Here is a 55,069-nt window from a genome sequence, read left to right as displayed (position 1 = left end):
CGGTCCCTCGAGATCGCTGAACTGGCCGGTGCGCATGCACCAGAAGAAGGCCGCCAACCCCAGCAGTCCGAGACCGAGCGCCAGGGGGAACAGGATCACCAGGATATTCATGACGCCACTCCCGTATTCTGCCGCGACAGGCCGCGTCCCGCGCGCAGCGCGTTGAGCGTGACCACCAGTGACGATCCCGACATCGCGACGGCTGCGACGAGCGGCGTCGCGAAGCCCGCGACGGCAATCGGCACCGCGACGGCATTGTACAGCACCGCAAACCAGAGGTTTTCCAGCATGAGGTTGCGCGCCCTGCGGGCGATGCGCAGGCTGTCGGCGACCGGCATCAAGCTGTCGCCGATGAAGACAATGTCGGCCGAGGCCTGCGCCAGGTCGGTCGCGCTGATCGGCGAGATCGAAACATGGGCCTTGGCAAGGGCCGGAGCGTCGTTGAGCCCGTCGCCGATCATCAGCACCTTGCGCCCCTTGGCGCTGAGCCGGTCGAGCGCCTTGAGCTTCTCGTCGGGACGCAGGCCGGCTTCGGCCTCCGTGATACCGAGGGCCGAGGCGACCGGCGCGACAGCTTCGCTTCGGTCGCCGGAGAGAATGCGGATCTCGAGGCCGAGACCGCGTAGCGCGGCGATACAGTCGCGCGTCTCCGGCCGGATCTTCTGATCGACCGCGAAGATGGCGCATTCAGTGCCATGGCGCCAGGCGATCAGGGAGGCTGAGGGATGGCGCGCGGCGACGATGGCGGCTTCCGCCCCGGCCTCGCAATAAGCGACGCTGCCGAGACGGGTCTCGATCCCATCCACAATCGCGCTCAGGCCTGCGCCGTGATTTTCGCTGACATCGCTCGCAGGAGCAGGATGGCCGGCGGCACGGGCGATGGCGCGGGCGAGAGGGTGGCGGCTCGCGGCTGCCAGCCTGCCCGCCGCCTGCAAGGTTGCGGTATCGATCTCAGCGCCATTGACCAGATCGGGGTCCGGCAGGGTGAGGGTGCCGGTCTTGTCGAAGACAGCGACATCGGCTTCGGCCAGGCGCTCCAGCGCATCGCCCTGTTTCAGCATGACCTTGCGCTTGAACAGGGCAGACGCAGCAACGACCTGCACGGCCGGAATCGCCAGCCCCAGCGCGCAGGGGCAGGTGATGATCAGGACGGTGATGGCGATGATCAGTGCTTCGGGCCAGGGCAGGCCGAAGGCCATCCAGCCCAGCAGGGTCGCGAGCGCCGTGGCGTGGACGAGAGGGGCGTAGACCCTTGCCGCCCGATCGGAAAGCTTGACATAGCGGGAGCGGCTTTCGACCGCGCGCGCCATCAGGGCATCGATCTCGTCGAGCAGGGTGCCGCTGGCTGCGGCTTCGACCTTGACGGTCAGGGCCCCGGAGAGGTTCACGGTGCCGGCATAGACCTGCGCGCCGGCCATGACGGCATGCGGCAGGGTTTCACCGGTGACGAGGCTCTGGTCGATTTCGGAGGAGCCGGTCTCGATGATGCCATCGACACTGACGCGCTCGCCCGGCTGGATCAGGACGCGGTCGCCGGGCACGATGGCCGCGATCGGCGTCACCATCGCCTCGCCATTCGGCATCAGCCGGGTCGCGGTTTCGGCCTTCAACGCGGCAAGATTGCCAGCGAGGTCGCGCGTGCGGCGGCGCATCAGCTGGTCGAGATAGCGCCCGATCAGCAGGAAGAAGATCAGCATCACCGCGCCGTCGAAATAGGCATGCTCGGCGTGATTCCAGGTCACCACCACCGACATGCCGAGCGCGAGCACGATGCCGAGCGTGATCGGCACGTCCATGTTGACGGCGCGGGCGCGCAGAGCCCGGAGCGCACTCTCGAAGAAGGGGCGGCCGGCATAGGCGGCGGTTGGCAGGGCAATCAGCGCCGAGAGCCAGTGAAAGAAGTCGCGCGTGACCGGATTGATGTCGCTGCTATTGCCCGACCAGACCGAGACGGAGAGCAGCATGATGTTCATCGAGGCGAAGCCGGCGACGCCGAGATAGCGCAGCAGCCGCCTTTCCTCGCTTGTGTCGTCCTCACGGCCGGAGGCGGGCAGGAAAGGGTAGGCCTTGAAGCCGAGCCGGGAGAGGCGCTCGATCACGGCCTCTGGGCGCAGTACGCCTTCCGTCCATTCCACCGTGACGCGCTTCAGCGCGAGATTGACCCGGGCGCTGAGGATACCGGTCTCATGGGCAAGGCCGTTCTCGATCGCGTGCATGCAGCCGGCGCAGCGGATGTTCTCCACCGCGAGTTCCATGCCCGCGACGCCGCTTTCGCGATGGCGGATGAAGACGGAGAGATCCTGCTGCGCGGCCATGAGCCTCACTCCTTCAGCATCATGCGGCTGCGGGAGGAGAAGGCCGGGTCCCGATCGCGCTTTGCCTCGACCACCAGGGTCCAGGCGCCGGCATGCAGCCCCGGCACCGTCGCGGAATAGTGGCCCGGGGCAGTTTCGGTCAGCGTCACCTCGCGGTCCTGCTGCCGCGTCGCCGGGTGCTGGAGCTTCGCCTCGACTGCGAGCCCTGTGACAGCTGCGCCCGCCTTGTCCTTCAGCAAGAGCGAAACGACCGCGTCGGCGCCGGCACGCACGACCTCGCTCTGGGCCAGCCAGCCGCGTGCGGCCTGGGCCTGCATGCGCGCGATCTCGCCGTTGAAGCGCTGGCTGGTCTCGTAGGCGCTCTTCACATCGGCGCCGGGCATCGTCCGGATGGCCGAGACCATCATCACGCCATTGACGCCCGCGACCACGATGAAGAAGCCGATCATGCCGAAGAGCACGGCACGCCCGCTGAGCTCGAAGGGCCGGCGCCGAGTTGGCGCCGGTGGGGCTGGAAAATCGATCGGCATGATGAAGCCTCCGCAACAGGTCATGATGCGTTCTCTAGGGAGCGATGAAATGATCCCCGGCGGTCACGACCTCTCCGGCGAACAGGTCGGATGCGGTGAAGGTGATCGTCTGGGATTTGTCGAGAGGAATGCCGGCCGGCACTGTCACCAGCGCGCGGATCTCGCGCGAGGAATCGGGGTCGACCGTGATGATCGGGCGAAGATCGGCCGTCGCCTGGGTTCCGACGGTCTCGACCCGGATACCGGGCAGGCCGGAGACGGTGAGCGCGAAGGGACGGGAATCCGGGCGTTTGTTCAGCAGGCGGATGGTGTAGGCGTTGCGGATCGAGCCGTCGCTGAGCGTCACGAAGAGCGGGGTGCGCTCGTGCAGCACGGAGATTCCCGCCGTGCTGCGGGTTGCGAGCTGGTAGATCATGGCTCCGCCGACGAGCCCGATCAGCGCGGTGTAGATCAGGGTGCGGGCGCGGATCAGGCGATAGACCGGCTTCTGGCCAGCGATACGCCGCTTGACGTTGTCGTCGGTGTCATAGGCGATCAACCCGGCCGGGCGGTTGATCTTGAGCATGACCGTATCGCAGGCATCGATGCACAGGCCGCACTGGATGCAGTCCATCTGCGAGCCATCGCGGATGTCGATACCCGTCGGGCAGACCGCGACGCACTGGTAGCAGTCGATGCAATCGCCAGCCGGCTCGTTGGCGGCACGCAGGCGCGTGGCCTGCTTGACCGAGACGCGCGGATCGCCGCGATCGTAGCGATAGGTGACGTTGAGGGCGTCGTCGTCGGTCAGCGCTGCCTGGATGCGCGGCCAGGGACACATGAAGGTGCAGACCTGCTCGCGCATGATCCCGGCGAGCGCATAGGTGGTGAAGGTCAGGATGCCGATCCAGACATAGGCCGAGAGCGGAGCCGTGAAGGTCGCGAGTTCCCGCACCAGGGTTGGCGCATCCGCGAAATAGAGCACCCAGGCGCCGCCGGTCCACCAGGCGATCACGAGCCAGACCAGGTGCTTGCCGGTTTTCCGGGCGAGTTTGTCGGCGGTCCAGGGCCCCTCGTCGCGCTTCATCCGCTCGCGCCGGTCGCCCTCGAAGGCGCGCTCGACGGCGAGGAAGAGGTCGGTCCAGACGGTCTGCGGGCAGAGATAGCCGCACCAGACCCGGCCAGCGACGGCATTCATCAGGAACAGCATGAAGGCGGCCAGGATCAGCAGGCCGGTGAAGTAGTAGACCTCCTGCGGCCAGATCTCGATGAAGAAGAAATAGAAGCGGTTATTGGCGATGTCGGCGAGCACTGCCTGGTTCGGCAGGTTGGGGCCGCGGTCCCAACGCAGGAAGGGCAGGAGATAGTAGATGCCGAGGCAGAGGACGAGGATGAGCCACTTGGCGCGCCGGAACGGGCCCGACACGCTCTGTKGGTAAACTTTCTTCGACGGCGCGAAGAGCGGAGCGTCTTCGCTTTCCGCGAGTGCCATGTCATTGGCCTCCGCCGAGCGAGTGGACATAGACGGTCAGCGCCTTGATCGTGGTCGGGTCGAGACGCTGGCCCCAGGCGGGCATGACGCCGTTGCGGCTGTTGGTGATGGTCTCGGTCAGGGACGCGAGATCCATGCCGTAGAGCGAGATGGCGTCGGTCAGGTTCGGCGCGCCGAGCTCTTGATTGCCCTTGCCGGCAGGCCCATGGCAGGCCGCGCAATTATCGGCGAAGAGCTTGCGGCCGAGTGCGAGGTCAGCCTTGGGGGCAGTCGACAGTCCGGCCAGTTCGCGCACATGGTTGGCGACCGCGCTGATCTCGTCCCTCTTCAGCATGCCGTCGCGCCCGAAGGCCGGCATCTGGCTGACGCGGGTGTCGTTGTTGCCGGCGACGCGGATGCCGTGCTGCAGCGTGGTCTGGATCGCGGCAAGCGAGCCGCCCCAGAGCCACTCGTCGTCATTCAGGTTGGGATAGCCCTTGGCGCCGCTGCCGCCGACGCCGTGGCAGGCGGCGCAATTGTCGCCGAAGGCGGCCTTGCCCTGTGCCATGGCGACGCGAAACAGGGCGGGGTCGGCCTTGATCTGCTCGAGCGAGGCGTCGGCGAGGCCGCTGGCCAGCGCGGCGCGATCCTTGCGCATGACCGCGAGATCGTCCTCGATCTCCTGTCGCGAGGCGTAGCCGATGACGCCCCTGGTCGCGTCGGTCAGCAGCGGCCAGGCCGGGTAGATGACCCAGTAGCCGACCGACCAGATGATCGTGGCGTAGAAGATGCCGAGCCACCAGCGTGGCAGCGGGGTGTTGAGCTCGCGGATGCCGTCCCACTCGTGACCGGTGGTCGACTGGCCGGTGGCGGCATCGAATTCCGAGGCAGGGTCGTGATGCTTGTTCATGGCTCAGTCCTCCCGCAGGGGAGTGCGGGCGGCCTCGTCGAAGCGCGCGCGGTTGCTCGGCCAGAGCGCGTAGAGGCAAATGGCCAGAAAGGTGCCGACGAAGTAGAGTAGGCCGGCGGATTGGGCGAAGCCCGCGAGCCAATGGTAGGTCGAATCCATGGTGCCCTCGCTCAACGGATGTTGGCCTTGGTGTCGTAGAGCTTGAAGTCGACGAGCGTGCCGAGGACCTGCAGGTAGGCAATCAGCGCATCGGCTTCGGTGACCCGCTTGGGATCGCCGTCGAAATCGCGAATCTGGACCTTGGGGTAGCGCGCTTCGAGTTCGGCCGCCTTGGGGTGGTCGGGCGTGGCCTGGGCCTCGAGGTCGCTCGCGGCTTGCGCGATCATCTCGTCGGTATAGGGCACGCCGCCGCCGCGATTGGCGCGCAGGTGATCGGCGATGTCACCGAAACGAAGCTCGGTTTTCGCCAGGAAGGGGTAGCCCGGCATGATCGACTGCGGCACCAGCGCGCGCGGCTGGTTGAGGTGGCCGAGATGCCATTCGTCGGAATACTTGCCGCCGACGCGGGCGAGATCCGGACCGGTCCGCTTCGAGCCCCACTGGAAGGGCTTGTCGTACATGCTCTCGGCTGCCAGCGAGTAGGGTCCATAGCGCTCGATCTCGTCGCGCAGCGGCCGGATCATCTGGCTATGGCAGTTGTAGCAGCCCTCGCGGACATAGATGTCGCGGCCGGCGAGCTCCAGCGGCGTATAGGGCCGCATGCCTTCGACCTTCTCGATCGTGTTGCGGAGGTAGAAGAGCGGCGCGATCTCGACGAGACCGCCGACCGAGATGACCAGCAGCACGCCGATCACCAGGATGATCGAGTTGGTCTCGAAGATCTTGTGCTTGAGCCAGAGCGACTTGCGCGGAGCCGGGTTTTCAATGCTCGACATCTGAGCGTTCCTTACTGCGCGGGGACGAGCTGCGGCTGCAGTGCATGGTCATCGCTCGGGGCGTCGACCGTGCCGTGCCTGACCGTCATCCAGAGATTGAAGGCCATGATCAGCGCCCCGGTCAGGAAGAGCCCGCCACCGAGCGCCCTGATGACGTAGTAGGGCTTCATCGCAGCCACGGTTTCGATGAAGGAGTATTCGAGGAAGCCGAGCGAGGTGTAGGCGCGCCACATCAGGCCCTGCATGATCCCGGAGACCCACATCGCCGAGATGTAGAAGACGATCCCTAGCGTCGAGATCCAGAAGTGCCAGTTGACGAGCTTCAGCGAATACAGCTCACGCCGGTTCCAGAGCCACGGCACGAGGCAGTAGATCGCGCCGAAGGAAATATAGGCGACCCAGCCAAGCGCGCCGGAGTGGACATGCCCGATCGTCCAGTCGGTGTAGTGCGAGAGCGAGTTCACTGCCTTGATCGACATCAGCGGACCTTCGAAGGTCGACATGCCGTAGAAGGCGAGCGAGACCACCATCATGCGCAGCACGGGGTCGGTGCGCAGCTTGTCCCAGGCGCCTGACAGCGTCATCAGCCCGTTGATCATGCCGCCCCAGGAGGGCATCCAGAGCATGATCGAGAAGGTCATGCCGAGGGTCTGCGCCCAGTCGGGCAGGGCGGTGTAGTGCAGGTGGTGCGGCCCGGCCCAGATGTAGAGGAAGATCAGCGCCCAGAAATGGATGATCGAGAGACGGTAGCTGTAGACCGGGCGACCGGCACGCTTCGGCACGAAATAGTACATGATCGCGAGGAAGCCGGCGGTGAGGAAGAAGCCGACCGCGTTATGGCCGTACCACCACTGGAACATCGCATCCTGGACGCCGGACCAGACGACATAGGATTTCGGTGAGAGGATCGAGACCGGCAGCGCCAGATTATTGCCGATATGCAGGACGGCGATGGTCAGGATGAAGCCAAGATAGAACCAGTTCGCCACGTAGATGTGCGGCTCTTTGCGTTTGGCCAAGGTCGCGAGGAATACCAGCAGATAGACCACCCAGACGATGGTCAGCCAGAGATCGGCATACCATTCGGGCTCGGCGTATTCCTTGCCCTGAGTGATGCCGAGCAGATAGCCGGTGCCGGCGAGCACAATGAAGAAGTTGTAGCCGAGGACGACGAACCACGGCGCGATGTCACCGGCCAGACGCGCACGCGAGGTGCGCTGCACGACATAGAAGGACGTGCCGATCAGCACATTGCCGCCGAAGGCGAAGATCACCGCCGAGGTGTGAAGCGGGCGCATCCGGCCGAAATTCGTCCATGGCAGGTCGAAATTCAGGTCGGGGAAGGCGAGCTGAAGCGCGATGATCAGGCCGACTGTGAACCCGGCGATGCCCCAGACCATCGCGGCCACGGTCGCGAACTTGACCGGGTCCATATTGTAGTTCGGCTTGCCGTCGATCTCCTGTGGCGCGGGGCTCGGCGCCGGACTGAAGCAGCGATTGCCGATCAGGAACACCGCGACGAGCGAGGCGACCGCCGCAAGGCTGATATGGAAGGCATAGGCCGGATCGGGCGTCAGGGCGGCGATGATGAGCAGCGGCAACACGCAGCCCGCCGCCAATACGAGGCCTCCCATTTCTCCCGTCGTCGCGCGCCTGATCGGATACCCTGTCGCCGCCATGGCCAGCCCTCGTTTGCTGCAGCGCATCAATGCTGCCAATCGAGAGCGTTAGCGAAGCGGAGCGGGACGGGCCTTGATGCAGATCAACGCAACCTGAGGAGGGTTCCTTTGTTGCGCTGCGGAATCAGCAAGGGCGCCGTCCAACCGGCGCCCTTCAAGCTGCGGGAACTGCGATCAGGCCGCTGCGACCAGTTCCATATGGTCGGTGTTGAGCAGGCGCACGCCATCCGGCACGATCAGGATCGTCTTGTCCTTGGCGAGCTTGGTGAAGGTGCGGCTCACCGTTTCGATCGTCAGGCCGAGGAAATCAGCGATGTCCTGGCGGCTCATCGGCAGCGGCACGGTCACGGACGGCTTGCCGAGCTTGGCCCAGCGGTCGCGCATGGTGAGCAGGAAGCAGATCACCCGCTCTTCTGCGCTGCGGCGGCCGAGCAGCATCATCTGCTCCTGGGCCAGCGTGAGTTCATGGGTGGCGAACTCATGCAGGCGACGCAGCAGATGCGGCTTGGCATTGACCAGCGAGGCATAGGCCGAACGCGAGAAGGCGCAGGCCGAGACCGAGTCGACCGCATCGGCGGAAAAGCCGAAGGCATCGCGCATCGCCAATCCAAGGAAATCGCCCGGCAGCGCAAAGCCGATGATCTGTCGGCGTCCGTCCGGCAGCAGCTTGTAGAGCCGCACCATGCCTTCGACGATGTTGTAGACCGAATGCGCGGGATGGTCCTGAACGAAGACCGTTTCCTTGGCATCGAACGAGGTGTGATGGGAGAGAGCGTTGAGCTCTTCGAGCTCCTCGACGGATAGCGACGCGCACACGCTCGCGAGGCGGACCTTGCAGGCAAGGCATCCGCTGTCCCGTCTTGAATCGTTGCCGCAAGCGGCCTGCTGGCAGTCCACGCGTTCGTACCTCCGTGAACAAGGGAGCATCACACCTTGTTCCCAGTCATTCAAACCCTAGCCGGGACGGCGAGGGCGCTCCTTGATCTGCATCAATGCAGACGATTGGGTGTTCAACTCTGCTGACATATCTCCGCTCAGCAGTTCGGCAATCGTAATGGAAGATATTTTCGAGGCGGTACGCGTCACATCGCAGCAGGCACAGGCAGCCTATGCATTGATGGCGATGGCGAACCCGGGCCTCAGTATCAGTGACTGGGCGGCTTACTTACGCCGCTACGAGAAGGAGACAGGCCAGGAGCGCGGCCTGATTGCTCTGTATGACCGGCGTCGCTGCATCCACGGGATCTTCGCTTATGAGATCGCCCAGCCGCTTTCCCGGGAGGCGACGCTCAATGTCTCCGAATTGGCCTCGGTGCGCCTGCCCGGGACCGTCCTGATCGATGCCCTGATGCGTTTCGCCAATACTCTCGCCGGAGAGCTCAATCTTCCGGCCATCGCGCTCGAACTCGAGCCCTCTGCCGTCTGGGCGCAGGACCAGGTGGCCATGGAGCAGCGGGGCTTTGCGCTCGAACGGGTCAGGATGCGGGGACGGACCTGGTAACAGCTCACGAAATCGTCGCAGTGACACCAGGGGAATCTGGGTAGGGTCGCGCAGTGCCGCGGGAATCCGTTCACCGGGCGCCTGATTCGAGCCTATGGAGCCCCGGATGTCCGATCTTTCTGCCTTCCCGATAACCCAGCGCTGGCCGGCCCAGCATCCCGACCGCATCCAGCTCTATTCGTTGCCGACGCCGAATGGCGTGAAGGTCTCGATCATGCTGGAGGAGACCGGGCTGCCCTATGAGCCGCATACGATCAATATCGGGCAGAACGAGACCTGGACTGCGGAATTCCTGTCCCTCAATCCGAATGGCAAGATCCCTGCGATCATCGATCCCAATGGCCCGGGCGGCAAGCCGATCGGCCTGTTCGAGTCAGGGGCGATCCTGATCTATCTCGCGGAGAAGGCAGGCAAGTTCCTGCCGTCCGATCTGGCGGAGCGCTACGAGACCATCCAGTGGGTGTTCTTCCAGATGGCTGCTGTCGGGCCGATGTTCGGTCAACTCGGATTCTTCCATAAGTTCGCCGGGCGCGAATACGAGGACAAGCGTCCGCGTGACCGCTACGCGGCCGAGAGCAAGCGTTTGCTCGGCGTGCTCGAGACGCGTCTCGCCGGTCGCGACTGGATCATGGGCGATGCCTACACCATCGCCGACATCTCCCTGCTCGGGTGGGTCCGCAACCTCGTTGGATTCTATGGTGCGGGCGAACTCGTCGACTATTCCAGCCTGAAGCATGTGCCGGCCTGGCTGGAGCGTGGGCTCGCACGCCCTGCCGTTCAGCGCGGACTCGAGATTCCGAAACGGCCCTGAGGGCTTCGATGCAGCCGCAATCGCTGTGGCTGCATCCTGCTCTGATTCGTCAGATTTTCCTGAATCTTACGCCGGCTCCCTCAGGTCGGCTTGGAGCACTCGCCTGGTGATGTGGAGATGGGCGCGGACCAGGAATCGCTCAGCCAWGACGGAGAGCGCCAGCGGAGACACCACGGGCGCGCTCTCGATTATTGTCGACAGTATTTCATTATTTGGCGGATGAAGCTTGCCTTTAAGTCGGTCGCATGAAACATATGTCGACAATAATTCTCCGGCGGCGCTAGACGACCAGCCGGATCGGCGTGAGGAAATGCCCGTCCATGGCTCAATTCAACAACAATGAACGCCCTGCTCCGGATGGCGTGCTCGTCGATATCGCCGATTACGTCCTGAACTATCGTGTCGACAGTTCGCTGGCATACGAGACCGCCCGCAACTGCTTGCTCGACACGCTCGGCTGCGGGCTCGAGGCTTTGGAATACCCTGCCTGCACCAAGCTGCTCGGCCCGGTCGTRCCGGGGACCGTGGTCCCGAACGGCGCGCGCGTGCCCGGCACGCGCTATCAGCTCGATCCGGTCCAGGCCGCGTTCAATATCGGCACGATGATCCGCTGGCTCGATTTCAACGATTGCTGGCTCGCGGCGGAATGGGGCCATCCGTCCGATAATCTCGGCGGCATCCTGGCTGTGGCCGACTGGCTGTCACGGACCGCGGTTGCCTCCGGACGGCCGCCGCTGACCATGCGCGACGTGCTGACCGCGATGATCAAGGCCCATGAGATCCAGGGCTGTCTCGCGCTGGAAAATGCGTTCAACAAGGTGGGGATCGACCATGTCGTCCTGGTCAAGGTCGCCTCGACGGCAGTGGTCGCAGGGCTGCTCGGCCTGAACCGCGACGAGATCGTMAATGCGCTGTCACTTGCCTTCGTCGATGGGCAGGCCCTGCGAACTTATCGCCACGCACCGAATGCCGGCTCGCGCAAGAGCTGGGCGGCCGGTGATGCGACGAGCCGGGCAGTGAGGCTCGCCCTGATCGCCCGGACCGGCGAGATGGGCTATCCCTCGGTCCTGACGGCGAAGACCTGGGGCTTCTACGACGCCTCGTTCCGCGGCCAGGAGTTCAAGTTCCAGCGGCCTTACGGCTCCTATGTCATGGAGCATGTGCTGTTCAAGATTTCCTATCCGGCCGAGTTTCATGCGCAGACGGCCGTCGAAGCGGCGATGACGCTGCAGGCTCATCTCCAAAAGATCGGGCGCAGCAGCGACGACATCGCTTCGATCCGCGTCCGCACGCACGAGGCCTGCATCCGGATCATCGACAAGCGCGGGCCGCTGCATAACCCGGCCGACCGCGACCACACTCTACAATACATGGTCGCCGTGCCGCTGATCTTCGGGCGTCTCACCGCAGGCGATTACGAAGACGATATTGCCGCCGATCCGCGCATCGACGCGCTCCGGGACAAGATCGAATGCGTCGAGGATCCTGCTTTCACCCGCGATTATCATGATCCGGAAAAGCGCTCGATCGCCAACGCGATGACCATCACGCTGAAGGACGGCACGGTGTTGCCCGAACTGGTGGTGGAATACCCGATCGGCCACAAGCGCCGCCGCTCCGACGGCATCCCGCTGCTCGAGGCCAAGTTCCGCACCAATCTCGCACGCCGCTTTGTCGAGAAACGCCAGCGCCAGATTCTCGATGTCTCGCTCGATCAGGCGCGGCTCGAAGCCATGCCGGTTCACGACTACGTCGACCTCTACGCGAACTGAGGCCCCATGCCCTATCTCGTTGCCTCCGATTGTCCTTCGCAGCCGGCCGGCGAGCGCTTTCGCGCGCTGGTCGGGCAGGGTGGCATCCTCCGGTTGCCGGGCAGCCATAACGGCATGGCGGCCCTGCAGGCGAAGGCCGCCGGTTTCGAGGCGCTCTATCTCTCGGGCGCGGCAATGACGGCGTCGATGGGGCTGCCCGATCTCGGCATCATCACCGTCGACGAGGTTGCCTTCTTCATCCGGCAGGTGGCGCGGGCCAGCGGTTTGCCGGTGCTGGTCGACGGCGACACCGGCTATGGCGAGGCCCTCAACGTCATGAACATGGTCCGCGCCTTCGAGGACGCGGGCGCGGGCGCGGTCCATATCGAAGACCAGTTACTGCCGAAGAAATGCGGCCATCTCAACGACAAGAAGCTCGCCGCCGCCCATGACATGGCGGCCAAGGTCGCGGCTGCGGTGAAGGCCCGCCGGCATCTTTACGTCATCGCCCGCACCGACGCCGCGGCGAGCGAGGGCATGGAGGGCGYGGTCGCACGCGCAAAGCTCTATCTCGAGGCCGGTGCCGACGCGATTTTCCCGGAGGCGCTGACCACCGCCGAGATGTTCAGGGAGTTCGCGCGCCGTGTGCCGGGCGTGCCGCTGCTCGCCAACATGACCGAGTTCGGACGCACGCCGTTCTTCACCGCCTCCGAGTTCGAGGCGATGGGCTACCGCATGGTGATCTGGCCCGTCTCCTCGCTGCGCGTCGCCAACAAGGCGCAGGAGCGGCTCTACGCCGCGCTGGCTCGCGATGGCGGCACTCATGGCATGGTCGAGCAGATGCAGACCCGCGCCGAACTCTACGCGACCATCGGGCTCCATGACTATGAGGCGCTGGATGCCTCGATCGTGGCGACCATCACGCCGGAAGCCATGCCGCAGCACGAGCGGAGCGCCTGACGACCAGCATGCGAGCCGGCGCGGGGCCGGCGACCAAGTTCCGCGCGTCGCGCGGCAAGACACGACCAGCCAGACAAGGCGGCGGCAACCCACGGGAGGAAACGAGATGTTGAGGCGTCTGATGACGACTGGCGCGCTGGCGCTGGTCCTGAGCACGGGCATGGCCACCGCCGAGCCGGCCAAGGTGATGATCCCGGCCAATCCGGGTGGAGGCTGGGATGGTGCCGGCCGCCACACGATGGCAGCTTTCGCGCAGTCGAAGATCTTCACCGATGGCGCGTCCTTCACCAACAAGGGCGGCGCTGCCGGCACGATCGGGCTTGCCGAATTCGTCCGCACCTCAAAGGGCGACGACAACGCGCTCCTGGTGACGGGCGTCATCATGGTCGGCGGCGTCATCACCAATCAGACGCCTGTGTCCCTGAAGGACACCACTCCGCTGCTGCGTTTGACCAATGAGTACAACGCGATCGCCGTCCCCGCGAATTCGCCGATCAAGACGCCTCAGGATTTCATCGCCGCGATGAAGGCTGATCCCGGCGCGCTCTCGGTCGGCGGCGGTTCGGCCGGCGGCGCGGACCATGTCATGCTGGCGTTGCTCGCCAAGCATGCCGGGGCTCCGGTCGCGAAGATCAATTTCGTGTCGTTCTCGGGCGGAGAAATTCTGGCCGCTCTCGGTGGCGGCAAGATCAAGGCAGCGATTTCCGGCGCCTCGGAATTCCGTCAGTTTGCGGAGACCGGTCGTATCCGCATCATCGCGGTCTCCGGCCCGACGCGGGTCGACGGGCTCAATGCGCCAACGCTGAAGGAATCTGGCATTCCGGTCGAGATCGGCAACTGGCGTGGCTTCGTCGGTGCGCCGGGCATGAGCGAGGCAGCCAAGAAGACCTGGCTCGAGCGCTTCGCCAAGCTGCACCAGACCCCGGTCTGGAAGGAAACGCTGAAGACTCAGGGCTGGGAAGACGCCTACCTCCCGGGCGACCAGTTCGCTGCCTTCCTCAAGGCCGAGGATGCGAGCTGGTCGAGCGCGCTCAAGGAAGTCGGCATCCTGAAATGACGGCCTGCCGGCCCGGCGCGTGACCGCTGGTCGCGCGCCGGGCCCGACGCTTGTTCTCGAGGAGCCCGAACGATGTCGGTCAATCCAAGCAGACAGGATGCGCCCCGCAAGCCGCGCCCGTGGTGGCTGGGGCTTGGCGTGCTCGCGATGGGGGCGCTGTGGCTTAACGGTGCACGCGGCATCGCCTCGACCACGAACTATATCGGAGTCGGGCCGGCGGCCATCATCCTGGCGGTCGGAATGGGGCTGGCCGTCCTTGGGGTTATCCTGATCACCCAGGCGATGCGTGGGGACCTCGTCGCGTCGCCAGACGGGGAGGAGGAGGCGCCCCCTTCGCGTTCGGCCTTCCTGCTCGCGCTGGCAGGGGTGAGCATCCCGCTCCTGACGATCCGCTGGCTCGGCTTCCCGTTGACCGCGATGCTTGCCTTCACGCTGGTGACCCATGCCTTCGGCTCGCGCCGGACCGGGCTCGACCTCGCGGTCGGAGCGACGCTCGGCAGCGTCGCGTGGTTCGGCTTCTCCCGCCTCGGCATCAGCCTTGGCCCCTTCCTGCCATTGCTTGGGTGAAGTCATGGATATCCTGAGCCAGCTGATCGGCGGATTTGCCGTCGCGCTGCAGCCGATGAACCTGTTCTGGGCGCTGATCGGTTGCGCGCTCGGTACCGCCGTCGGCGTGCTTCCCGGGATCGGGCCGGCGCTGACCATCGCGCTGTTGATGCCGGTCACGGCGCAGGTCGCTCCCGCCTCGGCCTTCATCATGTTCGCCGGCATCCTCTACGGCGCCCTCTATGGTGGTTCGACGACCTCGATCCTGCTCAACACGCCCGGCGAGAGTGGGGCGGTGATGACTGCGCTCGAAGGCAACCGCATGGCTCGCAATGGGCGCGGCGCAGCTGCGCTCGCGACGGCGGCGATCGGCTCCTTCGTCGCGGGTACGATCGGCACGCTGGCCTTGACCTTTCTTGCGCCGGCAATCGCGGAACTCGCCTTCGTCTTCGGGCCGGAGGACTATTTCGCCCTGATGGTCTTGTCCTTCACCTCGGTGGCCGTGGTGATGGGCCGGTCGATGGTGCGTGGCTTCACCGCTCTATTCTTCGGCCTGGCGCTGGGCACGATCGGCATCGACACCCAGACCGGGCAGACACGCATGGTCTTCGGAACGCTCGAACTGCTCGATGGCGTCTCCTTCACCGTCGTGCTCGTGTCGCTTTTTGCGATCGGCGAGGCGCTCTATGTGGCTAGCCGCAGCGGCTCCGTGCCGGAGGCGATCAACCCGCTATCGGGCGGGAGCTGGATGACCCGGCAGGACTGGGCACGTTCCTGGAAACCGTGGCTGCGGGGCAGCGTCATCGGCTTTCCGATCGGCGCATTGCCGGCAGGCGGCACGGAGATCCCGACCTTCCTGTCCTATGCACTGGAGCGCCGCCTGAGCAAGCATCCGAAGGAGTTCGGACATGGTGCGATCGAGGGTGTCGCCGGCCCGGAAGCCGCCAATAATGCGGCCGCAGCCGGCATTCTCGTGCCGTTGCTGACGCTCGGCCTGCCTTCGACGGCGACGGCCGCGGTGCTGCTCGCCGCCTTCCAGAACTACGGGCTGCAGCCCGGACCGATGCTGTTTGCGACCAATCCCGATCTGCTCTGGGGCCTGATTGCGTCTCTCTATATCGGCAATCTGATCCTGCTCGTGCTCAACCTGCCGCTGGTCGGCATCTGGGTGCGCCTACTGCTGATCCCACGGCACTATATCTATGGCGGCATCGTCGTCTTCGCGCTGGTCGGCGTCTGGGGGCTGTCGACCTCCTGGATGGACCTGCTGCTGATGTGCGGCCTCGGACTCATCGGTTATGTGGCGCGGGTCTATGATTTCCCGATCGCGCCCGTGCTGATCGGTCTGATCCTCGGGCCGCAGGCCGAAATCCAGCTGCGGCGTGCGCTTGCGGTCAGCCAAGGTGACTGGGGCGTGCTGGTCAGCACGCCAATCGCCACGACGCTGCTCTCCATCGCGCTTCTCGTGCTGGTCGTACCGCCGATCCTGGTCCGGCTTCGGTCGCGGCCGAAGACCGAGCCCGCGATTTCCACCGGCTGAGCGCTAGTCGCTGGCTCCGGCGCGGCGCTTTGCCGGCCGGATCGCCTCGGCCGCGGACAGCGCCGCCTGCAGGGCAGTCCTGGCGGCGCGGATGTGTCGCCGCATCAGGATCTCGGCCAGCTCGCCGTCGCGATGGCTGATAGCTTCGGTGATGCGCACATGTTCGCGCCAGGCCTCGCGCCCACGCCCCCGAACGGTCGAATGCAGACGCCGGCACAGGCGCAGCCGCGGATAGAACTGCTCGCACAGCAATTCGGCGAGGATCGGATTGCCGCTGCCGTTGGCTATGCGCCGATGGAAATCCGCCTCGGGCTCGTCCTGCAGATAGGCGCCGAGCGGATTGCGCTCGATCTCGTCGCGATGGCCGGCCACGAGTTCTTCGAGTGCCCTGATCTCCGCATCGCTCATATTCTCGGCGGCGAGGCGGGCGGCCATACCCTCGGTGGCCTCGCGCACATCGAGCAGCGCGAGGAACTCCGCGGCGCTGGGCTCGGCGACGCGCACGCCTTGATTGGCGACATAGGTGACGAGCCCGCGCTCCTGGAGGCGGCGGATCGCTTCGCGCACAGGCGCCCGGCTGGCGCCGTAGCGCCGCGCGATGACGGGTTCGCTCAGCTTCTCGCCGGGCGCAAGTTCACCGGCGACGATGGCCTGTGAAAGCGCATCGTAAAGCCGGACGGTCAGGCCCGTCGTAATGACGCTGTCCTGGCTGTCGCTGTCTGACATGGTCGCTGGCGCTTTCCCGGAATCGGAACGATGGCAGCATAGCGCAAGGGGCCGGGATTTTCCTTGATGATCCGGCTCTTGACCACGCGCCTTCCGCGCATGGATTAGCCGAGGACCCGCCTGATCTTGGCGAGCGAGGTGGCTTCGTCCTCATGATAGTCGATCATGGTCTTGAACCGGCCTTGCGTGTCCATCAGGTAGACTGACGCGGTGTGGTCCATGGTGTAGCTGCTCTCGGTCGGGATGCGCTTGGCATAGGCCTTGTAAGCGCCGATCGCGGCATCGACCTGCTCGCGACTGCCGGAGAGGCCGACGATCCGGGGATCGAAGGACTGCAGGTAGAGCGCCATCTGCTCCGGTGTGTCGCGTTCCGGATCGACCGTGATGAACAGGATCTGCAGCTTGTCCGCGTCGGGGCCGAGCCTGGAAAGCCAGTTGGTCATATCGAGCAGCGTCGTCGGGCAGACCTCCGGGCAGTGGGTGAAGCCGAAGAACACCGCCACGGGCTTGCCGCGGAAATCGGCGTCGGTGACGGCCCTTCCCTTATGGTCGACCAGCGTGAACGAGCCGCCGACCTGAGCGATGTCCTGGGCGGTCGTCGTTTCCGCCGATGGGCGCCCGGGACCGTCGACCTGCCACCAGCCGAGCAGGATCGCAGCGCTAACGAAGGTAATAACGGCGACCAGGAGCCAGGCGCCATAGCGAATGAATTTGAGGGCTTGCATGCTTGATGTCGGGCTCGTCGGTGTTCGCCAAGCTATTGTTTGGCAAGTTATCGTTTGGCGAGAGAGGCCGTGGTCTCGACCTGGGCGGCATCATCGCCACCGTTGAACGGATCGGCCAGCGCTGCTTCCGGCCGGCTGATCTCGATCTTGCCGGCGACCATGGTCTGCATCCGTTCCGGCCCGAGTTTCTGCAGGAGGCTGCGAAAGCTCCTGTGCATGCCGCCATCGAGATAGGCGTAGCTCATCGCTGGGACGCCATGGCCGACCAGTTCGGCAAAGCGCTGCTCGTCGCGGGCCTGGCGCTGCGCCACGACCGCGGCGATGGTCGGCTCGACCTCATAGGCAGGGCAGGGTGCATCGGGGCTGAAGGGCCCAGATCCCGCACCGGGATTGAAGACATAGCGGCGGCCACAGGCGGCGAGCGCCGGCGGCTGCCGTGTCGCCTCGAAATGGTCGGAGCCTTCCTTGAGATTGCGCCAGAAGGCGATGTTCGGGTTGCTGCGATGGCGGGCCATGTTCTGCGGCGTCATGCGGAAGGGCAGTGCCTGGACCTGGAAGCTGCGCTGTCCGCCTGCAAAGGCCTCGCGCGCCAGGCCGTAGATTTCCGTGACGCCCTCATCCGTCATCGCGTAGCAGCCGGCCGAGGTGCAGGCGCCATGCACCATCAGGGCCGAACCGGTATAGCCCTGCGCCTGCTCGAGAGCGTTGGGGTAGCCGAGATTGAAGGACAGGTAGAACTGCGAACGCGGATTCATCAGGTCCGCGGTGACGGTGTAGAATCCTTCCGGAGCCTGCCGGTCGCCCTCGCGCTTCTTGGGGCCGAGCTGCCCTGACCAGCGGCACATCGGATAGGTCTTGAGCAGAGCGTATTGCCCGCTGCGATCCCTCTTCCAGACTTCGAGTTCGCTTTCCTGCTTGAAGAGGCGCACCAGGATCGGGTCGGCCTGCGTCATGCCCTTGCCCGACATCTCGGCCACGAGACGGGCCGGCAGGGGCTGGAGATGGCGCGTGTCGCCTTCGCCGCTGACACAGCCGCTCAGCGCAACGGCACCGAGCGCCAATGCGAGGGCGAGAGCGAGGAGCGGGCGAGGTTGACGTGCGGACATGCGGGGAAGCGTGGATGATCAAGGCTGACAGGAGGTGAAGAAGCGAGGTTAACGCTTTCCTACAGGCTGACCCCGGAGCAGGATCAAGCCCCGATCACGCTTACGTGCGCGGCTTCGGCGCCGGCTGAGCGCTCGGAAGGGCGGCGAGCAGCATCAGTCCGACCCCTGCCGAAATGGCGATATCGGGAACGGGGCGATCTCGATCGGGCGTGGCGGCACCATGACGACATCGAGGATCAGCCATTTCGTGACCTGATCCAGAGCGAAGGCCAGCGCTGCCCAAAGCAGGGCTCGTCCGAGATGACGACGCATCACGGCTGTCCGACCGTCACGACGCGAATTCGCTTGAATGAGACCATCTCTGCCTCCGGCTGGTTACTTCAGAGGCAAGGCTTGTAGGACCTGGAGTGGCTGCAGGTTCAAGCGGATAATGTCGAGCTGCCTGCTATCTCGCGATTAGGACATTCATGCAGGGCCTGCATCGGTTCGGCCCATTCGAGAAGAAGCGAGCTCGGCTCAGGGTACAGCCTGAACCAGGCTCGGAAGAACTCCCGATGCTTTAGGCGCCGAAACGGCGCMTAAAGCATCGCCCGAAAAGTGGATTGCGGTTTTCGGGAGAGCAGATGTAATCACAGATGGTTAGATCATCGGACCGGATACGATATCCGGTCCGATGATCTAACTGCTCTCCGCCCCCTCGACGAGGGGCGCCTTGCCGCGCTCGCGCCACATCCGCCAGGCCGGAGCCAGCAGGATGGCGGCGCTCAGCAGGGCGAGCGTCACGGCGATCGGGGTCGAGAGCAGCGCCGTCGTCTTGCCGCCGGAGATGGTCAAGGCGAGCCGGAGCTGGCTCTCGATCATCGGGCCGAGCAGCAGGCCGAGCACGATCGGGGCGCTCGGATAGTCCAGCCGCTCCAGCACGTAGCCGATCAGCCCGACGCCGAGCAGCACCCAGAGGTCGAACAGCGAGTTGTTGACCGAATAGACGCCGACGGTGACGAAGAGCAAGATCACCGGCGCGAGCACGATGCGCGGCAGCCGCAGCACCTGGCCGAAGATCCGCGTTGCAGCCAGGCCGCCGACGATGGCGAGCAGGAACGACGTCACCAGGAATTGCAGCATAAAGCCGTAGACGATGTCCGGATGCTCGCGGAAGAGCTGCGGGCCGGGCCTGAGGCCGTGCACGAGCAGGCCGCCGAGGATGACGGCGGCGACGCCGGAGCCCGGAATGCCGAGCGCCAGCGCCGGGATCAGCGAGGCGGCGTTGTCGGCACCATTGCCGCATTCGGAGGCTGCGACGCCTTCCGGATTGCCATGGCCAAAGGTTTCCGGATTGCGGGCGACACGCTTGGCCTCGTTATAGGCGAGGAAGGACGACATGCTGCCGCCCGCGCCCGGCAAGATGCCGATGATGATGCCGATGATCGAGCTGCGGATCCAGACCGGCGTGAAGAAGCGCCATTGGCTGAGGGCCGAACCCTGGCGGTGCAGCTTGAGCTTGTCGCCGCTCATGCCGGTCTTCACCGCCTCCTCGATGATCTGCAGCACGGGCGGAACGGCAAATAGCCCGGTGAGCAGCACGATGGCGCTGAAGCCGTCGAGCAGGTCGAGCTGGCCGAAGGTGAAACGTTCGGTGCCGTTCGAGATATCCTGGCCGACGGCGCCGATCAGCAGGCCGATGCCGCAGGCGATCAGYCCCTTTGGCAGATCGTCGCCGAGCAGCGACGAGACTGTCGCAAGACCAAGAATGCCGAGCCAGAAATACTCGATCGGCCCGAACATGAGGCTGAAGGAAACCAGCGGCGGCGAGAGCAGGATGAGCGAGATCGAGGACAGGACGCTGCCGATGACGCCGGACAGGAGCGCCACCTGAAGCGCGTAGGCTGCCTGACCCTTCTGGGTCATCTTGTAGCCGTCCAGTACGGTCGCAACCGAAGCCGGGGTGCCCGGCACCCGCATCAGGATGGCCGGAATGGCGCCGCCATAGGAACCGCCATTGTACATACCGGCCATCATGCCGAGTGCAAACATCGGATCGAGCCCGAAGGTGAGCGGGATCAGCACGGCAAGGCCGGTCACCACGGTCAGGCCCGGCAGGCAGCCGACGATCAGACCGGCGATCAGGCCGATGAACATCGCAAGGATGTTCATCGGGGCGAAGACAAGCGGAAGGGCGTGGAGGAGCGCGTCGATCATCTCAGCCGTCCCAGAAATGGGGAAAGGACATCCGGCGGGATCGGACGTTCAAGCGCATAGACGAAGATCGCCAGGATCGAGACCACGCAGACCACGGCGACGATGGCCGAGAGGCGCCAGCGCTGGAAACCGACGGCGGCTGGCAGCAGCACGCAGAGCGCGAGGCTCGGCAGGATGAAGCCGATGAGGCTGACCGCCGCGAAATAGGCGACAAGCGCCGCGATACCGACGGCGAGGCGAGGGGCGTGCTCGGCGAAACTGCCTTGCATCGGATTGCCCCGCTGCCGCCGGAGGAGTTCGCGCAGGGCGATCCAGCAGCCGATCACGGCCATGCCGATGCCGATCGCAACCGGATAGGCCGCGCTCTCGGCAGGATAGGTCGAGGCCGTGGCGATCACCGTGACGGAGGTCGCCACCAGAATGGTGGCGAATCCGATTTCTGCGAGGCTTCGCGACCGGCCCTGCGGGGCAGATGCCTCGGGCGTCACTTCCATGGGGTTGCCTTCCAGGTGGCCTCGAGATCGGTCGAGGCGYGGTCGAGGAAAGCTTTGAAGTCTGACGAGGCGAGATATTGCAGCGGAATCTCGGCCTTCTTGGCGGCATCGAGATATTCGGGGTCCTTCAGCGCCTGGTCGATCGCCTTTTCCAGCTTGGCGATGACATCGGCCGGGATGCCCTTCGGGGCCGCGATGCCGCGCGAGGCGCCGACGACGACGTCATAGCCGCCTTCGCGGAAAGTCGGTGCATCAGGCAAATACGACGAGCGCTCGGCGCTCATCACGCCGATGACCTTGATGGTGCCTTCGCGCGCGATCTGCAGGGCCTCGCTGAGATTCATCGTCGCGGCCGGGACATGGCCGCCGAGCACGGCCTGGCGCACCGGTGCCGTGCCGCCGAAGAAGGCGGGGGTGAATTTGGTATCGGCGAGGCGCTGGAAGTTCAGGAGCGCGATATGCTCCGAGGAGCCGCTGGCGCCTGAGGTGCCGATGACGACGGCGCCCGAGGCCTTCTTGGCTGCGTCGACCAGGTCCTTCAATGAGGAATAGGGGCTGTTCTTCGGAACGACCAGGACACCGGGATCGTAGACGAGATTGGCGACGGGCTGGAAGTCGCTCATCTTGAACTTCGACTTGCCCTCGACCACCAGCGCGTTGATCGCCGGCGCGTTGATGAAGCCGATCGTGTAGCCATCCGCCTTGCCCTGGGCGACCGAAGTCCAGCCGATCTCACCGCCGGCACCGGGCTTGTTGACGACGCCGATACGGGCGCCCGGACCGAGATATTTCTCCATGTAGCGGGCGATCGAGCGGGCGGCGACGTCTGTCCCGCCGCCTGGCGCGAAGGCAACGATCATCTCGATCGGTTTGTCCGGATAGTCGGCACGGGCCGGAGCGCCCGCTGCGGTGAAGAGGAGCGCGGTTCCTAGTGCGGCAACGATCGACAACGACTTCATGGTCGACTCCTTCAAGGGGCTGGGGCAGGCGTTGGAGAGGTGGTCAGCAATGCGCGTTCGACGAACCCGAGCCTGTCCTGGCCCCAGAACAGTTCCCCGTTCACGGCGTAGGTGGGAGTGCCGAAGATGCCGAGACGCTCGGCTTCAGCGAGATTGTCGTTCCAGGCCGCGATAATCGTCGGCTGCTGGGGATTGGCGACGAGCGGTACCGCGACTTCGCCAAGCGTTTCGCGGGCGATCGCCTTCAGCGTATCGAGATCGGCAATATCCTGGTCTTCCGCCCAGAGCGCGCGCTGGATGGCAAAGGAGAAGCTGCGCGCATCGAGGCCGGCGCGGTCGATGGTGATCACGGCCTGTGCCGCCAGTTCGATCGTCCGGCACGGGTAAAAGCGCGGCTTCAGGTTGAGTTTCATGCCGAGATGGCGGCGCCAGCGGTCGAGTTCGACCGCATGATAGGCCTGACGTGGATCGGGGCGGGTCCTGAGCGGAATGCCACCATTCGCTTCGATGATCCGGATCGGCCGTAGCCGGAGACGCGCGCCTGTGCGTTCGACGATGTCGTAGAGCCTGGGCGCGCCGAAATAGGCCCAGGGCGAGGAGATGCCGTAGAAGGCCTCGACCAGCGGGCGCTCACCTGCCGGCATGGCTGGCCTCCAGCTCGGTGTCCGCATCCTGCCATTCGTCGCCGAGCAGTTCGGGCGTGTCGTAGGCCATCAAGGCCCGGTAATGCGTCTCGCGATCGGCGACGAAGAGTGCGCGGGCGATGCCGCGGGCCAGCCGCTCGGCGCCGTCGCTGACCGCCGGAATGTCGCCCGAGAGCTTTCCGTGGCTCAGCATCGCGGGATAGTTGAAGCAGTGTATGCGCGAGAGGGCCGGGCAGGTGCCCGGCACTTTCTCCTGAAATTCGAAGGCGGGGCCGAGATCGGGCGCGTGCAGCAACTCGGCGCTGTCGCTCCCTGGCGGCGGCGTATAGCGATCCTTCCAGAAGCGGATGAAGGGCGCGACCGCTGAGAGTTCCGGCCGCTGCGCGGGATCGACCGAGAAGCCGGTCGCGAAGATCAGGAAGTCGAGATGATGCACGCCCTTCGACGTGGTCAGCACGATATGGCCATCCTGCTCCGCGAGATCGAGCAGCGGGCTGCCGAGATGGAAGCGGGAATTGGCATGGCGCGAGACCCGCAAGGTGCTGTCGCGCGGCGGCGGGGTCTGCGCCTTCAGCGCGTAGTCGAGGAAGCGCCATTTCCAGTCGTCCGGCAGCCCCGCGAAGCCATGCACCACGCCCTGGCTGCCGATGCCGGTGAACTTGTTGATCCGCGGCAGATCCTTGCGACGCACGATAAGATCGAGACTGGCAACGCCATGCTCCAGCGCGGTCGCCGCATTGTCCATGGCCGAGGCGCCGGCGCCGATCACGCCGACCCGCAGGCCTTTCAATGCCGCAAAGTCGATATCGTCCGCGCTATGGGCCCAGAATTTGCGGTCGATGCCATGTGCGATCGGTGGCACCCAGGGGCCGCCCAGCCCATCGCGTCCGGTGGCAAGCACCAGATGCCGCGTGAAGATGGTGCGTGTTCCCTCAGCATCCGAGATGTCGAGGGCCAGGATGTCGTCGGCCAGCGGCGTCACCGCGTCGAGCGAGGTCGCGTTCGCGATCGGGAGGCTCAGCACGCGCCGGTACCAGACGAGGTAGTCCATCCACAGGCCGCGCGGGATCTTGCCGAGGGCGTCCCACGTCGTGCGGCCGAACTGCGCCTCATACCAGGCGCGGAAGGTCAGTGCGGGCAGGCCGAGTGCGGGGCCGGTGAGCTGCTTGGGCGAACGCAGCGTTTCCATACGTGCATAGGTCACCCAGGGGCCTTCCTGGCCGGCGGGGGCGCGGTCGATAACGGTCACGTTGGAGAGGCCGAGCCCCTTGAGCGCGGCCGAGGCTGCCAAGCCGCACATGCCGGCTCCGATCACGACGACGTCGCGAACACGCTGGCCGTTGAACGCGCGCTGCGGCACCCAGTCCTTCGCCGGCCATTCCAGCCATTCAAGGTCCTGACGGAGGCGTTGCTCCAATGCGGGGAGGCCCATCGGGGCCGGCAATGCGGCATTCATGCCGTTCTTCCGATTGCTCTGGCTGCGACTGGGGCCGGGCCGAAGATATCGGCCAGGAGTCGGTCACGTGCCGTGGGAGGGTGTTTGACGAAGCCGGGCAGCGTCTCGCGGGCGAGGGCCTCCAGCGCGCCGACGAGACCTTCGACGAGGGGCGTCAACGGACGGCCATAGGGCGTGACCACGCCCCAGAAGAAGGAGATGGGCACGTCGAGCTTGCGGATCGCGACGCCCTCGAGCGGCATGCCATAGGCGATCACCGGTTCGAGGATCGCGATGCCGAGGCCGGCGCGCGCGGCCATCAGCGCCGTGTTGGAGGTATTGGCATCGAGGACCGAGGCCGGCCTGACGCCAACCTGCTCGAGGGCGACGTCGACACGTCTGCGCCAGCGGAATGGGTTGGCCATCGTGATCAGGCGCCGCCCCTCGATCGAGGCGAGCGGAATCGTGCCGGACGCGGCAAGAGGGTCGTCGGCGCGGATAGCGGCCACGCAAGGTGCTTCGCCGATCCAGTGGATTTCGAGGGCGGGGTGATCGACCGGCAGGCTGGTCACGCCGATCTCGGCGACATGGGTCGCGACCGACTGGACGACCTGCTCGGCCAGCGCCGCACGAATATGGACCTGTTCCGGCAAGGCATCCTGGCCGAGCCGCGCCAGGGCTGCGGGCAGCATGCCGGCGGCGAAGGAGGCGATCGCCGCGATCTCGAGCGAGCGCGGCTTGTCGGCGGCGATGGCCTCCGCACGCTCGCGCAGCTGCCGAAGCCAGGTGATGACGGGCTCGACTTCCTGGTGAAAGCGCAGTCCGCGCTCGGTGGGGGTGACGCGCGGGCCGCTGCGGTGAAGCACGCTGAAACCCAGCGTCTCCTCGAGCTCCTGGATCAGCCGGGTCAGGGCTGGCTGCGAGCGGCCGAGCAGCCGCGCCGCGCCGGTGATGCTCCCGGCGGATATGACGGCGGCGAACGCTTCAAGCTGGCGCAGATCCATTGGATGGTACCATTCCCATTTTGAATGCTAACTATGTCATGATGCGCGTCAAGCATGAAAGCGTGCATGAGAATGCGATCCCCAGCTTGAGTGAGCCGTAGGCTCCGTCCGGTGGATCTTCAGAAATGGATGCCGTCGAAGACCCGTTCCTGGGCATTGCGGATATGGGCCTGCATCGCCTCGCGCGCCCTGACGCCGTCGCCGTCGCGGATGGCCTCGAAGACGGCCGCATGCTCGCGCTGAACCATGGCGAGATGCTCGGCCGATTGCAGAACGGAGAAGCTGCGGGCGAGGTCGATGACGAAATCGACCTGAGACCTCACAGCGGCCAGAGCGGCCTCGAAATAGGGGTTCTGGGTTGCCCGTGCGATCGCTGCGTGAAAATCGCTGTCCTGCTGGACGCCGATCCGGCCCGTCTTGATCGCGAGGTGGATCGCGTCGAGTTCCTTCTGGATCGCGGCGATATCGGCCTCGCTGCGATGCAGCGCGGCCGCATAGGCAACCTCGCCTTCGAGTGCGATCCGGAACTGATAGACGCGTCTGACATTCGAGATCGTGCGAATGCCTTCGTCCTTGCTCAGGGGAGCGCGGGGCGGCGGCGCAGTCAGCTGCGGTTGCACTGCCGCGATGAAGCTGCCGGCGCCTTGCCGGGAATGGATCAGGCCGTCATCGCGCAGGCGCCGCAATGCCTCGCGCACCGTCGGCCGCGAGACGCCAAACTCCTGGCTCAGTTCGTTCTCCGAGGGCAGCTTTCCATCGGCGAAGACTTCGCCGCGCCGGAGGCGCTCAAGCATGTCCGCATAGAGTACGTCGCTCAGTTTCGGGCGGTGAGACACGGGCGCCTTCTGTTCCAGGTCATCACGAACTTGGCAAGTTCACTTGTAAACAGATTTACATACTTTGCTGCACCTGCAAAGCGACCTGGCTCTACGACTATCGAATCGCGCTATTTTTGAGCGTGCAGGGGCGCATAATCACGCAAGGCGTGCGTTGACAGACAAGTTTTCAACTCGCTACTTGTAAAGGGACCGGCGACCTTCGAGGCCCGGTGCGGGGAGATCGTTTCATGACCACGACGCGTCGTGCCATCCTCCAGGCCGGGCTTGCCCTGCCGTTCATGTCGATGCCGGGGCGCGCGCAGCGTGCGAGCGGTATCCTGCGCTACGGGCTTTCCGCCTTTCCGCCCAATCTTCAGCCCTGGGTCAGCACCGGGGCGTCGGCCGGCACGGTGAAGATGCTCACGCATCGCAGCCTCGTGTCCTATGACAGCAAGGGCGAGTTGCGAGGCGAGTTGGCCGAGTCCTGGTCGCGCGACAGCGATGGCGCCTGGGTCTTCAAGCTGCGGCAGGGCTGCGTCTTTCATAATGGCGAACCGGTCACGGCCGAGGACGTGAAGTGGTCGATCGAGCAGATCGCCGGCGAGAAGTCGACCGCCTATATGCGCACCCAGTTTCAGGGGATCGAGCGCATCGAGATTCCCGACCCGAAGACCATCCGGCTTGTCACCACGCTGCCGCAGGCGACGTTGCCGAGCTGGTTCGGCAACTACAACACTTTCGTGATCTGGCGGAAATCGGCGCCGAACGAGCCGGTCGGAGCAGGCCCCTTCAAACTGGCCGGACAGGAGCGCGGGACCTCGCTCGATCTCGTCGCCTTCGACAAGTTCTACAAGCCGGGTTTTCCGAAGGTGAAGGGCATCAAGTTCGTCGTCTATGCCGACGAGAACCTGCGCTTCGCCGCGCTGCAGTCCGGCGATGTCGACATGATCGAGTATGTGCCGTGGCAGTCGATGTCCGCGGTCGAGGCCGACTCCAGGCTGAAGCTCGATTCGGTCGAGGGGCCGTTCATGGACATCCTCTTCAACGGCACCAAGCCGCCCTTCAACGATCCCCGCGTGCGCCGGGCCATCGCCCATGCCGTGAAGCGCGACGATATCGTCAAGGCCGCCTTCTTCGGGCGCGGCAAGCCGCTCGAGGGCCTGCCGATCGTCGAAGGCACGCCCTGGTATGACAAGGAACTGGCGCATGGCTGGAATTATGATCCGGCCCGGGCCAAGGCGCTGCTCGCCGAGGCCGGGTTCGCCAACGGCTTCCAGTCGACGCTGCTCGCCACCTCGCAGTTCGGCATGCACAAGGATACGGCCGAGGTGGTGCAGCAGCATCTGGCCGCCGTCGGCATCCAGTGCGAGCTGCAGCTGCCGGATTGGTCGACCCGGGTGAGCCGCGGCACGCGCGGCCAGTACGACATGGCGATCCACGGCGTCTCGTCGGACAACAACGACCCTGATGGCCTTACCGTGGTCCTCGACACTTCGTTGTCGCCGACCCATGGCCGCTCTTTCAAGGTCGATGCTCCGCGCACGATTGCGGCACTCGCCAAGGGGCGTTCCGAGTTCGATCAGGCCAAGCGGGTCGAGATCTACAAGGAGATGCAGCGCGCGGCGCTCGAGGAGGTACCCCTGGTCGGCCTCGCCTGGCGCTCGCAAGGCTATGGCATGGACAAGAGCGTGATGGGCTTCACCAACCTGCCCGGCGCGCTCACCACCTCATCGGGCGCGACGCTCGAAGAGACCTATTTCGGATGAGCGTGACCTGGTTCGCGCGCCGCCTTGCGGTTTCGCTCGGCCTCGCCTGGGTCGTTGCAACGATCGTCTTTCTCGCCCTGCACATGGTGCCGGGCGACCCCGCCGAATTGCTGCTTTCGACGGGAGGGATCTCACCCGATCCAGCGGCTGTCGCGGAGTTGCGTGAAAAGCTTGGGCTCGAGCGGCCGCTGCTTGCGCAGTATGGCGCGTTCCTCGCCGGCCTCATGCAAGGCAATCTCGGGCATTCCCTGGTCGATGATTATCCGGTGCTGAGCGAGATCGCGCTGCGCCTGCCGCGCACGCTGGAGCTCATTCTTGCCGGCACCTTGATCGGTATCGCGGTCGGCGTGCCCTCCGGCGTCTATGCGGCCCTTCATCGGGGCGGGCGCTTCGATCGCATCGCTTCTGGCGTCACAGCGCTCCTGCTGGCCGTGCCGGTTTTCGTGGTGGGCACATTGCTCGTGCTGCTGATGGCGCAGACCCTGCGGCTGATGCCGGCCGGCGGGTTCGTGCCCTTCACACAGGACCCGGTCCAGCATCTCAAACTGCTTACGCTTCCGGCCATCGCAGTCGGCAAGGGGCTGGCCGCCATCCTGTTCCGGATGACGCGCGCCTCGATGCTGGATGCACTCGCCAATGACTATGTCCGCACCGCTCGCGCAAAGGGCCTCTCGCAGGCGCGCATCCTGGTCGTCCATGTGCTGCGCAATGCGCTCAACCCGGTGCTGACCGTACTCGGCCTGCAAATGGGAACCCTGCTGGGCGGCACCGTGCTCGTCGAATACGTCTTCAACTGGCCGGGCCTGTCGACGCCGCTGCTGCGGGCCGTCGAGGCGCGCGACTATCCGATGGTGGTCGGTATCATTCTTACCATCTCGGTTCTGTTCCTGTTGATCAACCTTGTGGTCGAGATTCTTCACGCGATCGTTGATCCGAGGGTGCAGGCGGGATGAAACGGCTCTGGCTTCCCGGCGCCTTTGTCGCGCTGATTATCTTCATCGCTCTCGCCGCTCCGTTTCTCGGCCTGCCGGATCCGGTCAGGCAGGACATTGCCCGGCGGCTCGCTGCGCCGAGCGCAGGCTCCTGGCTCGGCCGTGACGAATTCGGCCGCGATGTGCTGTCGCGCTTAATCTGGGGCGCGCGCACAAGTCTGGGCGTCGCCTTCGTCGCTGCCTTGGTTGCGGGAACAGTCGGCACCGCGATCGGCCTGATCGGGGGCTGGGGCAAGGGGCTTGGCGCGTTCCTGACGGTGCGCAGCGTCGAGATCATCATGTGCTTTCCGCCGGTGCTGCTCGCCCGGCTCCGCACCGTGCTTCCCAATATTGCCGGCCCGCTCCTGGTGCAGCTGTCCCTGACAGTGGCGGCCGCTGTCGTCATCGAAAGCGGCCTGTCGTTTCTCGGACTTGGCGTCGTTCCGCCGGCGCCCTCCTGGGGACTGATGATCAGGGGCGCGCGCGCTACGATGGAGCAGGCGCCGCTGCTGCTGCTCTGGCCCTGCGCGGCGCTGACGCTGACCATCCTCGCCATCAACCTGCTCTGCGATGCCCTGCGCGACGCGGTCGATCCCCGAACCGCCGACCGCTGAGAGGCAGAGCCTTCCCATGACGATCCTCACCGCGAACTCCCTCGCATATCCAGGATGAAGCCAATGGCCACCAAGACTACTCCCCTCGTTCACATGGGCACGATCACCGGCGGAGAGGCACGGGAGATCCTCGAAGAGAACCCCGTCATCCTGCTGCCGATGGGCAGCCATGAGGATCAGGGCCCGCACGCACCGATGGGCGACTATCTTCTCGCCGAGAAGATCGCCGAGCTCGCGGCCATCCGCGCCTCGGAGCGCGGCGTGCGCACGCTGGTTGCTCCCGTCCTGCCCTTCGGCGGCGCCGACTGGTTCGGTCCGATGGTCGGTGGCATTGCCATTTCGCAATCGACCTTGACGGCGGTGATCGCCGAGATGGTGGATTCACTGCATCGCAATGGCCTGACGCGCATCATCGTGATCAACGGCCATGGCGGCAATGTCGGCCCGATCTCCGACGTGGCGCGCGAGCTTTACCAGCGCGAGCAGATCGTCCTGCCGAGCCTTTATCTCTGGCGCATCGCCTACGGGCTGCTGCCGGGCATTCTCGGCGCGGAGAAGGCGGCTGCGGTCGCTGGACATGGTGCCGATCCGCTGACCAGCCTCGGGCTGCACCTGTTCCCGGAGCTGATGCGCAAGGACCTGATCCCGGCTGGCCAGCCGCTGAAGCGCGATCCCGTGCTCGACCTGCAGTTCACCGGGCTTGGCACGGCGAGCTTCGAGGGCGCCGAGGTGGCGATGCCCAATGAGTATGACGAGGTCTACAATCTTGGCGTCGCCAAGGGGGATCCGAAGCTGTGCTCGGCTGAAACGGGGGCTGCGCTCTCCGAGAAGCTCACCGAGATCTGCGCCCGTTTCGTGGCCCATTTCGCCAGCAAGGTCGACGGCTGAGCCTGCCCCGCTGATATCCCTACGGCGGCGCATGGGTCTCCAGCGCCGCCGCGCCATGACAAGCCGGTGGGCGCTGGCTACGACATTGCGGCTGCCTCGCATGCGGCCATGACAAGAGGGGAAGCTTCCATGCCGACACGTCGTCTTGTTCTTCAGACCGGGCTTGCGACCATCGCCGCTCCGGCTCTCGTCAGGGCCCAGGGGCTCAGCGGCTCGATCACGCTGATGTCCTATTCCGGGATCTTCCAGGACAACTACGTGAAGGCGGTGGTCGAGCCGTTCCAGCAGGCCTTTCCCGGCGTGAAGGTGAACTATGTGCCGGGCGGCACCTCGGCCCAGATGGTCGGCAGCGTCCGAGCCCAGAAGGCTGATCCGCAGGTCGATTTGGCAATCATGGATGTCACCACCTCCAGCATCGGCAATATCGAGGGACTGTTCGAGAAGCTGACGCCCTCCGAAGTTCCGTCGCTGAACGAACTCCATCCGGAGGCCCGCGCGGCCGGAGGCGATTACGGCCCGGCCGTGACCTTCGACCATCTCGTGCTCGTCTATGACACGCAGAATCTGAAGCCGCCGATCGAGAAGCTCGCCGATCTCTGGCGGCCGGACCTCAAGGGGCAGGTCGCGCTTGCGGCGCCGCCGAACATCCAGGGGCTCGCGCTCACCGCAATGGTCGAGAAGATGGAGGGCGGCGACTACCGCAAGTCGATCGATGCGGCGATCAAGAAGCTGCGCGCTCTCGCCCCTTCGGTGAATACGTTCGAGCCCAATCCCGATGGCTATTCGCTGATCCTGAACGGAGTGGTGAAAGTCGCGACCGGCTGGAACGCCCGTGCGCAGCTCTATGGCGACCAGACCGGCGGCAAGATCGCCGCGTTGCTGCCGCCTGAAGGATCGGTCTTCCAGATCAACACCATCAACCTCACTGCCGGCTCGAAGAACAGGGCCGCCGCGGTTGCCTTCGTCAATTTTGCGCTGGCGCAAGCTGCGCAGAAGGCTTTCACCGAGCGGATGTTCTATGCGCCGACAAACGCCAAGGCAGCGATCGACGCCAAGGCGCTGGCGCGCACCGCTGCCGCCCCGGAAAGCCGGGGCCGGATGATCGGCGTCGACTGGAACGAGGTTCTGAAGATGCGCGACCAGTGGAACAATCGCTGGCGGCGCGAAGTCATCGCTGCGGCAGGTCGCTGAGCCGGGATCGCAGCCTGCCATGAGCTATCTCGAACTCGCCGGCCTGCAGAAGCGCTACCGCGATTCCGTCGCCGTCGATGACGTCGCGCTTTCGGTCGAGAAGGGCGAGGCCGTCGCTCTCCTCGGCCCCTCCGGCTGCGGCAAAACCACGACGCTGCGCATGCTTGCCGGCCTGATCGATCCCGACGCGGGCTCGATCCGCCTCGACGGTGCCGAGATCACGCGCCAGCCGGCTCATAAGCGCAACATGGGCTATGTCTTCCAGTCCTATGCGCTGTTTCCGCATCTGAGCGTTGCCCGCAATGTGGGCTTCGGTCTCGAGGAAAGGCGCGTGCCGCGCCCTGAGACGTCGCGGCGCGTCGAAGAGGCGCTCGGCATGGTGCGCCTTGCCGGCCTCGAGGGCAGGCGCCCCCGCGAATTGTCAGGCGGTCAACAGCAGCGCGTGGCGCTGGCGCGGGCGCTCGTCATTCGCCCGTCCGTGCTGCTGCTCGACGAATCCCTGTCCAATCTCGACGCCAAGCTGCGTGACGCGATGCGCCACGAGATTCGCGACATCCAGCGTTCGCTCGGCATCACCACGCTCTTCGTCACGCACGATCAGGTCGAGGCGCTGACGATGTGCGATCGGATCGCGGTGATGAAGCGCGGGCGGATCGAACAGATCGGCACGCCGGAGGATATCTACGAGCGGCCCGCGACCCGCTTCGTCGCCGACTTCGTCGGGCGCGCCAATGTGCTGCCGGCCTTGCGAAATGAGGCGGGCGCCATCAGCGTCTGGGGAGTGACCTTGCCGGCCACCGCTCCGGCCGGCGGCGAGATCGACGTCTTCGTGCGGCCGCAGCGCATCCGGCTCGCCTCAACCGGTGAACCGTCCGGCGAGGGCATGGTTCGGCTGACCGGCCGGGTTCTGCGCAGCGTCTTCGTCGGAGATCATGTCGAGGTCATCGTCGAGGGGGCAGGGGGGCAGCTCAGCGTCGAGATGCAATCCGGCACGAAGCCGCCAGCGGCCGGGACCGAGGTCGCCGTGCTCTGGCAGGCCGGAGACACGCTGCTCTTCCCGCGCGAGGCAACATGACCGCCGGCTCGCGCCTGCCTTGGCTGGTCGTCCCGGCGGCGCTCCTTCTTCTCGCCGTCTATGTCTGGCCGACCCTTGGCCTGTTTCGCACCGCCTTCAACGAGGTCGGGCCGACGGGGGCGATGATCGAGGCCTGGTCGCTCAAGACGACCAGCGAAGTCCTCGCTGATTCCTTCACGATCGAGCTGACGCTCAACTCGCTCTGGCTCTCTCTGAGCGCGACACTGATCGCGCTGTGCATGGCCTATCCGGTCTCGCTGTTCCTGTTCCGGACGCAGTCGCGCTTTCGTGGCCTGCTGGCCGTGATCGCGATCATGCCGATGCTGGTCTCCGGCGTGGTGCGTGTTTTCGGCTGGCTCGCCATCCTGGGCGATCGTGGGCTCGTCAATTCCCTTGCTCAGTGGCTTGGGCTGATCTCGACGCCGATGCGCCTCGTCTTCAACTGGACGGGCGTCACCATCGGCCTCGCCGAGAGCATCATGCCCTACATGATCCTCGCGCTGCTCGCCGGTTTCGGCCGGCTTGACCGCACGCTGGAGGAGGCGGCGCGCAGCCTGGGCTGCACGCCGCTGCGCACGTTCCTGCGGGTGACCTTGCCGCTGAGCCTGCCGGCGCTCGCGCTCGCGGCGGGCCTGGGCTTCGTGCTCTCGATGTCGGCCTATATCACGCCAAAACTGCTCGGCGGCGGTCGGGTCTTCGTGCTGGCGACGGAGATCTTCGAGCAAGCGACGACGAACACCAATTGGCCGGTCGCCGCCGTACTGGCGATCTATACGCTCGTGCTGCTGCTGGCGCTGCTGGTGCTCTCCAATGTCGCGGCGCGGAGGCTGCAACGATGAATGGCGCCGGACCCGTCCTCTCGACGCTCGCAGGTATCGTCTACGCCCTGATCCTGGCGCCCATCGTTGTCGTCGTGGCACTCGCCTTCTCGGCGGACAATTTCATCCTGTTCCCTCCGTCCGGCTATTCGCTGCGCTGGTTCCAGCAACTCGCCGGCAACACACCGCTGCTGAATGCCGTCGTCCTCAGCGCTCAGATCGCCTGCGTGGTCACGGCGCTGTCGCTGCTGCTTGGCGTGCCGGCGGCGCTGGCGCTCGACAAGGGGCGGTTTCGCGGCCAGGAGGCGCTGAAGAACTTCTTTCTCGCACCGTTGCTGCTGCCCACCTTGATTGTCGGCCTCGCGCTTCTGCTGTTCTTCACCCCGCTCAGGCTGACTGCGACCTTGCCCGGGCTTGTGCTCGGCCACATGACCGTGACCCTGCCTTTCGTGATCCGGATGATGACGACGGCGTTCTCGACGCTGCCGGATGATATCGAAGCGGCTGCCGCGACGCTGGGCGCGAAGCCCTGGCGGGTGATCTGGCGCGTGACGCTGCCGCTTGCCACGCCCGGCCTGATTGCCTGCGGTGCCCTGTCCTTCCTGCTGTCCTTCGACGAGACCGTGATCTCGCTCTTCCTCTCCGGTCCGCGCGCTTCGACGCTGCCGGTCGAGATGGTGCGCTATGTCGAAGGACGCACCGATCCGCTCGTCGCGGCCCTGTCGGTGATCCTGATCGTCGCGACCCTCATCATCGTCGTTCTGGTCGAACGTCTCGTCGGCGTCGCGCGCGCCGTCGGCCAATAGGAGAGAACCATGCCCGACTACCGCATCGAACCCATGCCGCAGCAGATCTCGCCGGCCCTTGCCGAGAAGCTCAGCCGCGTCGAAACCGCCACCATCGGCCATTCCCAGCACTGGGGATTCATGGACCGCGGCATCCAGCCCTTGCTGCGCAACAAGCGTATCGCCGGCGCAGCCGTGACGCTTGCCATTCCCGGGCAGGATTCGACGCTGCTGCACCACGCGCTCGGGCTTCTGCGCCCCGGCGACATCCTCGTGGTCGATCGACTCGGCGATGACAAGCATGCCTGCTGGGGCGGCGGCGTCACCGTGGCGGCCAAGGCGGCCGGCGCGATGGGCGGCATCGTCGATGGCCCCTGCACGGATCTGACCGAGATCGAAGACAGCGATTTCCCGATGTGGTGCCGCGGCATGTCGCCGATCACGACCCGGCTCTACAATCTCGGCGGCACGCTGAACCTGCCGATCTCCTGCGGCAATGTCGCGGTAAGGGCCGGGGACATCATCCTCGCGGACGAGTCCGGCGTGCTGGTGCTGCCGGCAGGAGAGGCCGAGGCGATTGCCGACGCGGCGCTGGCCCGGCAGGAGCGTGGCGAGCGCACTCAGGCGCGCGTCAAGGCCGGCGAGAAGCTTGGCGACATCTCCGGCGCCACCAAGATGGTGCTCGAGGCGCTGAAGCAGAACGGCTGAGGACAGACACGATGAACGCCCAGCTGCGCGGCCCGCGCGTCGCCAATTTCACCTGCGAGAAGCTGTCGGCCACCGGCTCGCGCGGCATGGTCGTCACCAATCATCCGCTCGCCTCGGCCGCGGGATCGCACATGCTGCTCGCGGGCGGCAATGCCATCGATGCGGCCATCGCCTCGCTGTTCGCGCTCACCGTCGTCGAACCGATGATGGTCGGCGTGCTCGGCGGCGGCGTTGCCCATATCCGGCTGGCTGACGGTCGTCATCTCGTGCTTGACGGTTTGTCGACCGCGCCGGGCAAGGCCAGTGCCGACATGTATGAGGCGCTGTCGCACGAGGTCGGCAAGGCGCGAGATACGCGTGACCGCGAGAACCTCGTCGGCCCCAAGGCCGTCGCGGTTCCCGGTGCGCTCGTCGGCTGGTGCGAGGCATTGGCGCGCTTCGGCACGCTGCCGCTCGCCGATGTGCTCCAACCTGCGATCCGGCTGGCCGAACGCGGGTTCGTGGTCAGCCCCTATCTCTCCGATTGCATCGCGGATTGCGCGCCGGATCTMGCACGCGATCCGGGCCTTGCAAAACTGTTCCTGCCCGGCGGAAAGGCGCTGCCGGCGGGGGAGCGGCTGGTTCAGGGCGATTATGCCGCGAGCCTGCGGCTGATCGCCGAAACCGGCCCCTCGGCGCTCTATGATGGCCCGCTCGGCGCGGCGCTAACCTCCTTCATGGCGGCCAATGGCGGGCTGATCGACCAGGCCGACCTCGCCGCCTTCAAGGTAATCGAGCGCGAGCCGGTTCGGGGTCGCTATCGCGGCTTCGAGATCCTCGGTCCGCCGCCGCCATCCTCGTCCGGCGTCCATATCGTGCAGATGCTGAACATCCTCGAGGGCTACGATATCGGTGCGCTCGGCTTCGGCTCGAGCGATGCCGTGCATCTCGTTGCCGAGGCCCTGAAGATCGCCTTCGCCGACCGGGCGGTGGCGACTGCGGACCCGGCCTTCGTCAAGGTGCCGATCGAGCGTCTGACGGCCAAGTCCTACGCCGATGAGYGCCGCGCCGATATCGACATGGCCCATACCAAGGCCTGGGCGGCCGGTCTCAGCGCCGGGGAATCCGCGAACACCACTCATGTCACCGTAGCGGATGCGGCTGGCAATGTGGTTGCGACCACCCAGACGATCAACGGCCTGTTCGGCGCCTGCACCCAGATCCCCGGCACCGGGATGCTGACCAACAACTATATGTATAATTTCGATCCACATCCCGGCCGCGCGCTCTCGATCGCGCCAGGCAAGCGGGTCTTCACTTCGATGGCGCCGATGATGGTCCTGCGCGATGGCAAGCTTGCCTTCGCGCTCGGCCTGCCCGGCGGCCTGCGCATCTTCCCCTCGGCACTGCAGGCGATCGTCAACCTGATCGACCACGGCATGAGCCTGCAGGAGGCCGTCGAGGCGCCGCGTGTCTGGACGGAGGGTGGAGCCCTCGAACTCGAGAGCGCGATCCCGGATTCGGTCGCCAGCGAACTGACTGCGCRCGGCCATCAGATCGCACGCGTGCAGCGTGTCGCCGGCGGCATGAATGCCATCGGCTTCAATTCCGACGGAACGCTCACCGGCGCCGCCTGCTGGCGCGCCGATGGCACGCCCGTCGCGATCTCCGGCGGGCTGGCGCGCGCCGGCGTCCGCTTCACCATTGCCTGATTTCGTTCAAGCCAATCGGACCATCATCATGTCAGAAACCATCGTCGTCCTCGATCCCATGGCGCCTGAACGCGCCGACAAGCTCAGGGCGCTCCTGCCGCCGGGTTTCGTCCTCACGCATGGCACGGCGCGCGGCGACGACCACATGAAGGAAATCATCGCGGAGGCCGAATACGCGATCGCGGGACAGGTCGGCGTCAATGCCGAGGTGCTGAAGGCGGCGAAGAAGCTCAAGCTGCTCCACAAATGGGGCGTCGGGGTCGATAATCTCGACACCCAGACCGCCAAGCAGCTTGGCATCAAGGTTGCCCGCACCACGGGCAGCAATGCCGTGCCGGTCGCCGAGTTCACGCTCGGGCTGATGCTTTCGGCCCTGCGTCATATTTCCTTCGGCCATGCCGAGTTGAAGAAGGGGGACTGGCGTGGCGGGCGCTTGCCGGGCGACACCTTCACCCTGTCCGGCAAGACGGTTGGCATCGTCGGCTTTGGCGCCATCGGCCAGAATGTCGCGAAGCTGCTGAAGGGCTTTGGCTGTACGATCCTGTATTCGAAGCGCCAGCCGCTCTCCGCCGCAGAGGAAGTCGAGCTTGGCGCGAAGCACGCTTCGCTGGCAGAACTGCTGGCGAAGTCCGACGTCGTCTCGCTGCATTGCCCCCTGACGCCGGAGACGGCGAACATGATCGACAAGTCTGCCTTCGCTGCGATGAAGAAGACGGCGGTGCTTATCAACGTGGCGCGCGGCGGCGTCGTCGCCGAGAACGACCTGATCGAGGCCTTGCGCGCGAAGGAGATTGCCGGCGCCGCGATGGACGTCTTCGAGATCGAGCCGCTGCCGGCTGACAGCCCCCTGCTCGGGCTCGACAATCTGGTGGTGACGCCGCATCTGGCGGCGATCGCATCCGACAATTTCGCCCCGACGGTGAAGCGGATGTTCGACAACATCGCCCGTGTCTCGCGCGGCGAGCCCGTGCCCGAGCGCGACAGCGTCGTCTGAGCCCGCGCGGGGCTGGAACAGGGAAGGCGGACATGACGAAACGCCTCGGCATCGGCTTGATCGCCCATGACCGCAAGAAGCCCGATCTTGCGGCCTGGGTGACGCGAAACATCCAGGTTCTGAGCGCGCATCGGCTTGTGGCCACGGCGACGACGGGTTCTGTGCTGAAGCAGAGCCACCCCGATGTCAGTGTCGAGACAGTGAAGAGTGGCCCGCTCGGCGGCGATCAGCAGATCGGAGCGATGATCGCCGAGGGGAAGATCGACGTGCTGATCTTCTTCCCCGATCCGCTTGCCGCCATGCCCCATGACGTGGACGTCAAGGCGCTGCTTCGCCTCGTTCTGGTCTACGATATCCCGGCCGCGTTCAGCCCAAGCACGGCCGACGCATTGATCATGTCGGACGTGTTCTCTCCCGCACGGCGGCGGTAGTCGGCTTCGGGTTCGCCCATCTCGCGATGGTCAGCGCCTTCGACACGCGCTCCATGTAGAGAAACAGCACCGGCGTGATGAAGAGCGTCAGCACCTGCGAGATCAGCAGTCCGCCGACCACCGCGATGCCGAGAGGTTGACGCAGCTCGGCGCTGGCGCCGGCGCCGAGTGCGATCGGCAAGGTGCCCATCAGCGCCGCCAGCGTCGTCATCAGGATCGGGCGGAAGCGCATCAGACAGGCGCGGTGGATCGCATCCTGAGAGGGCACGCCCTCGCGTTGCAGCACGAGCGCGACATCGATCATCATGATCGCGTTCTTCTTGACGATGCCGATCAGCATCAGCATGCCGATGATCGCGATCACCGACAGGTCGAGGCCGAAGAGACGCAGCGCGGCCAGGGCGCCGATGGCCGCCGATGGCAGGCCGGTCAGGATCGTCAGCGGATGGATGAAGCTCTCATAGAGGATGCCGAGCACGATATAGATCGTCAGGATCGCGCCGGCGATCAGCAGGCCCTGGTTGGCGAGCGAATCCTGGAAGGTCTTGGCGGTGCCGGCAAGCGTCGTCGAGAGCGTCGTCGGTAACCCAAGCTCCGTCTTGATGGTGTTGATCCTGGTCACGCTGTCGCCGAGCGCGACGCCCGCAGGGAGGTTGTAGGAAATGGTCACCGCCGGAAGCTGGCCGAGCTGGTTCACCGTCAGCTGCCCCGCCGTGCGCTCGACGCGGGTGAAGGAGCCGAGCGGGACAAGCAGGCCATTGCTGGCGCGCACGCGGATCGCGTCGAGCTTGTCGGCCGTCCAGCCAAGAGCGGGGTCGAACTCGACAACCACCTCATAGCTGTCTCCGGTGGTGAAGATGGTCGAGACCTGACGAACGCCAAAGCCGGAATACAGCGTCGAGCGCAGGGTGTCGGCGCCGATCTGCAGTGAGTTTGCCTTGTCGCGGTCGATGACCAGGGTCGCTTGCAGGGCGTTGTTCTGGAGATCGGTGGTGACGTCGGTGAAGGTCGCGCGATCCTGGCTCATCGCATCGGCGAGCTTCAGCGCCCAATCGTTCATCTGCGTCTGGTCGAGGCCTTGCACCACGAGCTGATATTGGCTCTTGGAGGCGCGCGCGCCGATATTGAGGTTCTGAACCGGTGTCATGAAGGCGTTGATGCCGGCGACCTGTGCGAGCTGCCTGCGCAGGTCGGAGAGCACGGTCTGCAGCGCAGGACGTTCGGTTCTCGGCTTCAACTCGACGAAGAGGCGCCCGGCATTGAGCGCGCCGCTGCCGCCACCGCCGCCTCCGCCTCCGACTGAGGACGCGACATGGCTGACATAGGGCGAGTTGCGGAAGACGTCGGCAACCTCCTTCTGCAGCCTTTGCATCGCGGGGAATGAGATATCCTGCCTCGCTTCCGTCGCGACCTGGAGCTGACCTATATCCTCTTGCGGGAAGAAACCTTTGGGCGCGGTCTGGAAGAGCCAGACCGTGCCGATCACTGTTGCGAAGAAGGCAGCAAGCATCAGCGGCTGCACACGCAGACAGAGAGTCAGCGCGCGGTCATAGCCGCGGAGCACGCTCTCAAAGCCGCGTTCGAGCACATGGCCAAGGCCGTGCTCGGGAGCGTGCTGGTCGGCGTTGGTCAACAGCCGCGAGCAGAGCATCGGCGTCAGTGTCAGGGACACGAAGGCCGAGGCGAGGATCGCGACGGTGACGACCACCGCGAACTCGTTGAAGATCCGGCCAATGACACCACCCATCAACAGCACGGGGATGAAGACCGCGACAAGCGAGAGCGAGATCGAGATGATGGTGAAGCCGATTTCGCGCGAGCCCTTGAGAGCTGCGTCAAAGGCTGAGAGCCCATCCTCTTCCATGTGCCGCACGATGTTCTCGAGCATGACGATGGCGTCGTCGACGACGAGGCCGACCGAGAGCGTCAGGCCAAGCAGCGAGATGTTGTCGATGGAGAAGCCGAGCACATACATCGCCGCGAGCGTTGATATGATCGAGATCGGCACGGCAACTGCCGGGATCAGGGTCGCGGTGAGCCTTCTCAGGAAGACGAAGATCACCATGATGACCAGAACGATGGTCAGCCCCAGCGTGAACTGAACATCCTCGACCGCGGCGCGGATCGAGGTCGAGCGGTCATTGAGCTGCGCCAGTTGCGCTGCCGCCGGCAACTGCTCGCGGAACGCCGGCAGCATGGCCTTGACCCTGTCGACGACGTCGACGGTGTTGGCATCGGGCTGGCGCTGCACTGCGAGCACGACGGCCGGCATGCCGTCATAGGTGCTGGCTGTCTGCGTATTCTCGACCGAGTCGATCACCTTCGCGACATCGCCGAGGCGCACGGGCTTGCCGTTGCGCGTGGCGATGATGACATCGGCGAACTGGGCTGCATTTGCGAGCTGTGTGCTGGCCTGGATCGTCAGCTGCTGCCGGTCGTTCTGCACCGTGCCGACCGGAGAATTGTCGTTGGCGGAGGTGATCGCATTCTGCAAGGTGTCGACGCCGATGCCGCGAGCCGCCAGCGCGGTCGGGTCGATGCGGATGCGCACCGCATATTTCTGGCTGCCGAAGATCAGGACCTGCGCAACGCCGTCGACAGTCGACAGGGCAGGCGAGATCACCTGCTGTGCGAAAGCATCGAGTTGCGAGAGCGGGATGATATCGCTCTTCAGCGCGAGCAGGATGATCGGCGCGTCGGCCGGGTTCACCTTGCGATAGCTCGGCGGCGCGGTCATCTCGATCGGCAGCTGCTTCTGGGCGCGCGCAATCGCGGCCTGCACATCGGCGGCGGCGGCATCGATGTTGCGATTGAGTACGAACTGGATGGCAATCGAGGTTGCGCCCTGGGAATTTGTCGTCGCAATGCTGTCGATGCCGGCGATCGTGGCGAACTGTTTGATCAAGGGCGTCGCGACCGAGGTCGCCATGGTGTCKGGAGAGGCGCCGGGCAGTTGCGCCGAGACGTTCACCACCGGGAATTCGGCGCGGGGYAGGGCCGCGACCGGCAGGAAGCGATAGGCGAAGAGCCCTGCGAGGACCAGCGAGACCGACATCAGGATGGTCGCCACGGGGTGGCGGATGCAGAAGCCAGAGATGCTCATGACCGACCTCCGTCGGCGATGGTCTCCTTGCCTGCCGCGGGCTTGGTATCCGCTCCGGGGGGAGCGCGCTCGCGGACGCGGGTTCCGGGCTTGAGCCGCATCTGGCCGTCGACGACCACGCGCTCGCCTGCCGCAACACCGTCCGTGATCACCGTCCTGTCGCCATCGACGAGGGCGATGCTGACCTGCCTCAGGTCGGTCGTGTCGTCCGGCTTGATGACATAGACATAGGAGCCCTTCTGCCCCACCTGCACGGCGACCGTCGGAATGATCGTGGCATTGTCGAGCCTGTCGGCCTCGACTGCGACATCGACATACTGGCCTGGCCAGAGCGAGAGGTCGGCATTGGCGAAAGCAGCCTTGGCCGCGATGGTGCCGGAAGCGATGTCCACACTGGAATCGACGAAGGTGAGGGTTCCTTCTGCCGGCGGGCGCGGCGAGTCGGCGGGTTTCGCGGTGACCTTGAGAACCTTGCCGGCCGTGAGCGCCGCTTGCAGCATGGGTACCTCGCGTTCGGGCAAGGTGAAGGCGACGCGGATCGGCTTGACCTGCGTGATCGTGACGAGGCCCGGGCCCGCGCTGTTGGCGCTGACGAGATTGCCCGGCGTGACCAGCACGGCGCCCGCTCGTCCATCGATCGGTGAGGTGATCTTGCTATAGCTCAGCTTGAGCATGTCTGACTCAAGCGCTGCCTTGTCCGCCAGGATCGTCGCGGCTGCCGTCTTCTCATCGGCAATACCCTGGTCCACGGATTGCTGCGTGCCGGCGTTCTTCGCCAGCAATTGCTGGAAGCGGGCAAGGTCGGCCTGGGCACGGTCATGGGTCGCCTGGTCGCGGGCGAGAGCAGCCTGATCCCTGGCAATCTGAGTGCGCAGATCGCGGTCGTCGAGTGTGAAGAGCAGGTCGCCGGCCCTAACGAATTGCCCGTCCTTGACGTGCTGCTCCATGATCTGGCTGTCGAGCCGCGATTTGACGGTGACGATCGCAGGGGATTCGACGAAGCCGATAGCCCGCTTATGTACGGGGACGTCGTCCGTTGTCGCCTTGGCGGTCACGACCGAAACGGGTGCTTCGCTGCGCGTCGTGGTGGCGCGGGAGCCGCCGTCCTTGCCCTGGTTTGCGCTTGGGAGCTTCAGCCACAGGCCGGCGCCAACGGCGCCCATGGCCAGCATGGCGATCACCCAGAGTGATTTTGAGCCTTTCATCGAGCCTACTCCGCGCAACTCAAAGGGCGCCGCCAGCGGGCGCGCGACGCGCGGCCAGCTTCGCCTCGGCGCGCTCCGGGGCTCCGTGCCTCAGCCTGTCCCGGACAGATGCGAGTGTCGCCAGGGTCGTCGAGAGAGAAGGTTCGTCGATACTGTCGAGTACCTCGCCGGCGATCTCTGCGCGCAGCGCATCGAGATCGTCGACGAGCTTTCGACCCGCGGAGGTCAGGTGCAGGAGCCGTGCGCGCCGATCCTGGGGATCAAGGCGGCGCTCGACGAGTTCCTGGCTTTCCAGGCGGTCAAGCAGGCGTGTCAACGAGATCGGTTGCAGCTCGAGCATCTCGGCGAGCGTGGCCTGATTGAGACCTTCCGCGCGGCGCAGACGAGCCAGCACGCTCCATTGCGCGCGGGTCGTGCCATTTTCCCGTGCGCGCTGGTCGACATAGCTGCGCAGTTGCCGGGAGGTCTCGAGAAGCTGGAAAACGAGTTCGCGCTTGAGTGGGCGCCGCATGCTCAGGCCTCCATATCATAAGCTAGCTCATGGTATGGAGGCGATTGCGGCATTTCGGCGTTGCGGTGGTGGAGATTTGAAGTCGAACCCGATGTCAGGATGCAGGGGGAGGAGGTTGCGGCACCCGGGCCGGCTTCGACTGCCCGACATGACACGCCAGTTCCGAGAAGGAGAGCGGGGCGTCCCCGGTATTCCTCAAGGCGGCGCTCAGAAAGCGCACGGGGAATGTGACGGCGTCGGCATTGCTCTCCCGGAGTTGGCCCATGCGTCTGTGGTCGGAGCGGAGACTCGTTTCCGCACGGTCCAGGGCCCACTCGACCTCGGCTTCCTCGACAAGTCCCTTGCGAACCAGCAGGCGCGTGAGTTCGGCTACGGCGACAAGCAGGCCTTCTAGCTGCAGGTTGGCTGTATTCATCGCGAACTCCCATCTGGACCGTGGGCTGCGAGGCCGGCGGCGGCCGCCACCTCAAGTCTGGTCAAAACCCGCCTATGCCTGGTGGCAAGGCTCGGACAGCGCAGACGATCCTACGCTCAACTCAGGCCGGGGCGAAGCAGCAAGCAGGAAGCAGCGCGAGCCTTCGTAACGAAGGGCGCCTTTCACACCAAAGAGCAGACGAGAATTCAGCTCGAGGCTTCGATGCCTGCGATGGTGATCAGCCCAGCCAAGGCTAGCCCTGACCAGACAAACTCAGCGAAAAATCCGTGGGTGGGAATACTCCCGGTGAGGACCGAAACGATGCCTCCGCAAAGGACGACTGCCGAGGCGAACACCACGCCATTCATGACCGCAACCTCCCGCATTTCGCCGCAAACGCCGCAGCGACGCAAAGGTTCCGCCTGCCGTCGGAATTTTTCTCGCGGCGGCCGGAAAAGAACCCGGGCGGAGCGTCAGAGGAGGGAAGGGCAAGTTCACGTTCGTTCGGCATGACGGATTCTTGTGCGGTGATCGTGCGGCAGATTTGGGTTTTTTGGCTGCATTCCCCGACGGCAAACGGCAATTGAGAATTGGTTGCTCGTATCTAGAGGCTGTTCGTAAAGAATCTTCCAAATCGATCGTTCGTTTAAACAGACAATTCTATTGACCGGAGCCGGTCCAAGCTCGATGCTTTCTGCACGATCTCAGGCGGTCTTCGTAAGCGGCGAAGGTTCGCTCGACCAGTCGTGAGAGCGTTATCGCGGACGTTCCCTGCCCGAACGTTCGCAATTCTGCGGCGAATCTGCCTCAGTGCTTTGGTGCCATACTTCTCAATACTGCCTCACGGACATCCGGATCATGCCGACGACTGCCAATGACCGCGCCGCTGACCATGCGATCGATCCACTCTTTCTCGAACGCTGGTCGCCTCGTGCATTCAGTGACGATGAGATCAGCGAAGCCGAGTTGCTCTCTCTGTTCGAAGCCGCGCGCTGGGCGCCATCCTCGTACAATTCCCAGCCCTGGCGTTTCATCTATGCCCGCCGTGCCTCCGCCCATTGGCATCGGCTGCTAGGCCTGCTGAATGCGTTCAATGCGTCATGGGCCAAGGACTCGGCGGCACTCGTCGTGATCGTCTCGAAGTCGACGCTTGCCGTTCCGGGCAAGGTCGAGGAAATCGCCTCCCACACTCATTCCTTCGATGCCGGTGCGGCCTGGGCCCATCTCGCATTGCAGGCGACCCGCTCGGGCTGGCAGGCGCATGGCATGGCGGGGCTCGATCTTGAGTGGGCTGCGGTGGAGTTGAATGTTCCCGGCGGCTATCGGGTCGAGGCGGCCGTCGCCATTGGCAAGGTGGGCGACAAGGCGCAATTGCCCGAGGCACTGCAGGCCCGCGAGGTTCCGAGCCAGCGCAATCCGCTTTCGACCAGTGTCTTCGAAGGCGCCTTCCCGGCTGGCTGAGGGGACGAGATGAGCGGTCTTCATTCGCCTGACCGCCTTCGCGTCGGGGTCCATGCCAACAACCTACATCTGCGCCTCGCGCGGCTGCTCGCGGAGAGGGAGGGCGATCAGCGCTGGGCGTTCGTCGACTATGCCGATGGCCGCGCGACCGGAGAACTGCTCGCCGGCGGCGAGATCGAACTCGGCGGCACCGGCTCGACGCCCCCGCTGACCGCGCAAGATCTGGGGCTCGAGGCGGTCTATCTCGCGGCAACCGCGCCCGGCCAATGGTGCCATCCTGAGGCGGAAGGACGAGGCTGAGGTCGCATTGGCAGGCCTCAAAGGCTGCCGGATCGCCCTCGTCGAGGGCTCGTTCCATACCTATCTGCTGGCGCATCTCGCCGAACGGGCTGGCCTGGGCCTTGCGGATTTCAACCGCATCGATCTTTCGCCAGTGGCTTCGGCAAGGGCTCTGCGGCAGGGCGAGGTCGCGGCCTGGATCGCGATGGATCCTCACCTGCCTGTGGAGCTGGATCGAGGCGGGCTTGTCGCCATGGCGGATACGCGAGGCGTCATCCCAAATCGCTCTCTGTTCTGGACGCATCGTCCGGTCCTCGATCGGCGGCCGAACCAGATCGCCGCCTTCCACAAGCACATCGCGCGCATCGCGCGCTTCGTTGAGGACCATGCAGAAGCGGCTGCTCGCCAGCTCTCGGCATCGGGGGATGTCGATGAAGCGCAATGGCTCGCCGTTCTGCGCTCGCGCGATTGGCGCACCTCTGCGATCGACGCCGCCGTTCTGGCCGAACAGGAGCAGGAGGCCGCCTGCCTCGTCCGCCATGGCATTCTTCGGCGAGCGCTCGGCCTCTCCCGGTTCGAAGACGCCGCCGCTTCGGCTTAGGCATCACTGCAAATCATGAGACAAAGCCTATGAATGTGCTCTGGTATCTGACCGCCCCTGACGGCCGCTATCCCTGGAAGAAGGACGGCGCCCGCAAGATGGATCATGCCTATCTGCAGCAATTGGCGCGGGCCTATGATCATCTCGGCTTCACTGGCGCGCTGCTGGCGACCGGTGCGCATGACGTCTGGGTTCTCGGCGCATCGCTGCTGCCCTTCACTGAGCGAATGCGCTTCCTGACGGCGATCCACCCCGGGCTGATCCCGCCGGTGCTGCTGGCCAAGATGGCCGCGACCTTCCAGGAATTCTCCAAGGGGCGGTTGCTGATCAACATCGTCTCGGGCGACGCCAAGATGCTCGGCGCCTATGGCATGATGCTGCCCCATGACGAGCGCTACGTGATGGCCGACGAATATCTCACTGTGTTCCGGCGCATCCTCGCCGGCGAAACGGTGACCTTCAAGGGACGCCATGTCGAGACGATCGAGGCCAAGCTCGCTCTCTCGGGTGCTGATCCGATGGTGCAGCCCGATCTCTGGTTCGGGGGCTCTTCCGAGGCTGCGATCGAGGTCGCTGCCAAGCATGTCGATACCTATCTGTCCTGGGGCGAAACCCCGGACGAGATGGCTGCAAAGGTCGGGCATGTGCGGGCGCGCGCCGCGGCCCATGGCCGCGAGTTGAACTATGGCATCCGGCTCTATGTGGTCGTCCGCGAGACCGACGAGGAGGCCTGGGCGGCGGCTCAGGATCTCCATGATCAGATGGACGACGCCGCCATCGCGGCCAATGCCCGTTTCGTGGCCGGCACGGATTCAGTCGGGCAACAGAAGATGACGGCACTGCATGGCGGGTTGAAGCCCAAATTCGCGCGTGACCTCGAGATTGCGCCAGGACTTTGGGCTGGGTTGGGGCTCGTGCGTCCCGGGCCCGGCACTGCAATCGTCGGCTCGCCCGAGACCGTGATCCGGACGTTGCGCGCCTATCAGGCGGCGGGCATCGAGACCTTCATTCTGTCCGGCATGCCGCTGCTCGAGGAAGCCTACCGCTTCGCCGAACTGGTCTTGCCGCATCTCGACGTGGCAAGAACTCCCCGGGCGGGCTCGGCCTTCACCTGGTCCAACCTGTTCGACCGCGACCTCTCAGCGAAAGCCGCAGGCTAAGTCATGATCCTCGACGAACGCACCTATGCCATCAAGCCCGCCCATGTGCGCGATTATCTCGACCTCTATGTCCGCGAAGGCATGGAACTGCAGGTCTCGCATCTCGGCCATCTGATCGGCTGGTTCACCACCGATACCGGCGTGGTCAACGAGGTCGTGCATATGTGGCGCTTCGAGGATGCCGGCGACCGCGAACGTCGGCGTGCCGCAATGGAAGCCGACCCTGCCTGGCAGGCCTTTCGCGCCAAGGCTGCGCCCTATGTTCTCGAGATGCGAAGCCGTATCCTGCGGCCGACCGCCTTTTCGCCCCTGCGCTAAGCTCCTGGCGAACGCGTGATGACAACCTTGGCTGATGTGAGGGCGGAAACGCCCGGGCTTTTGCGTCGCCCTGCCGCGCGCGCGCTGTCGCGCCTCGTCTCGGTCCTCGAGATTGCGGGCGCGGCGCTGCTCGCGATCCTGTTCAGCGTGGTCATTGCGGCTGTCATTCGTCGGTATGTCTTCGGCGGCGGCTTCGTCTGGTCGGACGAGTTGGCGATCTGGCTTCATGCCGCGCTGATCGCCATCGGAGCGCCGCTTGCCGCGACCAGCGCGCTTGCCATGCGGCTCGATGTCATCGTCAGGTTATTGCCGGCCTCGGGACAGCGAGGGGCGGCGATCCTGGCCGATGGTTTTGCCGTGCATGGCTCACTCGTGCTCGCGCTTGGCGGCGCCGGGGTCGCGGCGCAGGTCGGCGGCGTCTCGACCGTGCTGGGCTTGCCGGAGTCGCTGCGCTTCGGMGTCTTCGCGATCGGGGGCGGACTGACGCTGCTGGTCGTTCTGGCTCGCGCTGCCTTGGACCGCTCCTGGCTCTCGGCAGCGCTTTCGCTTGCGGTCGGGATCGGCTCCTACCTGCTGGCGCAGCAGGTCACCGGGCTCTTCGTCGAGCCACCGAGCCTCATCGCCGCCGGATTTGCCGGGCTTGGCCTGATCCTGGGCGCGCCTCTGCCATTCGCGCTGCTGGCCGGCGTCTCGCTGACAGGGGCCTTTGGCGGGCTGCTTCCCGAGCCAGCGATCGTGCAGAACACGGTCTCCGGGATCAGCAAGTTCCTGCTGCTCGCGGTCCCCTTTTTCCTGTTAGCGGGCGAGTTGCTGACCAAAGGCGGCCTTGCGGAACGGCTCGTGCGCTTTGCCGGGGCGCTCGTCGGGCACCTGCGGGCGGGCCTCGCCCAGACGGCGCTCGTCGCGAGCGTCCTGTTCTCAGGGGCGTCGGGTTCTTCGGTGGCGAATGCCGCCTTCGGGGCCAAGGTGATGGCGCCGACGCTGATCGCCCGTGGTTATCCGCCGGCGCAGGCTGGCGCGATCGTCGCCGGCGTCTCGATGCTGGACAATATCATCCCGCCCTCGATCGCGTTCCTGCTGCTGGCGACTGCGACAAACCTTTCGGTCGGCTCGCTTCTGGTTGGCGGTTTTATCGCTGGTGGGGTGTTGGCGCTGGCTCTCGCCATCGGCATTCATCTCAGCGTGCGCAATGTCGTCGACGCTGCGCCGAAGGCGACCGGTGTCGAGCGCGTGCGAAGCTTTGTCGGGGCGCTGCCCGCGATCGGACTCGGGATCGTCGTGGTGGTCGGCATCCGCTTCGGCGTGGTGACCGTGACGGAAGCGTCTGCGCTCGCGGTGGCCTATTCGTTGGTGACCTGCCTCGCGCTACGGAGCTTGAATGGTCGCACCGTCTTCGCCGCCTTGCGGAAATCGGCGACGGAGGCAGCGGCCGTCGGCCTGCTCATCGGAGCCTCCGCGCCGTTTGCCTTCATGCTCGCGGTCGACCGGGTCTCGGACCAGATGGCAGCCCTGGTGACCGCTCTCGGCGCCGGTCCCTATGCGGTGATCCTGCTCGCCAATCTCGTGCTGCTGGCGGCGGGGCTCTTCCTCGATATCGGCGCTGCGATCCTGCTGCTCGGTCCGCTGCTGTTGCCGGTCGCCGTCGCGGCCGGACTGGACCCGATCCAGTTCGGCGTCATCCTCGTCGTCAACCTGATGATCCACGGGCTGACGCCGCCGCTCGGCATCCTCGTCTATGTCGTCAGCGGCATCTTGCGCATTCCCGCGGGCTCGGTCTTCCGCGCTGTGCTGCCCTTGCTCGGCTCGCTGCTGGTGGCGCTCGCCGTTCTCTCGCTCGGTGCAGCCGTCTGGCCGTCGCTCCCGCTTTCCATCAAGGAGTTCTTCTGATGTCGTTGACCCGCCGCCAAGTCGCCGCAGGCCTGCTTGCCGCGCCCGCGCTCCTCTCGGCTCGTGCGGTCCATGCCGCTGGCCGGCCGGTGACCGTCGCCTCGCTCTTCGGCGAGGACAAGCCAGAGACGAAGATCTGGCGCAGGATCGCGGAGACGCTGAACAGGACCGCGCCCGGCCGCTTCGATCTGCGCATCGTCGGCAACGCGGCACTCGGCGGCGAGAAGGAGGTCGCGGAAGGGATCAGGCTCGGTTCGGTCCAGGCCTCGCTTTCGACGATCTCGGCGCTCTCCTCCTGGGTGCCGGACGGCCAGATCCTCGATCTGCCCTTCCTGTTCCGCGATCGTGGCCATCTCAAGCGCGTGCTTGATGGTGCGCTTGGCGCCGAACTCAAGGCGAAATACGAGGCGCAGGGTTTTGTCGTGCTCGGCTTCATCAATTACGGCGCGCGCCACCTGTTGGCGAAGGAGCCGTTGACGACGCCTGAATCGGTCAAGGGCAAGCGCATCCGCGTAATCCAGAGCCCGCTTCATACCGAGCTCTGGTCGGGACTCGGCGCCTATCCGACGCCGATTCCGATCCCCGAAACCTATAACGCGCTGAAAACCGGCGTCGTCGATGCCATGGACCTCACCAAATCGGCCTATGTCGGCTTCAAGCTGCACGAGGTCGTGCCCTATCTGATCGAGACCGGGCATATCTGGGCGAGCGGCGTCGTCTATGTCTCGGCGTCCTTCTGGAAGGGGCTTACGGCGGAGGATCGCAAGGCGCTGTCCGAGGCGGCAGCCGAAGGCACGTCCTATTTCGATGACCTCATCCTTGCCGACGAGGAGGCATCGATGGCCAAGGCGCAATCCGAGGGGGGCAAGCTCGTCCAACCGGAGGATCGTCCAGGCTGGGAGGCCGGTGCCCGCAAGGTCTGGATCTCATTCGCCCCGAAGCTCGGCGGCATCGAGAAGATCGAAGCGATCGCCAAGGTGGAGTGATCGCGCCCGCCTCGCTTTCTCAGGGATACTGGCGGGCCGTGCTGCTGAGGCTGCGTGAGGGATAGCGCAGCGAAACATCGAACGGATTGAGGCTCGCGCCGAGCGTCGCGGCCTCCCGCTGGAGAATCCGCGCGACATTCGGGCCCCGCTCGTCGCTGAGGCGCTCCGCCAGAGTGCCGATGCTGAGCGCCGCGACGGCGCGGCCTTCTGCATCGAAGACCGGCACGCCGAGGCCGGCCATGCCCGGGATCAGCCCGGTATTGAGGCTGACCCAGCCCAGCTCGCGTGCCTCGGCCAGCGCGATGCGCAGGCCGGCCTCGTCCAGAAAGCCGCGATCGAGCAGACGCGGGATATTGAAGCGGATCACGGCCTCGCGTTCGTCCTCGGGAAGATGCGCGAGAATGGCGAGGCTGCCCTGTCCAATGCCGAGCGGCACCTTGCCGCCGATATCGCCCGTGAAGGACCGGATCGGGAAGGGGCCTTCGACCCGATCGAGGCAGACAGCATCGTAGCCGTTGCGGACCAGCAGGAAGATGGTGTCGTGCAGCGTCGCCGAGAGGCGCAGCAGTACCGGCCGTGCAAGATCGCGCAATCCGCTGGCCTGGCCGGCGCGGGCCGCCAGCACGAAGAAGTCCAGGGCCAGCCGGTAACGCTTCCCACCGGTGACCTGCTCGGCGAAACCTTCCGCGATCAGGTCCTGCAAGGCGCGATGCGCCGTCGGCTGGCTGCAGCCTGCCGCCTCGGAGAGGTCCTTCAGGCGTATGCCGGCGGGATCTGCTGCCGCGAGGATGCGCAGGAGACCGAGCGCGCGACGCAGGCTCGATGTCGCTTCGGCTGAATCGTTCATTCGGTTGTCCGAATTTGCATTTCGATGTCCTTTAGAAAATTCCATATGTCGAAATTAAGTCAAATGAAATTATCTTCTATGAAATTATAAATTGACGAATTCGTGCCCCTGCCGCCTCCTTGCGCCGTTGCAGATCGGCGCCCCGTTCGATGCTCCCGGGGTGTCTACCAGGCGAGGTGGAGATGGGCTTCCTGACGCTGGCGTCGCTGAGCAAGGTCTATGGCGATCACGCCGCGGTGCGCGATGTCGACCTCAGCGTCGCCAAGGGCGAGTTCGTTTCGCTGCTCGGTCCGTCCGGCTGCGGCAAGACCACGACGCTTCAGATGATCGCCGGCCTCGTCGAACCGACAGGCGGAAAGATCGCTCTCGACGGGCGCGACATCACCCGTGAGAAGCCGAACACGCGCGGTCTCGGCATCGTCTTCCAGAGCTATGCACTGTTTCCGCACATGACCGTGGCGCAGAACGTCGCCTTCGGCCTGGAGATGCGCAAGGTCGCCCGCGCCGAGCGCGACGAGCGCGTCAAGACGATGCTCGGGCTGGTGCATCTGGCCCAGCTTGCCGACCGATATCCGCGCCAGCTTTCGGGCGGCCAGCGCCAGCGCGTCGCGATCGCGCGTGCACTGGTGATCGTGCCCCCGGTGCTGCTGCTCGACGAGCCGCTTTCCAATCTCGACGCCAAGCTGCGCGAGGAAATGCAGTTCGAACTGCGCCGGATCCAGCAGAGCGTCGGCACGACGACGATCATGGTCACGCATGACCAGGCGGAAGCCTTGTCGATCAGCGATCGGGTGGTCGTGATGGAGCAGGGTCGCATGACCCAGATCGATGCGCCCTACCGGCTCTATGAGCGCCCGGCTACGGCTTTCATCTCCTCCTTCGTCGRCAAGATGAACCGGCTGGACGGCATCTGGCGAGGGCACGGCCCCGCCGGAACACCGCAGATCAACGGCGTGTCCCTGCCTTGCGAGCAGGCGAGCTTCCCGGACGGCCAGACGGTCGCGCTCTCGCTGCGTCCTGAAAAGATCCTGCTGCGGTCGCAGGGCCAGGGCCGGCTCGACGGTACCATCGTCAATCGCTTCTTCCTCGGTAGCTACTGGCTCTTCACCGTCGAGACGCCGGTTGGAGCGCTCTCTGTCTCGGTTCCCAACCATGGCGAAGAGCCGGCAGGCGAGGGCGATGCCGTTGCACTGGACTGGACGCCTGCGAGCCTGCGGGTCGAGGCCGTTACCGCTACGACCGGAGCCGCGGCATGAGTCGGGCCCGCTCGGCGCTGACGCCCTGGCTGCTGGTCTCGCCCGGCGCCCTGCTGTTCCTGGCTCTGGTCATCGTCCCGCTGGTGCTGACGGTGATTTTGTCATTCCACGTCTATGACCACGGCACGGGCATCAAGAACGAATTCACGTTCGCCCACTACCTCGCGGTGGTCACGGACGATTATTATCTCGGTATCTTCTTGCGGACGCTGCGCGTGGCTGCTCTGACGACACTGCTCTGCGCGCTGATCGGTGTGCCCGAGGCCTATATCCTGGCGCGGATGCGCGATCCCTGGCGCTCCGTCTTCCTGCTGGTGATCATCGGGCCGCTGCTCGTCTCGGTGGTGGTGCGTGCCTTTGGCTGGAGCATGCTGCTTGGCTCGACCGGACTGGTGAACCAGGCACTCCAGGCGCTTGGGCTTGGCACCGTGAAGCTGCTCYACACCGAGACGGCGATCGTGATCGCGCTTGTCCACGTCATGCTGCCCTTCATGGTCATCCCGGTCTGGACTTCGCTGCAGAAGCTCGATCCTTCCGTCGAGGCTGCCGCCTGGACGCTTGGCGCCTCGCGTTTCACCGCGCTGCGCCGGGTGGTGATGCCGCAGGTCAGCATGGGCATGCTATCTGGCAGCCTGATCGTCTTCGGGCTCTCGGCCAGCGCCTTCGCGATCCCCGGCCTGCTTGGTGGCCGCCGGCTCAAGATGGCGGCGACGCTCGTCTATGACGAGTTCATGCATGAGCTGAACTGGCCGCTCGGCGCCACGATCGCGATCATCGTGCTCGTCGCGAACCTCATCATCATGCTGGCCTATAACCGCATGGTCGAAGCCCGCGCCCGCCGGACCCTGGGATAAGCGCCATGCAGAAAAATGGTCCGATCGCGCTCGCCTTCCACACGCTCGTCGTCGCCTTCGTGCTGGCGCCGCTGCTGGTCATCTGCCTCGTCGCTTTCACGCCCGAGAACACGCTCTCGATCCCGACCACCAGCTTCTCGCTGCGCTGGTTCCGCGAGATCTTCGTGCACCCGGATTTCGTCGCCTCCTTCGTCAACAGCCTGTGGCTCGCGACACTGTCGGCAACGATCGCGATCGCACTCGCCGTGCCGGCCGGGCTCGCCATCGACCGCTACGACTTTCCCGGCCGTGATGGGCTGAACGCGCTCTTCCTGTCGCCGCTGATCATCCCGCATCTCGTCCTGGGCGTGGCCTTCCTGCGGCTCTTCGCCCTGATCGGCGCGACCGGAAGCTTCACCTGGCTGGTGGTCAGCCATGTCATCATCGTCACGCCCTATGTGCTGCGGCTGGTCCTTGCGGCGCTCTCGGGCATGGATCGCAGTGCCGAGCAGGCGGCGATGACGCTCGGCGCCTCGCACTGGACGGTATTCCGCCGCGTCACCGCGCCGATGATCCTGCCGGGCATCACCGGCGGCTGGCTGCTCGCCTTCATCAACAGCTTCGACGAGCTGACGATGTCGATCTTCGTCACCTCGCCGGCGACCGTGACCTTGCCGGTCCGTATGTACATGTACGCGACCGAATCCATCGACCCGATGATGGCGGCGGTCTCGGCGCTGATGATCGCGCTGACGGCCGGCGCGATGCTGGTGCTCGACCGCGCGTTCGGGCTCGACAAGATCCTCGTCGGACAGAAGTGAGCGCGGACCGATGCCATTGCTTCACCGCATCGCACGCAAAAGCCACCCGGTCATCGCCTTCATTCTCKACGGCGAGCCTTGCGAGGGGCGGGCCGGAGACACCGTGCTGACCGCCATCCTCAATCGCAGCGAGGTGCTGCGGGTGAGCGAGTTCTCGGCTTCGCCGCGCGCCGGCTTCTGCCAGATGGGCGCCTGCCAGGATTGCTGGGTCCGTCTCGAAGGCGGGGCACGCCTGCGCGCCTGCACCACGGCGCTCGCCGCCGGCATGCGGATCGTGACAGCCAAGGGGAGGGTGGCGTGACGGCGCGTGCGCAACCGCTGATCGTTGGCGCCGGGCCCGCCGGCGTCCGGGCCGCCGAGGCACTGGTCAAGGCTGGCCTGCGACCGCTCGTCGTCGACGAGGCGCCCGCCTGCGGCGGTCAGATCTATCGCCAGAGGCTGGTTGCCGACGAACGCAGCAGCGCGGCGCTCTATGGCTCCGAAGCGTCGAAGGCCGAGCGGCTGCACAGCGATTTCGCCGCCCTTGCCGGACGGCTCGACTACTGGCCGCAGGCGCTGCTCTGGAACCTGCGGGACGGCCAGGCCGATATCGCAGTGGCAGGAACCAACCGGCAGATCGCCTATGATGGGTTGATCCTGGCAACCGGGGCGACCGATCGCATCCTGCCGATTCCGGGCTGGACCCTGCCGGGCGTCTTCACCCTCGGTGGTGCCCAGATCGCACTGAAGGCGCAAGGCTGCGCCATTGGCTCGCGCGTCGTCTTCCTCGGCTCCGGGCCGCTGCTCTATCTCGTCGCCTGGCAGTATCTGAAGGCTGGCGTCGACGTCGCCGCGGTGCTGGATACCGCTCCCTTCAACGCGAAGCTCAACCTGCTGCGCGGCCTTGCGCTCGAACCTGCGGTCATCTTGCGCGGCATGCGGATGACGGCCGAACTCAGGCTGCGCGGCGTCGCGCTGCATTATGGCGTGGAGGATGTCCGCGTCGAAGGGGACAGGCGCGTCGAGGCGATCCTGTGGCGCCAGGGCACGCGCTCGCGGAGGCTCTCCTGCGATGGCATCGGCTACGGCCTGGCGCTGCGCTCGGAAACCCAGCTCGCCGATCTCGCCGGTTGCCGCTTCGGGTTCGACGAGCGTGACCGTGCCTGGCTCCCTGAACGCGATGCGGCCGGTCGTGGCAGCGTGCCAGGCGTCTATCTCGCGGGTGACGGGGCTGCCATTGCGGGTGCCGATGCGGCGGAACTCGCGGGCGAGCGCGCCGGGCTAGCCCTGCTCGAGGATCGCGGCTTGCCGCATGACCCGGAGCGCGCCGAGGCCATTGGGCGCGCGCTTTCCCGCATCGGCCGCTTCCGCAATGTCCTCGAA

57 protein-coding genes (1 of these 57 cut by a window edge) are annotated in these 55,069 nt (G+C 65.5%); 31 read left to right on the top strand and 26 right to left on the bottom strand.

Annotated features, from left to right (window positions below):
• The 9 genes from ccoS to AC1DRP_RS06500 all read right to left on the bottom strand — a co-directional run.
• Positions 1-111: the 5' portion of a cbb3-type cytochrome oxidase assembly protein CcoS gene (gene ccoS / locus AC1DRP_RS06540; protein ID WP_113515886.1), read on the bottom strand. It extends 66 nt beyond the left edge of the window; the window shows 111 of its 177 coding nt (coding positions 1-111); the start codon lies at positions 109-111; its stop codon lies off the left edge, out of view.
• On the bottom strand, positions 108-2,315 hold the full coding sequence (locus tag AC1DRP_RS06535) for a heavy metal translocating P-type ATPase (protein ID WP_476768128.1): 2,208 nt from the start codon (positions 2,313-2,315) through the stop codon (positions 108-110). Before AC1DRP_RS06535 ends, ccoS begins: the two co-directional genes overlap by 4 nt.
• Positions 2,316-2,320: 5 nt before the next feature.
• On the bottom strand, positions 2,321-2,845 hold the full coding sequence (locus tag AC1DRP_RS06530; RefSeq protein WP_441505883.1) for a FixH family protein: 525 nt from the start codon (positions 2,843-2,845) through the stop codon (positions 2,321-2,323).
• A gap of 34 nt (positions 2,846-2,879) precedes the next feature.
• Positions 2,880-4,316 carry a cytochrome c oxidase accessory protein CcoG gene (gene ccoG / locus AC1DRP_RS06525; protein ID WP_476768127.1) on the bottom strand — a complete coding sequence of 479 codons (1,437 nt, stop codon included), beginning with the start codon at positions 4,314-4,316 and terminating at the stop codon, positions 2,880-2,882.
• A 1-nt stretch (position 4,317) separates the two neighbouring features.
• On the bottom strand, positions 4,318-5,205 hold the full coding sequence (ccoP, locus tag AC1DRP_RS06520) for a cytochrome-c oxidase, cbb3-type subunit III (RefSeq protein WP_441505881.1): 888 nt from the start codon (positions 5,203-5,205) through the stop codon (positions 4,318-4,320).
• Between the two features lie 3 nt (positions 5,206-5,208).
• Positions 5,209-5,364, bottom strand: a complete 156-nt coding sequence (locus tag AC1DRP_RS06515; RefSeq protein WP_043235436.1) for a cbb3-type cytochrome c oxidase subunit 3 — start codon at positions 5,362-5,364, stop codon at positions 5,209-5,211.
• Positions 5,365-5,375: 11 nt separating this feature from the next.
• A complete protein-coding gene (ccoO, locus tag AC1DRP_RS06510) occupies positions 5,376-6,140 on the bottom strand; it encodes a cytochrome-c oxidase, cbb3-type subunit II (protein WP_441505880.1) in 765 nt (254 codons plus the stop codon).
• 11 nt (positions 6,141-6,151) lie between these two features.
• On the bottom strand, positions 6,152-7,819 hold the full coding sequence (gene ccoN / locus AC1DRP_RS06505; RefSeq protein ID WP_441505879.1) for a cytochrome-c oxidase, cbb3-type subunit I: 1,668 nt from the start codon (positions 7,817-7,819) through the stop codon (positions 6,152-6,154).
• A 174-nt stretch (positions 7,820-7,993) separates the two neighbouring features.
• Positions 7,994-8,746, bottom strand: coding sequence for a helix-turn-helix domain-containing protein (locus AC1DRP_RS06500; RefSeq protein ID WP_441505878.1), 753 nt, complete (start codon positions 8,744-8,746; stop codon positions 7,994-7,996).
• Positions 8,747-8,873: 127 nt separating this feature from the next.
• Here AC1DRP_RS06500 and AC1DRP_RS06495 point away from each other — a divergent pair, with 127 nt between their 5' ends.
• From AC1DRP_RS06495 to AC1DRP_RS06465, 7 genes are all read left to right on the top strand, one after another.
• Positions 8,874-9,320 carry a hypothetical protein gene (locus AC1DRP_RS06495; protein WP_069880379.1) on the top strand — a complete coding sequence of 149 codons (447 nt, stop codon included), beginning with the start codon at positions 8,874-8,876 and terminating at the stop codon, positions 9,318-9,320.
• A gap of 106 nt (positions 9,321-9,426) precedes the next feature.
• Positions 9,427-10,131: a glutathione S-transferase N-terminal domain-containing protein gene (locus tag AC1DRP_RS06490; RefSeq protein WP_476768126.1), complete on the top strand. Its 705-nt coding sequence runs from the start codon at positions 9,427-9,429 to the stop codon at positions 10,129-10,131.
• A 320-nt stretch (positions 10,132-10,451) separates the two neighbouring features.
• Positions 10,452-11,903 (top strand): bifunctional 2-methylcitrate dehydratase/aconitate hydratase, encoded by a 1,452-nt coding sequence (locus AC1DRP_RS06485; RefSeq protein WP_476768125.1) that lies wholly within the window; start codon positions 10,452-10,454, stop codon positions 11,901-11,903.
• 6 nt (positions 11,904-11,909) lie between these two features.
• A complete protein-coding gene (gene prpB, locus AC1DRP_RS06480; RefSeq protein WP_476768124.1) occupies positions 11,910-12,842 on the top strand; it encodes a methylisocitrate lyase in 933 nt (310 codons plus the stop codon).
• A 106-nt stretch (positions 12,843-12,948) separates the two neighbouring features.
• Positions 12,949-13,899 carry a Bug family tripartite tricarboxylate transporter substrate binding protein gene (locus AC1DRP_RS06475; RefSeq protein ID WP_441505873.1) on the top strand — a complete coding sequence of 317 codons (951 nt, stop codon included), beginning with the start codon at positions 12,949-12,951 and terminating at the stop codon, positions 13,897-13,899.
• Between the two features lie 72 nt (positions 13,900-13,971).
• Positions 13,972-14,466 carry a tripartite tricarboxylate transporter TctB family protein gene (locus tag AC1DRP_RS06470; protein WP_476768123.1) on the top strand — a complete coding sequence of 165 codons (495 nt, stop codon included), beginning with the start codon at positions 13,972-13,974 and terminating at the stop codon, positions 14,464-14,466.
• Between the two features lie 4 nt (positions 14,467-14,470).
• The gene (locus AC1DRP_RS06465; protein ID WP_476768122.1) at positions 14,471-15,985 is read left to right on the top strand and encodes a tripartite tricarboxylate transporter permease; all 1,515 of its coding nucleotides are present in this window, start codon (positions 14,471-14,473) and stop codon (positions 15,983-15,985) included.
• A 3-nt stretch (positions 15,986-15,988) separates the two neighbouring features.
• Here the strand turns inward: AC1DRP_RS06465 and AC1DRP_RS06460 are convergent, their stop codons facing one another.
• The 11 genes from AC1DRP_RS06460 to AC1DRP_RS06410 form a co-directional block, all read right to left on the bottom strand.
• Complete coding sequence (locus AC1DRP_RS06460) at positions 15,989-16,711, bottom strand: GntR family transcriptional regulator (protein ID WP_441505870.1); 723 nt, start codon at positions 16,709-16,711, stop codon at positions 15,989-15,991.
• Positions 16,712-16,815: 104 nt separating this feature from the next.
• Complete coding sequence (locus AC1DRP_RS06455) at positions 16,816-17,436, bottom strand: SCO family protein (protein ID WP_476768121.1); 621 nt, start codon at positions 17,434-17,436, stop codon at positions 16,816-16,818.
• Positions 17,437-17,483: 47 nt separating this feature from the next.
• Positions 17,484-18,542 (bottom strand): L,D-transpeptidase family protein, encoded by a 1,059-nt coding sequence (locus AC1DRP_RS06450; RefSeq protein ID WP_476768120.1) that lies wholly within the window; start codon positions 18,540-18,542, stop codon positions 17,484-17,486.
• A 153-nt stretch (positions 18,543-18,695) separates the two neighbouring features.
• On the bottom strand, positions 18,696-18,854 hold the full coding sequence (locus tag AC1DRP_RS06445) for a hypothetical protein (protein ID WP_476768119.1): 159 nt from the start codon (positions 18,852-18,854) through the stop codon (positions 18,696-18,698).
• A 366-nt stretch (positions 18,855-19,220) separates the two neighbouring features.
• Positions 19,221-20,738 (bottom strand): tripartite tricarboxylate transporter permease, encoded by a 1,518-nt coding sequence (locus AC1DRP_RS06440; RefSeq protein WP_476768118.1) that lies wholly within the window; start codon positions 20,736-20,738, stop codon positions 19,221-19,223.
• Positions 20,735-21,232, bottom strand: coding sequence for a tripartite tricarboxylate transporter TctB family protein (locus tag AC1DRP_RS06435; protein ID WP_441505865.1), 498 nt, complete (start codon positions 21,230-21,232; stop codon positions 20,735-20,737). The genes AC1DRP_RS06440 and AC1DRP_RS06435 overlap by 4 nt, the downstream gene beginning before the upstream one ends.
• Positions 21,223-22,191 carry a tripartite tricarboxylate transporter substrate binding protein gene (locus AC1DRP_RS06430; protein WP_476768117.1) on the bottom strand — a complete coding sequence of 323 codons (969 nt, stop codon included), beginning with the start codon at positions 22,189-22,191 and terminating at the stop codon, positions 21,223-21,225. Before AC1DRP_RS06430 ends, AC1DRP_RS06435 begins: the two co-directional genes overlap by 10 nt.
• Positions 22,192-22,202: 11 nt before the next feature.
• On the bottom strand, positions 22,203-22,835 hold the full coding sequence (locus AC1DRP_RS06425; RefSeq protein ID WP_441489838.1) for a 2-hydroxychromene-2-carboxylate isomerase: 633 nt from the start codon (positions 22,833-22,835) through the stop codon (positions 22,203-22,205).
• On the bottom strand, positions 22,822-24,291 hold the full coding sequence (locus AC1DRP_RS06420) for an NAD(P)-binding domain-containing protein (protein WP_441505864.1): 1,470 nt from the start codon (positions 24,289-24,291) through the stop codon (positions 22,822-22,824). Before AC1DRP_RS06420 ends, AC1DRP_RS06425 begins: the two co-directional genes overlap by 14 nt.
• Positions 24,288-25,274, bottom strand: coding sequence for a LysR family transcriptional regulator (locus AC1DRP_RS06415; protein WP_441505863.1), 987 nt, complete (start codon positions 25,272-25,274; stop codon positions 24,288-24,290). The genes AC1DRP_RS06420 and AC1DRP_RS06415 overlap by 4 nt, the downstream gene beginning before the upstream one ends.
• A 119-nt stretch (positions 25,275-25,393) precedes the next feature.
• Positions 25,394-26,110 (bottom strand): FadR/GntR family transcriptional regulator, encoded by a 717-nt coding sequence (locus AC1DRP_RS06410; RefSeq protein ID WP_441505862.1) that lies wholly within the window; start codon positions 26,108-26,110, stop codon positions 25,394-25,396.
• Positions 26,111-26,340: 230 nt separating this feature from the next.
• Here AC1DRP_RS06410 and AC1DRP_RS06405 point away from each other — a divergent pair, with 230 nt between their 5' ends.
• The 12 genes from AC1DRP_RS06405 to AC1DRP_RS06350 all read left to right on the top strand — a co-directional run bounded on the left by AC1DRP_RS06405 (position 26,341) and on the right by AC1DRP_RS06350 (position 38,024).
• On the top strand, positions 26,341-27,858 hold the full coding sequence (locus AC1DRP_RS06405) for an ABC transporter substrate-binding protein (protein WP_441505861.1): 1,518 nt from the start codon (positions 26,341-26,343) through the stop codon (positions 27,856-27,858).
• Positions 27,855-28,811, top strand: coding sequence for an ABC transporter permease (locus tag AC1DRP_RS06400; protein WP_441489843.1), 957 nt, complete (start codon positions 27,855-27,857; stop codon positions 28,809-28,811). The genes AC1DRP_RS06405 and AC1DRP_RS06400 overlap by 4 nt, the downstream gene beginning before the upstream one ends.
• Complete coding sequence (locus AC1DRP_RS06395) at positions 28,808-29,443, top strand: ABC transporter permease (protein ID WP_476768116.1); 636 nt, start codon at positions 28,808-28,810, stop codon at positions 29,441-29,443. The genes AC1DRP_RS06400 and AC1DRP_RS06395 overlap by 4 nt, the downstream gene beginning before the upstream one ends.
• 63 nt (positions 29,444-29,506) lie before the next feature.
• Positions 29,507-30,331: a creatininase family protein gene (locus AC1DRP_RS06390; RefSeq protein ID WP_113515915.1), complete on the top strand. Its 825-nt coding sequence runs from the start codon at positions 29,507-29,509 to the stop codon at positions 30,329-30,331.
• Between the two features lie 129 nt (positions 30,332-30,460).
• On the top strand, positions 30,461-31,522 hold the full coding sequence (locus tag AC1DRP_RS06385; RefSeq protein ID WP_476768115.1) for an extracellular solute-binding protein: 1,062 nt from the start codon (positions 30,461-30,463) through the stop codon (positions 31,520-31,522).
• Between the two features lie 19 nt (positions 31,523-31,541).
• Positions 31,542-32,597, top strand: a complete 1,056-nt coding sequence (locus AC1DRP_RS06380) for an ABC transporter ATP-binding protein (protein ID WP_441505858.1) — start codon at positions 31,542-31,544, stop codon at positions 32,595-32,597.
• Positions 32,594-33,436, top strand: a complete 843-nt coding sequence (locus AC1DRP_RS06375; protein ID WP_441489847.1) for an ABC transporter permease — start codon at positions 32,594-32,596, stop codon at positions 33,434-33,436. Before AC1DRP_RS06380 ends, AC1DRP_RS06375 begins: the two co-directional genes overlap by 4 nt.
• The gene (locus tag AC1DRP_RS06370) at positions 33,433-34,221 is read left to right on the top strand and encodes an ABC transporter permease (RefSeq protein ID WP_441505857.1); all 789 of its coding nucleotides are present in this window, start codon (positions 33,433-33,435) and stop codon (positions 34,219-34,221) included. Before AC1DRP_RS06375 ends, AC1DRP_RS06370 begins: the two co-directional genes overlap by 4 nt.
• 9 nt (positions 34,222-34,230) lie before the next feature.
• Positions 34,231-34,908, top strand: coding sequence for an RraA family protein (locus tag AC1DRP_RS06365; RefSeq protein ID WP_441505856.1), 678 nt, complete (start codon positions 34,231-34,233; stop codon positions 34,906-34,908).
• 11 nt (positions 34,909-34,919) lie between these two features.
• A complete protein-coding gene (ggt, locus tag AC1DRP_RS06360; protein ID WP_476768114.1) occupies positions 34,920-36,599 on the top strand; it encodes a gamma-glutamyltransferase in 1,680 nt (559 codons plus the stop codon).
• 28 nt (positions 36,600-36,627) lie between these two features.
• The gene (locus AC1DRP_RS06355; protein WP_441505854.1) at positions 36,628-37,593 is read left to right on the top strand and encodes a 2-hydroxyacid dehydrogenase; all 966 of its coding nucleotides are present in this window, start codon (positions 36,628-36,630) and stop codon (positions 37,591-37,593) included.
• Positions 37,594-37,625: 32 nt separating this feature from the next.
• Positions 37,626-38,024, top strand: coding sequence for a methylglyoxal synthase (locus AC1DRP_RS06350; protein WP_441505853.1), 399 nt, complete (start codon positions 37,626-37,628; stop codon positions 38,022-38,024).
• Here the strand turns inward: AC1DRP_RS06350 and AC1DRP_RS06345 are convergent.
• The 5 genes from AC1DRP_RS06345 to AC1DRP_RS06325 all read right to left on the bottom strand — a co-directional run bounded on the left by AC1DRP_RS06345 (position 37,987) and on the right by AC1DRP_RS06325 (position 43,626).
• Entirely contained in the window at positions 37,987-41,127 is a 3,141-nt protein-coding gene (locus AC1DRP_RS06345) for an efflux RND transporter permease subunit (RefSeq protein ID WP_441505852.1), read from the bottom strand. The two genes, AC1DRP_RS06350 and AC1DRP_RS06345, sit on opposite strands and share 38 nt — an antisense overlap.
• Positions 41,124-42,332, bottom strand: coding sequence for an efflux RND transporter periplasmic adaptor subunit (locus AC1DRP_RS06340; RefSeq protein WP_476768113.1), 1,209 nt, complete (start codon positions 42,330-42,332; stop codon positions 41,124-41,126). Before AC1DRP_RS06340 ends, AC1DRP_RS06345 begins: the two co-directional genes overlap by 4 nt.
• A gap of 19 nt (positions 42,333-42,351) precedes the next feature.
• The gene (locus tag AC1DRP_RS06335) at positions 42,352-42,843 is read right to left on the bottom strand and encodes a MarR family winged helix-turn-helix transcriptional regulator (RefSeq protein ID WP_476768112.1); all 492 of its coding nucleotides are present in this window, start codon (positions 42,841-42,843) and stop codon (positions 42,352-42,354) included.
• Positions 42,844-42,937: 94 nt separating this feature from the next.
• Positions 42,938-43,258 (bottom strand): hypothetical protein, encoded by a 321-nt coding sequence (locus tag AC1DRP_RS06330; RefSeq protein ID WP_476768111.1) that lies wholly within the window; start codon positions 43,256-43,258, stop codon positions 42,938-42,940.
• A gap of 206 nt (positions 43,259-43,464) precedes the next feature.
• Positions 43,465-43,626, bottom strand: a complete 162-nt coding sequence (locus AC1DRP_RS06325; RefSeq protein WP_441479381.1) for a hypothetical protein — start codon at positions 43,624-43,626, stop codon at positions 43,465-43,467.
• A 490-nt stretch (positions 43,627-44,116) separates the two neighbouring features.
• On the opposite strand from AC1DRP_RS06325, the gene AC1DRP_RS06320 reads away from it, so the two are divergent.
• From AC1DRP_RS06320 to AC1DRP_RS06290, 7 genes are read left to right on the top strand one after another with little or no spacing between them, the layout of a single operon-like run.
• A complete protein-coding gene (locus AC1DRP_RS06320) occupies positions 44,117-44,719 on the top strand; it encodes a nitroreductase family protein (RefSeq protein WP_476768110.1) in 603 nt (200 codons plus the stop codon).
• A 9-nt stretch (positions 44,720-44,728) separates the two neighbouring features.
• Complete coding sequence (locus AC1DRP_RS06315) at positions 44,729-45,019, top strand: hypothetical protein (RefSeq protein WP_476768109.1); 291 nt, start codon at positions 44,729-44,731, stop codon at positions 45,017-45,019.
• A gap of 7 nt (positions 45,020-45,026) precedes the next feature.
• Positions 45,027-45,599 (top strand): ABC transporter substrate-binding protein, encoded by a 573-nt coding sequence (locus AC1DRP_RS06310; RefSeq protein ID WP_476768108.1) that lies wholly within the window; start codon positions 45,027-45,029, stop codon positions 45,597-45,599.
• 29 nt (positions 45,600-45,628) lie between these two features.
• The gene (locus AC1DRP_RS06305) at positions 45,629-46,759 is read left to right on the top strand and encodes an LLM class flavin-dependent oxidoreductase (protein WP_476768107.1); all 1,131 of its coding nucleotides are present in this window, start codon (positions 45,629-45,631) and stop codon (positions 46,757-46,759) included.
• A gap of 3 nt (positions 46,760-46,762) precedes the next feature.
• Entirely contained in the window at positions 46,763-47,077 is a 315-nt protein-coding gene (locus tag AC1DRP_RS06300) for an NIPSNAP family protein (protein ID WP_043235378.1), read from the top strand.
• 18 nt (positions 47,078-47,095) lie between these two features.
• Positions 47,096-48,964, top strand: coding sequence for a TRAP transporter large permease (locus AC1DRP_RS06295; protein WP_476768106.1), 1,869 nt, complete (start codon positions 47,096-47,098; stop codon positions 48,962-48,964).
• On the top strand, positions 48,964-49,950 hold the full coding sequence (locus tag AC1DRP_RS06290; RefSeq protein WP_441489860.1) for a TRAP transporter substrate-binding protein: 987 nt from the start codon (positions 48,964-48,966) through the stop codon (positions 49,948-49,950). The genes AC1DRP_RS06295 and AC1DRP_RS06290 overlap by 1 nt, the downstream gene beginning before the upstream one ends.
• Positions 49,951-49,969: 19 nt before the next feature.
• On the opposite strand, the gene AC1DRP_RS06285 is transcribed toward AC1DRP_RS06290, so the two are convergent.
• Positions 49,970-50,797 carry an IclR family transcriptional regulator gene (locus AC1DRP_RS06285; RefSeq protein ID WP_441489861.1) on the bottom strand — a complete coding sequence of 276 codons (828 nt, stop codon included), beginning with the start codon at positions 50,795-50,797 and terminating at the stop codon, positions 49,970-49,972.
• A 182-nt stretch (positions 50,798-50,979) separates the two neighbouring features.
• Between AC1DRP_RS06285 and AC1DRP_RS06280 the strand changes: the two genes are divergently transcribed.
• The 5 genes from AC1DRP_RS06280 to AC1DRP_RS06260 form a co-directional block, all read left to right on the top strand.
• The gene (locus AC1DRP_RS06280; RefSeq protein ID WP_476768105.1) at positions 50,980-52,053 is read left to right on the top strand and encodes an ABC transporter ATP-binding protein; all 1,074 of its coding nucleotides are present in this window, start codon (positions 50,980-50,982) and stop codon (positions 52,051-52,053) included.
• Positions 52,050-52,907, top strand: coding sequence for an ABC transporter permease (locus AC1DRP_RS06275; protein WP_476768104.1), 858 nt, complete (start codon positions 52,050-52,052; stop codon positions 52,905-52,907). The genes AC1DRP_RS06280 and AC1DRP_RS06275 overlap by 4 nt, the downstream gene beginning before the upstream one ends.
• A gap of 5 nt (positions 52,908-52,912) precedes the next feature.
• Positions 52,913-53,707, top strand: a complete 795-nt coding sequence (locus tag AC1DRP_RS06270) for an ABC transporter permease (protein WP_113519132.1) — start codon at positions 52,913-52,915, stop codon at positions 53,705-53,707.
• A 10-nt stretch (positions 53,708-53,717) separates the two neighbouring features.
• A complete protein-coding gene (locus tag AC1DRP_RS06265; protein WP_476768103.1) occupies positions 53,718-54,008 on the top strand; it encodes a (2Fe-2S)-binding protein in 291 nt (96 codons plus the stop codon).
• The coding region (locus tag AC1DRP_RS06260; protein WP_476768102.1) for an NAD(P)/FAD-dependent oxidoreductase at positions 54,005-55,069 on the top strand (1,065 nt) is incomplete at its 3' end. The genes AC1DRP_RS06265 and AC1DRP_RS06260, both read left to right, overlap by 4 nt.

It is taken from the genome of Allobosea sp. 01N443, from assembly GCF_056399325.1.
This window is presented reverse-complemented; position numbering and strand designations above follow the sequence as displayed.

What these genes read in the sequence shown, in the direction of transcription:
- AC1DRP_RS06460 (WP_441505870.1), bottom strand. Translation starts at nt 16,711, where the DNA reads ATGTCAGACAGCGACAGCCAGGACAGCGTCATTACGACGGGCCTGACC.
- AC1DRP_RS06495 (WP_069880379.1), top strand. Translation starts at nt 8,874, where the DNA reads ATGGAAGATATTTTCGAGGCGGTACGCGTCACATCGCAGCAGGCACAG.
- AC1DRP_RS06370 (WP_441505857.1), top strand. Translation starts at nt 33,433, where the DNA reads ATGAATGGCGCCGGACCCGTCCTCTCGACGCTCGCAGGTATCGTCTAC.
- AC1DRP_RS06330 (WP_476768111.1), bottom strand. Translation starts at nt 43,258, where the DNA reads ATGAATACAGCCAACCTGCAGCTAGAAGGCCTGCTTGTCGCCGTAGCC.
- ccoN (WP_441505879.1), bottom strand. Translation starts at nt 7,819, where the DNA reads ATGGCGGCGACAGGGTATCCGATCAGGCGCGCGACGACGGGAGAAATG.
- ccoO (WP_441505880.1), bottom strand. Translation starts at nt 6,140, where the DNA reads ATGTCGAGCATTGAAAACCCGGCTCCGCGCAAGTCGCTCTGGCTCAAG.
- AC1DRP_RS06395 (WP_476768116.1), top strand. Translation starts at nt 28,808, where the DNA reads ATGAAACGGCTCTGGCTTCCCGGCGCCTTTGTCGCGCTGATTATCTTC.
- AC1DRP_RS06270 (WP_113519132.1), top strand. Translation starts at nt 52,913, where the DNA reads ATGCAGAAAAATGGTCCGATCGCGCTCGCCTTCCACACGCTCGTCGTC.
- AC1DRP_RS06425 (WP_441489838.1), bottom strand. Translation starts at nt 22,835, where the DNA reads ATGCCGGCAGGTGAGCGCCCGCTGGTCGAGGCCTTCTACGGCATCTCC.
- AC1DRP_RS06320 (WP_476768110.1), top strand. Translation starts at nt 44,117, where the DNA reads ATGCCGACGACTGCCAATGACCGCGCCGCTGACCATGCGATCGATCCA.
- AC1DRP_RS06300 (WP_043235378.1), top strand. Translation starts at nt 46,763, where the DNA reads ATGATCCTCGACGAACGCACCTATGCCATCAAGCCCGCCCATGTGCGC.
- AC1DRP_RS06335 (WP_476768112.1), bottom strand. Translation starts at nt 42,843, where the DNA reads ATGCGGCGCCCACTCAAGCGCGAACTCGTTTTCCAGCTTCTCGAGACC.
- AC1DRP_RS06350 (WP_441505853.1), top strand. Translation starts at nt 37,626, where the DNA reads ATGACGAAACGCCTCGGCATCGGCTTGATCGCCCATGACCGCAAGAAG.
- AC1DRP_RS06405 (WP_441505861.1), top strand. Translation starts at nt 26,341, where the DNA reads ATGACCACGACGCGTCGTGCCATCCTCCAGGCCGGGCTTGCCCTGCCG.
- AC1DRP_RS06515 (WP_043235436.1), bottom strand. Translation starts at nt 5,364, where the DNA reads ATGGATTCGACCTACCATTGGCTCGCGGGCTTCGCCCAATCCGCCGGC.
- AC1DRP_RS06435 (WP_441505865.1), bottom strand. Translation starts at nt 21,232, where the DNA reads ATGGAAGTGACGCCCGAGGCATCTGCCCCGCAGGGCCGGTCGCGAAGC.
- AC1DRP_RS06475 (WP_441505873.1), top strand. Translation starts at nt 12,949, where the DNA reads ATGTTGAGGCGTCTGATGACGACTGGCGCGCTGGCGCTGGTCCTGAGC.
- ccoP (WP_441505881.1), bottom strand. Translation starts at nt 5,205, where the DNA reads ATGAACAAGCATCACGACCCTGCCTCGGAATTCGATGCCGCCACCGGC.
- AC1DRP_RS06490 (WP_476768126.1), top strand. Translation starts at nt 9,427, where the DNA reads ATGTCCGATCTTTCTGCCTTCCCGATAACCCAGCGCTGGCCGGCCCAG.
- AC1DRP_RS06355 (WP_441505854.1), top strand. Translation starts at nt 36,628, where the DNA reads ATGTCAGAAACCATCGTCGTCCTCGATCCCATGGCGCCTGAACGCGCC.
- AC1DRP_RS06380 (WP_441505858.1), top strand. Translation starts at nt 31,542, where the DNA reads ATGAGCTATCTCGAACTCGCCGGCCTGCAGAAGCGCTACCGCGATTCC.
- AC1DRP_RS06445 (WP_476768119.1), bottom strand. Translation starts at nt 18,854, where the DNA reads ATGCGTCGTCATCTCGGACGAGCCCTGCTTTGGGCAGCGCTGGCCTTC.
- AC1DRP_RS06390 (WP_113515915.1), top strand. Translation starts at nt 29,507, where the DNA reads ATGGCCACCAAGACTACTCCCCTCGTTCACATGGGCACGATCACCGGC.
- AC1DRP_RS06415 (WP_441505863.1), bottom strand. Translation starts at nt 25,274, where the DNA reads ATGGATCTGCGCCAGCTTGAAGCGTTCGCCGCCGTCATATCCGCCGGG.
- AC1DRP_RS06290 (WP_441489860.1), top strand. Translation starts at nt 48,964, where the DNA reads ATGTCGTTGACCCGCCGCCAAGTCGCCGCAGGCCTGCTTGCCGCGCCC.
- AC1DRP_RS06500 (WP_441505878.1), bottom strand. Translation starts at nt 8,746, where the DNA reads ATGCTCCCTTGTTCACGGAGGTACGAACGCGTGGACTGCCAGCAGGCC.
- AC1DRP_RS06450 (WP_476768120.1), bottom strand. Translation starts at nt 18,542, where the DNA reads ATGTCCGCACGTCAACCTCGCCCGCTCCTCGCTCTCGCCCTCGCATTG.
- AC1DRP_RS06375 (WP_441489847.1), top strand. Translation starts at nt 32,594, where the DNA reads ATGACCGCCGGCTCGCGCCTGCCTTGGCTGGTCGTCCCGGCGGCGCTC.
- AC1DRP_RS06400 (WP_441489843.1), top strand. Translation starts at nt 27,855, where the DNA reads ATGAGCGTGACCTGGTTCGCGCGCCGCCTTGCGGTTTCGCTCGGCCTC.
- AC1DRP_RS06305 (WP_476768107.1), top strand. Translation starts at nt 45,629, where the DNA reads ATGAATGTGCTCTGGTATCTGACCGCCCCTGACGGCCGCTATCCCTGG.
- AC1DRP_RS06535 (WP_476768128.1), bottom strand. Translation starts at nt 2,315, where the DNA reads ATGGCCGCGCAGCAGGATCTCTCCGTCTTCATCCGCCATCGCGAAAGC.
- AC1DRP_RS06455 (WP_476768121.1), bottom strand. Translation starts at nt 17,436, where the DNA reads ATGCAAGCCCTCAAATTCATTCGCTATGGCGCCTGGCTCCTGGTCGCC.
- AC1DRP_RS06340 (WP_476768113.1), bottom strand. Translation starts at nt 42,332, where the DNA reads ATGAAAGGCTCAAAATCACTCTGGGTGATCGCCATGCTGGCCATGGGC.
- AC1DRP_RS06325 (WP_441479381.1), bottom strand. Translation starts at nt 43,626, where the DNA reads ATGAATGGCGTGGTGTTCGCCTCGGCAGTCGTCCTTTGCGGAGGCATC.
- AC1DRP_RS06465 (WP_476768122.1), top strand. Translation starts at nt 14,471, where the DNA reads ATGGATATCCTGAGCCAGCTGATCGGCGGATTTGCCGTCGCGCTGCAG.
- AC1DRP_RS06365 (WP_441505856.1), top strand. Translation starts at nt 34,231, where the DNA reads ATGCCCGACTACCGCATCGAACCCATGCCGCAGCAGATCTCGCCGGCC.
- AC1DRP_RS06530 (WP_441505883.1), bottom strand. Translation starts at nt 2,845, where the DNA reads ATGCCGATCGATTTTCCAGCCCCACCGGCGCCAACTCGGCGCCGGCCC.
- AC1DRP_RS06385 (WP_476768115.1), top strand. Translation starts at nt 30,461, where the DNA reads ATGCCGACACGTCGTCTTGTTCTTCAGACCGGGCTTGCGACCATCGCC.
- AC1DRP_RS06470 (WP_476768123.1), top strand. Translation starts at nt 13,972, where the DNA reads ATGTCGGTCAATCCAAGCAGACAGGATGCGCCCCGCAAGCCGCGCCCG.
- AC1DRP_RS06285 (WP_441489861.1), bottom strand. Translation starts at nt 50,797, where the DNA reads ATGAACGATTCAGCCGAAGCGACATCGAGCCTGCGTCGCGCGCTCGGT.
- AC1DRP_RS06315 (WP_476768109.1), top strand. Translation starts at nt 44,729, where the DNA reads ATGAGCGGTCTTCATTCGCCTGACCGCCTTCGCGTCGGGGTCCATGCC.
- AC1DRP_RS06420 (WP_441505864.1), bottom strand. Translation starts at nt 24,291, where the DNA reads ATGAATGCCGCATTGCCGGCCCCGATGGGCCTCCCCGCATTGGAGCAA.